The following is a 55816-nucleotide window of genomic DNA, read 5'->3' as shown; positions in this document are numbered from 1 at the left end:
CGGCCGCCGCCCTGGTCCACGGCGACCGTGATGGCCAGCGCGAGTGCGGCGAGGGCCGGCAGGACCGCGAGCGGGCGGACGAAGCCGGGGGCCGTGCGTCCCACGAGCAGGCCCGCCGCGGCGGCCAGGAAGGGCAGGAGGGGGACGAGGACGGCGAGGTTGGTCGTGGTCACGCGGTGGCCTCAGCCTTCTCGTCGGCCGTCCCGTCCGTGGGCGTGCCGTGCTCGTGGCCCTCTGCGGTGTCGCGGAGCCGGTCGATGTCGGAGGTGCCGCGGTTGCGGTAGACGGCGAGGACGATCGCCAGGCCGATGCCGATCTCGGCGGCGGCGATGGCGATGGTGAACAGGGTCAGTGCCTGTCCGGAGTGCAGGGTGTCCCGGGCGGCCTTGCTCAGCCACACGTCGAAGGCGACGAGGTTGAGGTTGACGGCGTTGAGCATCAGCTCGACCGACATCAGGACCAGGATCGCGTTGCGGCGGGCGAGGACGCCGTACAGGCCGGTGCAGAAGAGGAGGGCGGACAGGACGGCGGGATAGGCGAGGTGCATCAGCGGGCGCCTTCCTGCTCGGAGCCCTGCTCGGCCCCTTGCTCGGAGCCCTGCTCGGGCTCTGGCCCGATCGGGTGAATCCCGGAACCCGTGACGGAGGGGGAACTCTGTGTGACGGTCCGGCCGTTCACAGGGGGCGGGGCCGGGTCCGCCTTCGTCTTCCGGGACAGGACGATCGCACCGACCAGGGCCGCGAGGAGAAGGACGGAGAGAGCCTCGAAGGGCAGGACCCAGTTCTGGAAGAGGCTCTCGCCGGTGACCTTGGTCGAACCGGCGGCGGGGCCGTCCAGGTCGACCCAGGTGGTGCGGAAGGCGTCCACGACCACCCAGACCAGGGCGGCCGCGGCGGTCACCGCGACGGCCAGCGCGGCCCAGCGGTTCTCGGAGTCGGCGTCCGGGGAGCGGCCGATCGGGGCCCTGGTGAGCATCAGACCGAAGAGGAGGAGGACGACTACGGAACCCACATAGATGAGGACCTGCACCCAGGCGATGAACTCCGCGGTGAGCAGCAGGTATGCGACGGCGAGACCGCCGAGCGTTACCACCAGCCACAAGGCGGCGTGCACCAGCTGGCGGGTGGTGACCGTGACCAGGGCGGCGCCGAAGGTGACCAGGCCGACGAGGAGGAACGCGATCTCCACGCCGGTCGGGGACAGGAACCCGTGCGGCGCCTGGGCGAGGGGGCTCACGACTCGCCCTCCCGCTGCTCGGCCTGCGCGGCCGCGAGCTTCTCCGCGGACTTCCGGGCGGCGGCGATCTCCTTCGGTTCCTCCGCGCCGGGGTCGAGGGCGGGCGGTGCCGGCACCGTCCACATCCACTCGCGGAGCTTGTCCCGCTCGTGGGTGAGTTCGTGGATGTCGGTCTCGGCGTACTCGAACTCCGGGGACCAGAACAGGGCGTCGAAAGGACAGACCTCGATGCAGATACCGCAGTACATGCACAGGGAGAAGTCGATGGCGAAGCGGTCCAGGACGTTGCGGCTGCGTTCGCGGCCGCCCGGCGCCGCGGGCGGGACGGTCTCCTTGTGGGAGTCGATGTAGATGCACCAGTCGGGGCACTCACGGGCGCAGAGCATGCAGACCGTGCAGTTCTCCTCGAACAGGCCGATCACACCACGGGTGCGGGGCGGGAGGTCGGGCAGGGCGTCCGGGTACTGCTCGGTGACCGTCTTCCGGGTCATCGTGCGCAGGGTGACGGCCAGGCCCTTGGCGAGGCCGCTGCCGGGGATGGGGGCCACGGTTAGGAGATCACCACCTTGACGATGCCGGTGAGGGCGATCTGGGCGAGGGAGAGGGGGACGAGAAGGGTCCAGGAGAACTTCTGCAGCTGGTCCTCGCGCAGCCGGGGGTAGGTCACGCGGAGCCAGATCACTACGAAGGCGAGGAGCGCCGTCTTCAGGAGGGTCCACAGCCAGCCGAGGCCGTCGGCTCCCCACGGGCCGTGCCAGCCGCCGAGGAAGAGGACGGTGGTCAGACCGCACAGGACGACGATCCCGGCGTACTCGGCGAGCAGGAACAGGGCGAAACGCAGGCCGGTGTACTCGGTGTACGCACCGAAGATGATCTCCGTGTCGGCGACGGGCATGTCGAAGGGGGGCCGCTGGAGTTCCGCGAGGCCGGCGATGAAGAAGACCAGGCCTCCGGTGATCTGCCAGGGCAGCCACCACCAGTGGAAGGCACCGACGATGCCCGGCAGGGAGACGGTACCGGCCGCCATCGCCACGGAGGCGGCGGCGAGCAGCATGGGGAGTTCGTAGGCGAGGAGCTGGGCGGCGGTGCGCAGACCGCCGAGGAGGGAGAACTTGTTGGCGCTGGCCCAGCCGGCCATGAGCGAGCCGAGGACACCGATGCCCATCACGGCCAGCACGAAGAACACGCCCGCGTCCAGCACCTGGCCGACGGCACCCTCGCCTGGGCCGATCGGGATGGCGAGCAGCACGAGCAGATAAGGGAGGAGAGCCACCGCGGGTGCCAGCTGGAAGATGCGGCGGTCCGCACCCGCGGGGACCACGTCCTCCTTCTGCACGAACTTCACCCCGTCGGCGATCAGCTGGGCCCAGCCGTGGAAGCCACCGGCGTACATCGGGCCGAGGCGGCCCTGCATATGGGCCATCACCTTGTGCTCGGTCTGACCGACGATCAGGGGGAAGGTGAGGAAGACGACGAACACGACGAGGAGTCGCAGCACGACGTCCAGGGCGTCGTTCACTACGGGCCTCCTGGACGGTCTTCGTGGGGAGCGGGTCGTTGTTCGGTGGTTTCGCTGTCCGAGTCCGAGTCCGGGGCCGAGTCCAAGTCCGGGGCCGGGTTCGAGTCCGGGTCCGGAGCCAGGTCCTGGGCTTCGGGGCTGGGAGGAGCGTCGGGGCCTGAGGCGACGGCGGAATCGGGGGGTGCGGTCTCGGACTCGGCGTCGTCTGAATCCTCGGGAGCCTGCCCGTCCTCGGCTGCCTCGGCCGGCGATACCGGCTCGGTGGACTCGGTGGACTCGGTCGACTCAGGGGATGCGTCCCGCCGCTCTCCGCCTCCGCCTCCAGCTTCGGCTTCGTCGAAGGCCGGGCGGGCGTGGTGCCACGGGGCGTCCGGGCTGCGCGGGCCAGAGGGGCGGGCCGGGGCGGCCGGTTCTGCCGCCGGTGCCGTGTGCTGCGTGCGCTGCGACGCGGAGCCACCCGAGGCGGTACGGGCCCGGCGCGGCCCCCGGGGAGCGGCGCCCGTCGGCTCCTCCGCAGGAGCGGTCCCGGCCGCTGCGGATGCCGCCCGCTGTGAGGCGGAACCCTCGCTCACGCTCCGCCCCCGCCGCGGAGTCACCGGCGTCTGCTCACCGGACACGTCCCGTTGAGAAGCAGACCCCTCGGTCGCGCTGCGTCCCCGGCGCGGTGTGGCTGGCGGCGGTGTCCGCGTGGAAGCCGCTTCCGTCGCGGGCGCAGACGCCGGCGCCGGCGCGGACACGTCCGTCGCGTCGGTCGTCTGGCCGGCCGAGCCCTCCGCTGCCGTACGGGAGCGGCGCGCCGGACGCTCGCCGGCTGCGCGTACCGGGCGTTCGCCGGTGGCGCGGGGCGCGGCGGCCCGGGCCGGGCGTGCGGGGGCAGGGGGGAGCTGGCCCTTCAGGGGGCCCCATTCGTTGGGGTCGGGGACGCCCGGGGGAAGGATCTGGCGGCGCCTGGGGCCGCCGTGGTCGGACTCGCCGGGTTCCTTGGCGCCGGGCCAGGCCTTGGCGACACGGGCCGCCAGGACGAAGTCCTTGCGCAGGGGGTGGCCCTCGAAGGTCTCCGGGAGGAGGAGGTGGTCCAGGCCGGGATGGCCGGAGAAGCGGACGCCGAACATCTCGTGGGTCTCGCGTTCGTGCCAGCGAGCGCCCGCGTAGACGCCGACGGCGGAAGGGAGTTCGGCGGCGGAGTGCGGCACGGTGGTCCGCACGAGCAGGCGGCGGACCGGGGCGAGGGCGACCACGTGGGCGGAGACGCGGAAGCCGGTGCCCGGTTCGTCGACCGCGCTCATCCAGTCGAAGAAGGTGCAGCGCAGGGTCGTACGGGCCGTCTCCAGGGCGGCGAGCCAGGAGGAGGGAGGGACGTCGACCGTGAGGACCTCGTAGGACTCCTCGGCCGTGGCGTCCGGGCCGAAGAGCTCGTCCACGGGTGCGGGGAGCCAGCCGGTGGGGGCCGTCATCGCGGGTCCCCTTCGGCGCCGGGGGCCGGTGGCCGCACCAGGTCGCTCTGGAGGGCGGCGGCGGACGGGCGGGGGGTGGCGTACCGCTCGCCCAGGGACTCCGCCGCGATCTTCTCCTGGAGTTTGAGGATGCCCTGGAGGAGGGCCTCGGGGCGCGGCGGGCAGCCTGGGACGTACACGTCGACGGGGATGATCTGGTCGACGCCCTTGGTGACGGAGTAGGAGTCCCAGTAGGGGCCGCCGCAGTTGCTGCACGCGCCGAAGGAGATGACGTACTTGGGCTCGGGCATCTGCTCGTACAGGCGCTTGACGGCCGGGGCCATCTTGTCGGTGACCGTGCCCGAGACCACCATCAGGTCGGCCTGGCGGGGGCCCGGGGCGAAGGGGATCACTCCGAGGCGGATGAAGTCGTGGCGGGCCATCGACGCGGCGATGAACTCGATCGCACAGCAGGCGAGTCCGAAGTTGAATACCCAGAGCGAGTACCGGCGGCCCCAGTTGAGGACGACCTTCATCGGCTCGGGGGCGAGGCGGGCGAGCGCGCCCAGCCGTTTGGGTTCCGGGAGCAGCACGGGCTCCGGAGGCGTCACGTCCGGCGTCACGTCCATGTCAGGACGCCCTTCTTGTAGGCGTACAGCAGGCCGACGGCCAGGAAGCCGAGGAAGATGAACATCTCCACGAGCGTGGTGGCGCCGTAGCCGGGGGCGGCGAAGACCGTCGCCCAGGGGAACAGGAAGATCGAGTCGACGGCGAAGACGACGTAGAGGAAGGCGTAGACGTAGTAGCGGACCTGGGTGTGCGCCCAGCCCTCGCCGACGGGGTCGACACCGCACTCGTAGGTCAGGAGTTTCTCCGGCGTGGGAACCACGGGGCGCAGCAGTCGGCCGGCGCCGAAGGCGACGGCGACGAAGAGCACGCCGAGCAGGGTCAGCAGTCCCACGACCGAGTAGGACGCGAAGTAGTCCGCGGCGACGACCACGGTCGGCTCCCCGTTCACCGTCTCCCACATCGTCGGTCCCCTCGCTCCCTCGACAGACCACGGGCCGGTCCCGGCCCCGCGTCGTGACCTAAGTCAACTCTTGATTCGACGATCTGTACGCACGGGAGTCTAGGCCCTGATAAAGACACGGTAAGCAGCCCGTCACGCGGTGAGAGGTGTCACCGGGAGCGACGGGTGGGGTTTTCCCCAGGGTGGCCCGGGCGGCGAACTCCATGGCATTGCGTCCCGGCACACGGCACGCTGGCGCATATGACCGCACCTGTTACCCGTTCCCGCGGCAGCCTGGCCGACAGCGGCGAAGACCGCGACCGGCTGCCGCCCGTCCGCTTCGCCTACGACGGTCACACCTGGAAGGAGATCGCGCACCTCCTGCTGAACCTGCCGGTGTCGGTGTTCGGCTTCGTCTACGTGTTCGCGACGGTGTGGGTGAGCGGCGTGCTGACGATCACGGTGGTCGGCATCCCGATGCTCGCCGCCACGCTGCTGGGCGCCCGGCAGCTGGGGAAACTGGAGCGGGCACGCGCGCGTGCGCTGCTCGGGGTGCGGGTGGAGGAGCCGACTCCGCTGCCGTGGGCCAAGCGGGGCGGCGGCACTCAGCGGCTGTGGATGGCGCTGAAGGATCCGGTGGGCTGGCGGACCCTGCTGTACGACTTCATCCGGCTGCCCTGGGGCATCCTCACCTTCTGCACGGTGCTGACGTCGTTGTTCGTGCTGTGGCCGGTGCTGCCGTTCATCGCGCGCGGGCTGGCGAACGCGGACCGGGCGATGGTCCGCGGTCTGCTGTCGCCCTCCGACGAGCTGGAGCGCCGGATCGCCGAACTGGAGTCGGACCGGGGGGTCGTGGTGGACACGGCCGCCGCCGACCTGCGGCGCATCGAGCGGGACCTGCACGACGGCGCGCAGGCCCGCCTCGTCAACCTCGCCATGGGGCTCGGGCTGGCCAAGGAGAAGCTCCTGGAGGATCCCGACGGGGCTGCGGCGATGGTCGAGGAGGCGCACGGCGAGGTGAAACTGGCCCTGCAGGAGCTCAGGGACCTCGCCCGGGGCATCCACCCGGCGGTGCTGACCGACCGGGGGCTGGACGCGGCGCTCTCCTCGGTCGCCTCGCGCTGCACGGTTCCGGTGCAGGTGACCGCCGATCTGCCGTCCAGACCGGCCCCCGCGATCGAGGGCATCGCCTACTTCACCGTCTCCGAGCTGCTGCAGAACGTCAGCAAGCACAGTCGGGCACGCGCTGCCTCGGTCGACGTGTGGCGCAGCGACGACCGGCTGCTGATCCAGGTGAGGGACGACGGCCAGGGCGGCGCGAGCCTGGACGGCGGCACCGGGATGCGCGGGCTCGCGGACCGGCTGGGGGCGGTGGACGGCCTGTTCGTCGTCGACTCGCCGGCCGGTGGTCCCACGACGGTCACCGCGGAGCTGCCCTGGCGCGACCGGGGGTAGGGAAAACCCCCCGTCCAAGACGGAGACGGTCTCCATGGTGCGGGGACCCGCGGTCGCAGCAGGGTGGAGGTACGGCAGGGACAGGCCTGACGGGACGAGCTGGAACAGCTGGAACAGACAGCACAGGACGGACGGGACGGCACCGATGGCCACGGAGTACCGGCACGGGCAGGGATACGGGTACGGGTACGGGCAGGACCACGAGTCCGGCTACGACCCCTACGGCGAGCGCCGGCATCGGATGCCGGCCGTGCTGCGGGCGCCGTTCGAGGCACGCAGCTGGCGCGAGTTCGCCTATGTGCTGCTGGGCCTGCCGATCGGCGTCGTGCTGTTCGTGTGGACCGTGACGATGCTGTCCCTCGGTGTCGGTCTGCTGGTGACCTTCATCGGGATCCCCTTGCTGGCCGCGGCCCTGGCCGGCTGCCGGGGCTTCGGGGCGCTGGAACGGGCGCGGGCGCGCGGGCTGCTGCGGCTCGAGGTGGCCGACCCGGAACCGTTGCGGATGCGCAAGCCCGGGGTGATGGCGTGGATCGGCGCGGTACTGAAGAGCGGCACGTCCTGGCGTCATCTGCTGTACGCGGTCCTGCAGTTCCCCTGGTCGGTGTTCTCCTTCGTCGTCGCGCTCAACTTCTGGGCGTACGGCTGGGCTCTGCTGACGTACCCGCTGTGGTTCTGGGTCTTCCCGGTGTACGCCGGTCAGGGCGGTCTTCAGCTGTACGGCGACGCCCATCACAGCGTCTACCTCGACAACCCGTTCGAGATCACCGTGACCGCGCTGGTGGGGCTGCTCTTCACGCTGGCCACGCCGTGGATCGTACGGGCGCTGACCCTGGTGGACCGGCTGATGGTGCACGGGCTGCTCGGACCCTCGAAGCTGGCGTCGCGGGTGGTGGAGCTGGAGTCCGACCGGGGGGTGGTCGTCGACACGGCCGCGGCCGACCTGCGGCGCATCGAGCGGGATCTGCACGACGGGGCGCAGGCCCGGCTGGTGGCGCTGGCCATGGATCTGGGGCTGGCGAAGGAGAAGCTGCAGGAGGACCCGCAGGTCGCCGCGCGGATGGTGGACGAGGCGCACGGCGAGGTGAAGACCGCGCTGCAGGAGCTGCGGGACCTGGCCCGGGGGATCCATCCCGCGGTGCTCACCGACCGGGGGCTGGACGCGGCGCTGTCGGCGGTTGCCTCGCGGTGCACGGTGCCGGTGCGGGTGGAGGTCGACCTGGCGGAGCGGCCGGCGGCGGCGATCGAGGGGATCGCGTACTTCACCGTGTCCGAGCTGCTGCAGAACATCAGCAAGCACGCACGGGCCGCCACCGCGGCGGTGGATGTGTGGCGGAGTGAGGACCGGTTGATGTTGCAGGTCGTGGACGACGGGGTGGGCGGCGCGGACACGGCGAAGGGGTCGGGGCTGGCGGGCCTGGCCGAGCGGCTGGACGCGGTCGACGGGATCCTGGTCGTGGATTCGCCCGTGGGCGGGCCGACACGGGTGACGGCGGAGCTGCCCTGGCGAGGCTGAGGTCACCGTTTCCGCCCCGCCACCCTCGCTCGTCCCTTCACCGGAGAGCACCGGGGAGCACCGGGAAGCACCGGGGAGCCGCCAGAGACCCCCGGGGACATCGGGGGGCACCAGGGGCATCGGCGGGGGCGGGGACCCGTTCGGCCCATGTCCCTGAGGCCACGCTCCCGGGACCTCACCCGGCGCCCCCGCTCCGGCCCGGCCGGTCTCCGGCCGGACCCCGGAAGGGCTGGAAAGGGGGTGTCCCCCGTGCGCCGGGCCGCCGAATTGGCTCGTCTCCTGCCATGACCGCACCGCACCGCGCCCCGAATGCTGGAATGCTGGTCTTTCGGACAGGGCAGCATGTACGCCGGACGGGGTGTGGGGGGCCGGAAGATCGTGGAGGACAGGGTGCGGGTGGTCATCGCCGAGGATTCCGTGCTGCTCAGAGAGGGGCTGACCCGGCTGTTGACCGACCGCGGACACGATGTCGTCGCGGGCGTCGGCGACGCGGACGCGCTGGTGAAGACCATCGCCGATCTCCACACGCAGGGCGCGATGCCGGACGTGGTGGTGGCGGACGTACGGATGCCGCCGACGCACACCGACGAGGGTGTGCGCGCCGCCGTACGGCTACGGAAGGCGCACCCGGAGCTCGGGGTGCTGGTGCTGTCGCAGTACGTGGAGGAGCGCTACGCCACCGAACTGCTGGCCGGTTCCAGCCGGGGCGTGGGCTACCTGCTGAAGGACCGGGTGGCCGAGGTCAGGGAGTTCGTGGACGCGGTCGTGCGGGTCGCCGGGGGCGGTACGGCGCTCGACCCCGAGGTGGTCGCGCAGCTGCTCGGGCGCAGCCGCAAGCAGGACGTGCTGGCCGGCCTGACCCCGCGCGAGCGGGAGGTGCTGGGCCTGATGGCCGAGGGCCGGACGAACTCGGCGATCGCCCGGCAGCTGGTCGTGAGCGACGGAGCCGTCGAGAAGCACGTCAGCAACATCTTCCTCAAACTGGGGCTCTCCCAGAGCGACGGGGACCACCGGCGCGTTCTGGCCGTCCTGACCTATCTGAACTCCTGACGGGACCGGCATCGTGTCGGAGCCGGAAGGCGGCCGGGGGGAGAGAAAATCATGACAAGTCAGGGCGACAGGTCGTCTCATGAAGCCGTCCATCATGTGAGCCGGGACGGGAAGGCGACCCTAACCGACGTAGGGTTGATTTCGGGATGGTCAGTGGGACGGCCGCCCCCGGACAGCCGCCTCGAAGGAGGTCCAGTTCAGTGACCAGCCAGGTCAGCAGGACAACGGAACAGGCCGACGGAACCGTCGTGGGAGAACAGCGCAGGCCGGGCGGCGTGAAGGCCGTCCGGCGCCTCGACCGGGTGATCATCCGGTTCGCGGGGGACTCGGGTGACGGTATGCAGCTCACCGGTGACCGGTTCACATCGGAAACCGCGTCCTTCGGCAACGATCTCTCGACCCTCCCGAACTTCCCCGCCGAGATCCGTGCCCCGGCAGGCACCCTGCCCGGGGTCTCCTCATTCCAGTTGCACTTCGCCGACCACGACATCCTCACCCCCGGGGACGCGCCGAACGTGCTGGTCGCGATGAACCCGGCCGCCCTGAAGGCCAACATCGGGGACCTGCCGCGCGGCGCGGAGATCATCGTCAACACGGACGAGTTCACCAAACGGGCGATGCAGAAGATCGGATACGACGACTCCCCGCTGGAGGACGGCTCACTGGACGGCTACAGCCTCCATCCGGTGCCGCTGACCACCCTGACGGTGGAAGCACTCAAAGAATTCGACCTCACCCGCAAAGAGGCCGAGCGCAGCAAGAACATGTTCGCACTCGGCCTCTTGTCATGGATGTACCACCGGCCCACCGAGGGCACGGAGCGGTTCCTCAAGCAGAAGTTCGCGCGCAATCCCGAGGTCATGAACGCCAACCTGGCGGCCTTCCGGGCGGGCTGGAACTTCGGCGAGACGACCGAGGACTTCGCGGTCTCCTACGAGATCGCCCCGGCGACCACCGCGTTCCCGGTGGGCACCTACCGCAACATCTCCGGGAACCTGGCCCTGGCCTACGGCCTGGTGACCGCCTCCCGCCAGGCCGACCTGCCGCTCTTCCTCGGCTCGTATCCGATCACCCCGGCCTCCGACATCCTGCACGAGCTGTCGAAGCACAAGAACTTCGGTGTGCGGACCTTCCAGGCCGAGGACGAGATCGCCGGGATCGGCGCGGCACTCGGCGCGGCCTTCGGTGGCTCGCTCGCCGTGACGACCACCTCGGGCCCGGGCGTCGCGCTGAAGGCGGAGACGGTCGGACTCGCGGTGTCGCTGGAGCTGCCGCTGCTGGTGGTGGACATCCAGCGCGGTGGGCCGTCCACCGGCCTGCCGACCAAGACCGAGCAGGCGGACCTGCTCCAGGCGATGTACGGCCGCAACGGCGAGGCGCCGGTCCCGGTGATCGCCCCCCGCACCCCCGCCGACTGCTTCGACGCCGCACTGGAAGCTGCCAGGATCGCGCTGACGTACAGAACCCCGGTCATGCTGCTGTCCGACGGCTACCTGGCCAACGGCAGCGAGCCCTGGCGCATCCCGGAGCTGACGGAACTCCCCGACCTGCGTGTCCAGTTCGCCCAGGGCCCCAACCACACCCTCGACGACGGCACCGAGGTCTTCTGGCCGTACAAACGCGACCCGAAGACCCTCGCCCGCCCGTGGGCGATCCCGGGCACACCCGGTCTCGAACACCGTATCGGCGGCATCGAGAAGCAGGACGGCACGGGCAACATCTCCTACGACCCCGCCAACCACGACTTCATGGTCCGCACCCGGCAGGCCAAGATCGACGGCATCGACGTCCCGGACCTCGAGGTCGACGACCCGGACGGCGCGCGCACCCTGGTGCTGGGCTGGGGCTCGACCTACGGGCCGATCACGGCCGCGGTCCGGCGGCTGCGCCGGGCCGGCGAGGCGATCGCCCAGGCGCACCTGCGCCACCTCAACCCCTTCCCGCGCAACCTGGGCGCGGTCCTGGGGCGGTACGACAAGGTGGTGATCCCCGAGATGAACCTCGGTCAGCTCGCCACCCTCATCCGGGCGAAGTACCTGGTGGACGCGCATTCGTACAACCAGGTCAACGGCATGCCGTTCAAGGCCGAGCAGCTCGCCGAGGCGCTCAAGGAGGCCATCCATGACTGACACCGCCGACGGACTGCTCCAGCTCGTCCCCAAGGCCGAGGCCAGGCAGTCCATGAAGGACTTCAAGTCCGACCAGGAGGTGCGCTGGTGCCCGGGCTGCGGTGACTACGCGATCCTGGCGGCCGTGCAGGGGTTCATGCCGGAACTCGGGCTGGCGAAGGAGAACATCGTCTTCGTCTCCGGCATCGGCTGCTCCTCCCGCTTCCCGTACTACATGAACACCTACGGGATGCACTCCATCCACGGCCGGGCCCCCGCGATCGCCACCGGACTCGCCGCCTCCCGCCGTGACCTGAGCGTCTGGGTCGTCACCGGCGACGGCGACGCGCTCTCCATCGGCGGCAACCACCTCATCCACGCCCTGCGCCGCAACGTCAACCTGAAGATCCTCCTCTTCAACAACCGCATCTACGGGTTGACGAAGGGCCAGTACTCACCGACCTCCGAGGTCGGGAAAATCACGAAGTCGACACCGATGGGGTCCCTGGACGCCCCGTTCAACCCGGTGTCCCTCGCGATCGGCGCCGAGGCCTCCTTCGTGGCCCGCACCATCGACTCCGACCGCAAGCACCTCACCGACGTGCTGCGCCAGGCCGCCGCCCACCCCGGCACGGCCCTGATCGAGATCTACCAGAACTGCAACATCTTCAACGACGGCGCCTTCGACACCCTCAAGGACAAGCAGTCCGCGGAGGAGGCGGTGATCCGCCTGGAGCAGGGACAGCCCATCCGGTTCGGCACGGACCTCGCTCGCGGAGTCGTCCGCGACCGGCTGACCGGCGACCTGACGGTGGTCGACGTGACCCCGGACAACGAGTCCGAGATCCTCGTCCACGACGCCCGTTCCCCCTCGCCCACCACGGCCTTCGCCCTCTCCCGGCTGGCCGACCCGGACACCCTGGACCACACGCCCATCGGCGTGTTCCGTTCGGTGGAACGACCGGTCTACGACGTCCAGATGTCCGAGCAGCTGGACACGGCGGTGGAGCAGCACGGCAAGGGCGACCTCGCGGCGCTGCTGGCCGGCGGCGACACCTGGACGGTGGTGGGCTGACACCCGGTCGGCACGAACGGTACGGACGGCGCGACCGCAGGACGGCAGGTGCGAGTGGGGCCGGACATCATGTCCGGCCCCGCGTCGCGTTCAGGCGCGCGTCACGTCCAGCGGCGCACGGCGTCCGGGGGCGCGTGGCCCTCACGCGCGTTTCGCCTCGTCGTACGCCGCCCGGGCGCGGGTCACGTCCGCCATCCGGCGCTCGGTCCACAGCGCCAGGTCGCGTACCTGCAGGGCTGCCTCGCGGCCCAGGCCGGTGAGGGAGTAGTCGACCCGGGGCGGGATGACGGGCTTGGCGTCCCGGTGGACGAGGCCGTCCCGTTCCAGGGTCTGGAGGGTCTGGGTGAGCATCTTCTCGCTGACCCGGCCGATGGCTCGGCGCAGTTCGCTGAAGCGGTGGGGGCGGTCGAGGAGCTCGATCAGGACCAGGACCCCCCAGCGGCTGGTGACGTGCTCCAGCACCAGCCGGTAAGGGCACATCTCCTCACCGACGACGTACTTGCCGGCCCCCGTCGCGGGGGCGTCCCTGCGGTGCTCGGCCTCCGAGGTACTTACGGTCATGCCCGTACCTTACTTCAAAGTGGGTACTTTCCAGCGGTTAGCGCACCTCCTAGGGTTAGTGACATCGGAACCCCACAAGGAGATCGCAGACCATGAGCATCGTTGTCACCGGAGCCACCGGACACCTCGGCCGTCACGTCGTGACCCAGCTCCTGGAGAAGGTGCCGGCCGAGCAGATCACCGCCGTCGTGCGCGACGAGGCCAAGGCCGCCGACTTCGCCGCCCGGGGCGTCACCCTCGCCGTCGCCGACTACAACTCGCCCGAGACGTTCGACGCCCTCTTCGCCGCCGGCGACAAGGTGCTGCTGATCTCGGGCAACGAGTTCGACAAGGGCCGCCCGCAGCAGCACAAGGTCGTCATCGACGCCGCCAGGGCGGCCGGCGTGGCGCTCCTCGCGTACACCAGCGCCCCGGGCAGCCTGACGGCCTCACTGGTGGACGACCACCGCGCCACCGAGGAGCTGCTGTTCGCCTCCGGCCTGCCCTACACCCTGCTGCGCAACGGCTGGTACCACGAGAACTACACCGAGAACCTCGCGCCGGTGCTGGAGCACAACGCCGTCGTCGCGGCCGCCGGTGACGGCCGGGTCTCCTCGGCCTCCCGCGCGGACTACGCGGCCGCGGCCGTCGCCGTGCTGACCGGTGAGGGCCACGAGAACCAGACGTACGAGCTGGGCGGCGACGTCGCCTGGAGCTTCGCGGAGTACGCGGCGGAGATCGCACGGCAGTCCGGCAGGGAGATCGCCTACAACCCCGTGCCCGGCGAGACGCTCCAGTCCATCCTGACGGGCGCGGGGGTGCCGGAGATGTTCGCCGCCGTCCTGGCCGACGTCGACGCGTCGATCGCCAAGGGTGAACTGGTCGTCGACTCCGGCGACCTCTCCCGCCTGGCCGGCCGCCCCACCACCCCGATCTCCGAGGCCGTCGCGGACGCGCTGAAGTAGGCCCCGGTCCCGGCAGGCCCCGGAAGACCTGCGGGGCCCGTGGTCCCCGTGACGCCCGCACCCCCGCCTGTCATGACCGTATGCCGATACGGCCATGACAGACGGGGGTGCTCGGCGCTACCTTCGTCCCGGTGTGCTGGAGCGGGGCGTGAGGGCGTAAGGAGGGCCGGTGGCCGAGATATCGAGGGGTGAGCGGCGGGCAGGGCTGGTGAACGGCTTCGCCGCCTACGGGATGTGGGGCCTGGTCCCGCTCTTCTGGCCGCTGCTCAAGCCCGCCGGATCCCTGGAGATCCTGGCTCACCGGATGGCGTGGTCCCTGGTCTTCGTCGCCGTCTCGCTGGCCTTGGTAAGGCGTTGGGCATGGGCCGGCGAACTGCTGCGGCAGCCGCGCCGGCTGGCGCTGGTGACGGTCGCCGCCGCCGTGATCACCGTCAACTGGGGCGTCTACATCTGGGCCGTGAACGCCGGGCACGTCGTCGAGGCCTCGCTCGGGTACTTCATCAACCCGCTGGTGACCATCGCGATGGGCGTGCTGCTGCTGAAGGAGCGGCTGCGGCCCGCGCAGTGGACGGCGGTCGGCGTCGGTCTCGCCGCCGTGGTCGTCCTGACCGTGGGCTACGGGCAGCCGCCGTGGATCTCGCTCGTCCTGGCCTTCTCCTTCGCGACCTACGGACTCGTCAAGAAGAAGGTCAACCTCGGCGGTGTCGAGTCACTCGCGGCCGAGACGGCGATCCAGTTCCTGCCCGCGCTCGGCTATCTGCTGTGGCTGGCCGCGCACGGCGAGTCCAGCTTCGTCAACGACGGTCCCGGACACGCCGCCCTGCTGGCCTCCACCGGCATCGTCACCGCGCTCCCGCTGGTCTGCTTCGGCGCCGCCGCGATCCGCGTCCCGCTCTCCACCCTCGGTCTGCTGCAGTACCTGGCGCCGGTCTTCCAGTTCCTGCTCGGCATCCTCTACTTCCACGAGGCGATGCCCGCCGAACGCTGGGCCGGTTTCGCCCTGGTGTGGGTCGCGCTCGCCCTGCTCACCTGGGACGCGCTGCGCACCGCCCACCGGTCCGCGCGTGCGCTCGCGGCGGCGTCCGTACCACGGCCGGTGCCGGCGGTCGCGGAGACTCCTACAAGTCAGGTGTGAGGCGTACGGCCGTCGGCTATAAGTGGGCGCCATGACGCAGACGCCCGCACCCCTGCACTGGAAGCTCGTCGTCGACGCCCGCGACCCGCACGCACAGGCCGACTTCTGGGCCGCCGCGCTGCACTATCTGGCCGAGGACAACAGCGCGCTCGTCGAACGCCTTCTGGAACAGGGCGCGTTGCCCGGCGCGGCGACCGTGGAGTACCACGGCCGTGCCGCCTTCCGTGACCTGGTGGGCGTACGGCATCCGGACGATCCGTTCGACCAGGAGCGCGGGACGGGGCTGGGACGGCGGCTGCTGTTCCAGCGGGTGCCGGAAGGGAAGTCCGGCAAGAACCGGCTCCACATCGACCTGCACGGCGAGGCGGGCGAGCGGGCGCAGGAAGTGGCGCGGCTCGAGGCACTGGGCGCGACGGTGCTGCGCCATGTGTCCGAGCCGGCCGGGGAGTGGACGGTGATGGCCGACCCGGAGGGCAACGAGTTCTGCGTGCAGTGACCGGCCGGCGCTCAGGCGTTCCCGGCCGCGCGGCGGGCTCGTTCGGTGAGGCGGGCCATCCGGGCGCGGGCGGACTCCAGTTCCTCCGGGTCGTCGGCGGCCGGGCCGTCCTCGGTGGTGAGCTGCGCCCACAGGTCGATCAGGTCGCGGCCGAGGCGCAGCCCGTGCTCCGGGTCCCGTACCGCGCGCCAGGCGGTGGCCGCGCTGCGCACGTTCCCGTACGCCCCCTCGCCGTCCCGGGCCTGCCGGTGCTGCCGTGCGAGGTCGAGGGAGAGGTGGAAGGCGCGCAGCGGATCGCCCGCCAGGTAGGCGATGTAGGCGGTCAGCTCGCGCAGGTGCAGGACCTCGCTGTGAGCGTCGCCGAGGGTCGCGGAGGCCTCGGCGACGGTGCGCTCCGCGAGTTCGGCCGCCGCTTCGATACGGCCCGCGCGGACGGCCTCGTTGATCCGCGACACCGGCTCGGTGAGCAGCGCGGCTCCCTCCGCGGTCACGGTCACCGGCTCGTCCCCGAGCACCTCCTCGGCGACGGCGTCGAAGCCGCGGGCGGGGGTGTGCCTGGGATCGGGGTCGAAGACGCGGGCGGCCGCCGGTTCGACGAGCGGTTCGGGGCGGGCTTCGGCAAGGCGCTCCGGGAGGGGCTCGTCGCGAGGGGCCGCCGGGGACGCCCACCGAGGCCCGGTGGCGGCCGGAGCGGATACGAGGGCGGGTGCGGGAGCGGTTACGGCGGCAGGGGCCGGCCCTGCGTCCATGACGGGCGGCGGCCCGAACACTCCGGTCGGCGGCTGGACCGTGCCCGGCGCGGGCGGCGCTGCCACCGGCGGAGCCGGGACCGACCGCAGCTGTCGGGCGGGGCCCACGTCCGTGGCAGCCGCACGCCCGGACGGCATCTGCGCGACCTGCGGCTCCGTGGCCCGCGCCCGCGCGACCTGCGCCCGGGTGACCTGCGCCTCCGCAGTCCGCGGTGCGTCGACGGCGTGCAGGGGATGCGCCGGCCCGTCCCGGCGGGGCTGCTGCGCGGGCTGTGCGGGGACGGGCGCGTTCGGCGTACCGGGCACGGCCATGCGCACCGGATCGCCGGTGAAGCTGCTGGAGCCGTCCAGGTTCACCTGGAGGCGGACGACGTAGCCGATGCGGCTGTCGTGGACGGTGGCGAGGGCAGGACGGCCGGTGGCGTGGGCGAGGCGCTGGAGGTGGTTGAGGACCGCCTGCTGGGGCTCTTCGCCGGGCGCCGGGAACAGCGGTACGCCGTCCACGGTCGCGGCGCCGCCCGTCACGCGGACCTCGACCGGTTCCGCCGACCGGTCGGTCTGCTGAGCTTCCCGCTTCGACTCGCGGCTGAGTCCGGACATCGGCCCTCATTCCCCCGGCGTCACCGTCCGGTCGTACCCGTGCGTACGGTCAAGTCTGGCCGGTCCCCTCGGCCCACGCGTCACCGCGACGTCACAGCCTCGCATCAGGAAGGGGTCCACCGGTGTCCCGGCGCCGCGGCGTCCCGGTGTCCGGTGCAGCAGGCCCCCTGGCCAATTTACATGCGTACACATAAGATGCAGACACCTTTATTCCTCGCGCGCCGCTCACCTGGGGGGATCTCGTGACTCGCCGCTTCCTGTTCGTGCTGGGCAGCTCCCGTCCCGACGGCAACACCGAACTCCTGGCCCGCCGGGCCGCCGAACAGCTGCCCGAGGACGTCGAGCAGCAGTGGATCAGCCTGGCCGACCATCCGCTGCCGGACTTCGTGGATCTGCGACGCGACGCCGACCACGTACGGGCGCCCGCCGACACCACCACCGGTCTGCTGCTCGACGCCACGCTGGCCGCGACCGACATCGTGATCGCCTCGCCGGTGTACTGGTACTCGGTGTCCGGCCTCACCAAGCGCTACCTGGACTACTGGTCGGGCTGGCTGCGCACCCCGGGCCTCGACTTCAAGGCGACCCTGGCGGGCCGCACCCTGTGGGGGGTGGCGGCGCTGGCGGACGACGAACCCTCCGTCGCGGACCCGTACGCCGGGATGCTCGGCAATTCGGCCGCCTACCTGGGCATGCGTTTCGGCGGGGTGCTGCTCGGCAACGGCAGCGCGCGAGGCGATGTCCTCAAGGACACCGAGGCGCTGGCGCGGGCCGAGGAGTTCTTCGCCGGGGAGGCGCCCCTGGCCCGCTTCGCGGTGGCCGAGGCCTCCGCCGCCGTTACGCCGTGATGTCCTTCGTGGTGAACCGTGCCCAGGCCGCCGACCCGAACACGGCCACGTACAGGGCCTGCAGCTCCAGGTTCCTGATCAGGTCGTCCCAGTAGACGGGGTCGCGCACCAGATCGGCGAAGGACAGCCAGTAGTGCGAGAAGAAGTACGGCTGGAGCGCGTGCAGCTGGGGGATCTGGTCGAGGATCTGAACGGTGATCAGCAGGCCGACGGTGGTCGCCATCGCCGCGATGCCGCTGCTGGTCAGCGTGGAGACGAACAGGCCCAGCGCCGCTATGCCGGTCAGGGAGGCGGCCACCACCAGGGCGATCAGCAGGGCCCGGCCGAGCCCTTCGGCGAACGAGATCTGGGTGCCGGAGATGGTGGTCAGAGCGCCGAGCGGAAAGAGGAGCGCGCCGACGGCGAGGGCGGAGGCGGCCACCACCAGGGTCGCCAGCAGGCAGAAGGCCATCGTCGTCGCGTACTTGGTGAGCAGCAGACGGGTGCGGCCGGCCGGCGCGACCAGCAGATAGCGCAGGGTGCCCGCGTTGGCCTCGCCGGCGACCGCGTCCCCGGCCACCACCCCGACGGCCATCGGCAGGAAGAACGGGAGGGTCGCGGCCAGTGCCGTGAACACCAGGAACAGTCCGTTGTTGGTGATCTGCGCGATGAAGGCCGGGCCGCCGCCCCCGCCCCCACTCGTCCGGCCGTCGCCCTGCGTCTCGATCTTGACGGCGATCCCGATCAGGACCGGTACGGCCGCCAGTACGCCGAGCAGTGCGAGGGTGCGCCAGCGTCGCAGGGTCACGGCCAGCTCGCTGCGGAGCAGACCGAGGGTCCACAGCGGATTCGGCCGTGCGGCCGGTCCGCCGGCCGGTCCGTCCACGACCGCCCCGTCAGCCCGCGACATCGAAGCCCTCCCCGGTCAGCGCCACGAACGCGTCCTCCAGTGAGGCCCGTTCGAGTGTGAAACCGCGTACGCGCACCTCCGCCGCGACGAGCGCGGCGTTGATCTCGGCAAGGTCCCGCTCGGGCGGCTCGCCGGTGACCCGGTCCTCGGTGGTGACGACGTCCACGACGCCCTGTTCCTTCAGCACCCGGGCCGCCTCGCCGGCGTCCGGGGTGGTCACCACGAGCCGGCCGCGCGCCCCTGCCGCCAGATCGGCCACCGCGCCCTGGGTGATCAGCCTGCCCTGCGCCATCACGGCCGCGTGCGTGCAGACCTGCTCGATCTCGTCGAGGAGGTGGGAGGAGAGGAAGACGGTCGTGCCGTCCCCGGCGAGCTCCCGCACCAGGGAACGGATCTCCCGCATGCCCTGCGGGTCGAGGCCGTTGGTCGGCTCGTCCAGGACCAGCAGCTTACGGGGCTGGAGGAGCGCGGCGGCCAGTCCCAGCCGCTGCTTCATGCCCAGGGAGTAGGCCTTCGTCTTCTTCGCGGCCGCCGCCGTCAGGCCCACCCGGTCCAGCGCGGTCTGGACGCGGGTACGCCGGGTGCGCGGGTCGGCGGTCGGGTCGGCGGCGTCGTACCGCAGCAGGTTGTCGCGGCCGGAGAGGAAGCCGTACAGCGCCGGACCCTCGATGAGGGCCCCGACCTGCGGCAGTACGACGCGGGAGGCGCGCGGCATCGGGCGGCCCAGGACCCGGGCCGTGCCCGAGGTGGGTGTGATCAGGCCCATCAGCATGCGGATGGTGGTGGTCTTGCCGGAGCCGTTCGGCCCGAGGAAGCCGAAGACGCTGCCCGCCGGGACGGTCAGGTCGAGACCGTCCACGGCGAGCTGTCCGCCGCGGTAGCGCTTGGTGAGGCCGCGGGTGTCGATGACGCCCGCGGGAGCAGGGTCGCCTCGCCCCGGACCGTCCTGCCCCTGGTCCTCCGGCTCCCGCTCGGTGGCGGACGGTCGGTCCATCGGCTCCCTCGATTCGTCGTGCGGCACAGGCAGGGGGCAGTGGGCGCGGTGGGGGGACCCGTCCCGTCCCTGTTACCCCGCGTTCGCCGCCTTCACCAGGGCCGCCTTGTCCACCGCGCCGACGTACACCTTGCCGTCGTCCGTGATCAGGGCGTTGATCAGCCGGGTGGAGAAGACCGTGCCCTTGCCGAACTTGCCGGAGACCGGGTCGCCGAGCGAGCCGAGGAAGCCGCCCAGGTCACCGCCGCCGGAAGCGGAGCCGCTGGGCAGTCCGCCCTTGTCGCCGGAGTCGATGACGGCTATGGCGTTCCAGCCCTCGCCGAGGACGTCGAAGCCGTTCTTGCCGAGCTCCTGCGGAGCGCTCTGGCCGGGCGTGCTCCGGCCGGGCGCCCTGGTGATCCCGTCGCCCTTGTCGCCCTTCTGCGCCTCGGTCACCTTGGCGCCCTTGGGCGGGGTGAAATCGAAGGTCGAGGCGGCCGGTTCGGAGAAGCTGACCTGGGTGTAGCCGGCGTCGACCACGGCCGCGCCGCCGCTCGACGGCGTGAGGGTGAACTTCAGCGGGGTACCGGTCCTGGCGTCCACCGCGATGCTGATCGCGCCGACCGTCGTACCGGACTGCTTCGGCTTGATGACCAGCCGGTAGGCGTCACGACCGGCGACCTGGGCGGTACCGTCGACCTTCACCGAGGTGGTGTCGTCGACCGACTTGAGGACCTCGTCGGCGAAGTCCTTGGGCGTGGCCGGGGTTTCGTGCCGGTCGGCCTTGCCGGAGCCGGCGGCGGTGGAGTGGTAGACCTCGTTGGACTTGCTGTCGTAGCCCCACACGTCCGTGCCGTTGTGGATGAGGCTGTACTCGGCGCCGCTCTCCAGCAGCGACACCTTCTGCTTCTCGGGGCCGTCGGCGGCCACGCGCAGCGTGTGCGTGCCGGACGCCAGCTCGGTGAGCTTGGCCGACGGGTCGGCGGACGAACCGTCGCCGCCGCCCTGGGCCGCGCCGGACAGCAGGCCGCTCTCCAGACCGCCGAGGTCGGGCAGGCCGAGGTCGGTGCTGATCTTCACGGTGCCGGACAGCTGCTGCACGTCCGACTTGGCGATCTTGTTGATGAGTTCCTGCGCGGTGATCTTCGGCAGGTCGGGGTCGCCGGAGTCGGCGAGCGCCGGGACCAGACCGATCGTGGCAGCGGCCACTCCCACGACCGCGACCGGGACGACGTATCGCGCGGCCTTGCGCCGCCGCTCGGCGCGCAGCTCGTCGTCGGCCTGCGCGGCCCCCGTGCTGTCCTCGGTTTCGTTCGGTGCCATGTGTGCCTTACCTCCGTCGTCGGCGGCGGCTGTGCTCGCACGTGTCCCACCCTGAGCCGCCATTCTCACCCGAAACGGTGAGTGGTGGTGATTTCCGTGGTTTCCATCTCACCAAATCCGGGCCTCTCAAGCGTCAGACCCGGGAGCCAACTCCGCGTACGACTGCGGTATGACACAAGGGCGCAGGCGCCTGCCCCGACCCGTAGGGGTCGTGCGGCGGAGGCGCCTGCGGTCGCTTTCTGTCACGTGTTCCGTTCGGTCAGTGCTGTCGCACGAACACGTAGTCGGCCTGGTAGGGGACCCCCACGACGGCACCCGGAGTGCAGGAGCCGGCCGGGGCGACGCCGCCGACGGTGTTCAGGCGCAGGACCTCGCCGGTGCGGGCGAGCAGCCCGTGCTTCTTGCCCGACTGCGCGGCCTTGAGGTCCAGCTCGGGCACGTTGCCGTCGCCGTTCGGCGTCCTGGTCAGGACCGTCCCGGTGACCGCGCTGCCGTCGGGCGCTACCCACTGCGGGGTGCCGGAGCCGGGGGCGACGAAGGAGTGCCGGATTCCGCCGCCGAGCCTGGCACTGACGTCCCGCTGGGCGAAGGCGTGGCCGCCCTCGGCCGCCTTGCACTCGTAGATCTGCTTGCCGGTGACGACGGAGGCCTGCAGGCCGCCGCCCTTGAGGTCGGTGACGGTGGTGACCGCGTGCAGCTGGCCGCGGACCGCCCCGCCAGGGAAGTCGGCGGTGTGCAGGTTGGCGTAGAAACCCCCGGGATCGGTGGTGAGCCCCTTCAGCAGGGTCTTGTCGGCGACCTTGACGCTGCCGGTGACGGTGTGACCCTTGGCCTTCTTCAGCAACCTTCCGAAGCCGATCCTCACACCGCCGTTGGTGCCCCTGGCGCCCTGGTGGATGTGCAGGTCGGTCGGCCTGCCGGTACCGCGCCAGGTCACGGCGACGGTCACCTTGTCCCCCTTGACCTGGATGAACTCCAGCGCGACGCCGTCCTTGTCCCCGACGGCTGCCCCACCGGCGACGGGCATCTCGTTGCCACCGCGCAGGCTGGCGACGAGGACGACGGAGCCGGTGGAGCCGTGACGGGCGGAACTGTGGCTGGTGGCGGCGTACGCCGGGACGGCGGCACCGCCGAGTGCGGACACGGCGACGGCGGCGGCGACGAGGGTCCTGCGACGCGTTGCGTTGATGACCATGATTCCGTTTTCTCCCCCTAGGTCAGCCGACGCCCCCTGCGTCGGCTTCTGGGGAGAGGTACGGAACTGATCTCAGACTGGACTCAGTCCAGCAATGTGACCTGCGCCACAGAACCGGGGGTCACCCCGCCCGGTGCACCACCGCGTCACACAGCTCCAGCAGCGTCACCTTCGCGTCGCACTCCACCAGCGGCGCCAGGGCGGCCCTGGCCTCCTCCGCGTACCGGACGGTGTCCCGGCGCGCCTGCTCCAGCGCCGGGTGCGCCCGCAGGGCCGCCAGGGCCTCCGCGTGCCGAACGTCGTCCGTGAGGTCGGAGTCCAGCAGCTCGCACAGCGCGATGTCGTCGGGCAGCCCGAGCCGCGCCGCCCGCTCCCGCAGCCGCAGCACCGGAAGCGTGGGGACGCCCTCGCGGAGGTCGGTCCCCGGGGTCTTGCCGGACTCGTGGGAGTCGGAGGCGATGTCCAGGACGTCGTCGGCGAGCTGGAAGGCGACACCGAGGCGTTCGCCGTACTGGGTGAGGACGTCCACGACCGTCTCGTCGGCACCGGACATCATCGCGCCGAAACGGCAGGAGACCGCCACCAGCGAGCCGGTCTTGCCGCCGAGCACGTCGAGGTAGTGGTCGACGGGGTCACGCCCGTCCGAAGGACCCGCCGTCTCCAGGATCTGACCCGTCACCAACCGCTCGAACGCGAGGGCCTGGACCCGCACCGCCTCGGGTCCGAGGTCGGCGAGGATCTGCGAGGCGCGCGCGAAGAGGAAGTCACCGGTGAGGACGGCGACCGAGTTGCCCCAGCGGGTGTTGGCACTGTCGACACCACGCCGCACGGCCGCCTCGTCCATGACGTCGTCGTGGTAGAGCGTGGCGAGATGGGTCAGCTCGACGACCACCGCCGACGGCACGACGCCCGGCGCGTACGGGTCACCGAACTGCGCGGCCAGCATCACCAGCAGGGGCCGGAACCGCTTCCCGCCGGCCCGCACGAGGTGCTGCGCGGCTTCCGTGATGAACGGGACCTCACTTTTGGTGGCTTCTAGCAAGCCCTCCTCGACAGCCGTCAATCCGGCCTGGACATCGGCTTCCAGAGCCTGGTCCCGCACGCTCAGCCCGAACGGCCCGACGGTCACGAGGGGTCTCCTGTCTGCTGGTGTCCACTGGCGGTTACATGGTTTGTCGATAGGTCGCTGCCATCACTCAAGTCAGCGTATCCGGTCAGGTTTCGATCACCGAGGGCGCCCACCGTTACACCTCGGGCACTATCGGATCACGACCGGTATGTTCTTGATCAGCTGATACGACCTGACATGCAATGACTTAACAGGATGTGCTGGTGCTTGTCCCGAACCAGGGGGCGAGCCGTGTCCCGGACCGGGTCCTGAACCGGATCCCGGACCAGCACCGACACCGGGTCCGGCCGCGGATCGTCCCGCAGACCTCCGTCCGTGGACGGTCGCGCCACCTCCTGCCGACGTCACCTGCCCGGAGGTACCCCTTCCGCGGTCCGCCGCGTTCCGATCCACCCCCGTATGCCCCCTCCTCCACGAGATCAGACATGCGCGATCAGACATGCGCGCGGGCGCGCGTGGGGCCCGGTCCCGGCCGGCGCGGTGCGGGCGGACTCACGACCCGCGAGCAGCCGACGGCGCGGCCTCGGCACGGACGAGGGCGTGAACACGGTCGGGGGCTCCCGCGGTCGGCACCCCTCGGGACGCGTCCCCCTCGGGACGAGGACCCGCGCGCCCGGGCCGCTCATGACGCTCGCCGCGACCCCCAATCCCCGGACGGCCGCCAGGACAACGACGCGCGACGGGGCGGAGGTTCCGCTCTCACGGAGGACACACGCGCATGGACGATCGCTCGGCCGCCGTCGAGTCGTGACGCCTGCGCCCCGCCCTCGGCGTGACCGGAATCACGTACCGCCACACGGGAACTCCCGGCACCTCGGCATCCACCCGCCCAGGTCCGTCGGTCCGCTCACCTCGAAGCGAAATTCCGCTTAACAAGGCAATTCGGACAATTCATGGAATCACTTGTGATGTGCACCACTTCACTCGCTCCAATCGAGGCAATCCATACAAATGGCGGAGCGGGGCTATTCCCTCGACACCCGAAAAGGCGGATTCAATCAATCCCCCTTTGTCCGATTCGCCGTAATTGCCACTTCGTGAAGTGGGTCACGTGGCCCTGAGTGCCACCGAGGCGGTAAGGCGACCCTCTCTCTCCTTTTCCTGTTGGCGAGTTGAGGCTTGGCAACCGCAAAGGATCAAGTACCCCATACGACTCAGACCAAGGTCAATCGGCGTGTTGGGGGAATCAGGTACTTGTTCCGGACATGTGCTCTCGCATACGTTCCGGCTCACCGGGCGGACGCCAAATCCTGCCGCCGCCCGTCGCGACCATCAACGAGTCCATTCGCACGGCAGGAGCGGGGGAACCAGGTAAGTCGCCGGACCGGGCGACCGACGTCACCGACGGACGTCGTACCGGAACGGCTAGGGGTGAAGTCGCCTCGCCTCAGGGCGGTGCGACCGGGAACTCCCCGAGCCCGAACCCGACAGCTCACCCCGCAGGCGACGGAGAGGAACCACGACATGTCTGCTGCCCCTCAGCACCGCCGCCCCCGCCGTAACCGCGTCATCCGCACGCTCGCCGTCGCCGGTACCGGCGCCGCCGTTCTCGCCCTCCCGCTCATCGGTGCGACCGCCGCCTCCGCCGCCACGTCCACCACCTCGACGGCGTCCACGACGCTCGCCGGGTACCCGAACAACCTCGACGGCTGGATCCGCGAGTCGCTCGCGATCATGGCCGAAAAGAACATTCCGGGCAGCTACAACGGCATCTACCGCAACGTGATGCGTGAGTCCTCCGGCAACCCCCGGGCCATCAACCTCTGGGACTCCAACGCGGCCGCCGGCATCCCCTCCAAGGGCCTGCTCCAGGTGATCGACCCGACGTTCAAGACCTACCACGTGGACGGCACGTCGTTCGACGTCTACGACCCGGTCGCGAACATCACCGCCGCCTGCAACTACGCCGCCGCGCGGTACGGCTCGATCGACAACGTGCACGGCGCGTACTGACCGGCGCCGTCAGGTGAAGAGCCTTTCGAGGACGACGGCGATGCCGTCGTCCTCGTTCGACAGGGTGATCTCGTCGGCCACCGCCTTGAGTTCGGCGTGGGCGTTGGCCATGGCCACCCCGTAGGACGCCCAGTCGAACATGGGGATGTCGTTGGGCATGTCCCCGAAGGCGATGGCCCGTTCGGGGCTCAGCCCCAGATGGTCGGCGGCCAGTGCCAGCCCGGTCGCCTTGGTCACCCCGCACGGCTGGAGCTCGACCGTTCCCGGCCCCGACATGGTGACCGTCGCGAGCGATCCCACCACCGCGCGCGCGGTCGCCGCCAGTTCGTCGTCCGACAGGGTGTGGTGGCGCAGCAGCACCTTGCTGATGGGCGCGCACCACAGGTCGTCCCGCCGGCCCACGCGCAGCGCGGGCAGCGTGGGGTGGGGCATCAGATAGCCCGGCTCGATGAGCGTGAGCCCGTCCACGCCGTCCTGGTCGACCGCCGCGTACACCTGCCCGACCTCGGCCTCGATCTTGCCCAGGGCGGTCTCGGCCAGCTCCCGGTCCAGGGTGACCGACCACAGCAGCCGGTCCGCGCCGGCGTCGTAGAGCTGGGCGCCCTGGCCGCAGACCGCGAGTCCCGTGCAACCGAGGTCGTCCAGGAGGGGGCGCACTCTCGGCGCGGGGCGGCCGGTCACCACGAGATGCCGGGCGCCGACCCGGCCCGCCCGCGCGAGCGCGGCGAGCGACCGTTCGGAGAGGGTGTCGTCGGCACGCAGCAGTGTGCCGTCCAGGTCGGTGGCGATCAGTGAGTACGGGGTGGGTGCGACCATGATCAGAGAATACGGACAGCACGCCCCTGAGACTCACTGTGCGTTTCGGCCTCAAATGGCGCCCGCCGTATCGGCGATGGGGCGTTGCCGGTGGCGCGCGTTACGTTCTCGGTGGGTCGGCGGTACCGATGGGGCTGGAGCGGCGTGGTGACGGACGGACCGGAGGACTTCCGGGCGCATCTGCTGGAGGCGGCGACCGGGACGCGGCGGACCCCGGCGAGGCAGGCTGGAACTGCGCCTGCCGGCTCATCGACGGCTTCGAGCGGCTGGGCGACTGCCCCGGGGACCCGGTCGGCGGTGCGCTGTGCACCGAGGAGACCAGGCGGCTCGGACTCTGGTTCGACGAGGACGGCGACGCCCCCGAACTGGACGCCGGTCACGAGCTGCTCCCGTCGTCGGCCATACGAACGCCCGTGTGAGGTAACGGGCGGTGGCCGCCGGTGTGCAGGCGTCCTCGGCGATCGCGTACATGGGAACGCCGAGGCGTCCCGGACTGCGAAGCGCGCCGACCCCGCCGGGATGCGGCGGACCGTCGCCGAACTTGACGATCAGGCCCGGCACGTCGCGATCCGCGTCGAGCGGCATGCTGACGGCATTCCTGGCCACGGTCCCCCCAGGGGTCCCCCTGTACGGACCGGATCCACCCCGTTCGTGTCCCCCGAAGGACGCTGAGCCGGAATTGCACCCTCCGACAACGCCTATTCGGACATTGCGAACTCTTTAGACACTGCCGCGACGGCCAACTCACCCGTAACGTGTGGCGCGACCACATGGAATGCCGCCCAACGCCAGAGCGACGTCACCGCACAGTCGGCCCGGCGCGGCACGGATGAGAGCGAGGCAGTCACCCCATGCCCCCCTTGCCCCCCTTCGAGGTCCCCGAGGGTGACCCCTTCGGCCCGCACAATCTTCCGTATGGCGTGTTCTCGACCCCCGAGAGCACGGAACGGAGGGTTGGCGTCCGCCTCGGCGACCACGTACTCGACGCCGGTGCCGCGGCTCTCGCCCTCGGCTCCCCCTACGCCACGATGCTCGCCCGCCCGACCCTCAACCCGCTGCTGGCCGCGGGCCGCACCGCGTGGTCGGACGTACGGCGCGCCCTGACCGCGTGGGTGACCGTGCCCGCGCACCGCGAGGTGCTCGAACCCCTCTTCCACCCGCTGTCAGCGGTGGCCATGCACCTGCCCTTCGAGGTCGCCGACTACGTCGACTTCTACGCCTCGGAGAACCACGCCCGGAACGCCGGCCGCATCTTCCGCCCCGACGCCGTCGAACCGCTCACCCCCAACTGGAAGCATCTTCCGATCGGTTACCACGGCCGCGCGGGCACCGTCGTGGTGTCGGGAACGGACGTCGTACGGCCGTCGGGCCAGCGCAAGACGTCCGCGGACCCCTCGGAGGCTCCGGTGTTCGGCCCGTCGGCCCGGCTGGACATCGAAGCCGAGGTCGGCTTCGTCGTGGGGACGCCGTCGCAGCAGGGCCGGCCGGTGGCGCTGAGCGACTTCCGGGAGCACGTGTTCGGGCTCACGCTCCTGAACGACTGGTCGGCGCGCGACATCCAGGCGTGGGAGTACGTGCCGCTCGGCCCGTTCCTCGGCAAGTCCTTCGCCACCTCGGTCTCGGCGTGGATCACCCCGCTGGACGCCCTGGAGGAGGCACGGGTGGCCCCGCCCCGGCGGACGCACCCGCTGCTGCCGTACCTCGACGACGCCGCCGAGGAACCCGCGGGCTACGACCTGCGGATCTCGATCGCGATCAACGGTCATGTGGTGTCCGAGCCGCCGTTCTCCACCATGTACTGGACGGCCGCCCAGCAACTCGCCCACCTGACCGTCAACGGCGCCTCACTGCGCACCGGCGACCTGTACGGCTCCGGCACGGTGAGCGGTACGGAACCCGCGGAGCGCGGATCGCTGCTGGAGCTCACCTGGAACGGGCGGGACCCGCTCGACCTCCCGGACGGCAAGCGGACCTACCTGGAGGACGGCGACGAGGTGACGCTGTCCGCGTGGGCGCCGGGGCCGGGCGGGAGCCGGGTGGGACTCGGGGACGTCAGCGGGCGGATCGTCGCCGGGTGAGGGACGGCGGGCGGGGAGGCCGGGCCGGGAGGCGCTCGCGCGCGTGGGTGCTCCGTCCGCCGGGCTTCGGTGCGGAGAACACCCGGATCCTCGTCGGAACCTGACTCGGGGCGTTCCGTCCCGTCATACTGGCGGGACACGCACCATGCGATGCGCCCGCACGCGCAGCATGCGAGGCGACGGCGCACCTGTCACGTGACGCGCCGGCGTACGCACTCCGTCGCGCAACGGCGCATCACCCCCGCACCACCCGCCACCGCACGCCCCTCCGATCGGGAAACGGAGCCTCGGCATGACCTTCTGCCTGCTCCTGCTGAGCGTCGTCGCCCTGACGGCCGCGGTACCCGCGCCACGCGCGCTGGTGCGGGCCCTGTGGCCCGAACGGGAACCGGTGGTCGCGCTGTGGGTGTGGCAGTGCCTGGTCGCCACCGTGCTGATGTGCTGCCTGACCGCGCTCGTCCTGGGTGCGGCGGCCGTCTTCCACACGGTGCGCGACCGGGTGTTCGCTCCGGCGCCACCGGCGGTCACCGCGGCGTACGACCTCTCTGTCGCACCCTTGTGGGCGGTCGCCCTCACGGTCCTGCTCGCGTGCGGGGCCGCGTGGACGACGGCGATGCTCACCCGTGAGCTGGTCGAGGCCCGGCGACGGCGCGGCCAGACCCGCGCGCACCTGCGCGAACGGGCACCGGAACTGCCGGCGGGGCTGCCCGCGGCACGCGGCCCGATGCTGGTGCTGGAGGACGAATACCCCGACGCCTGGTGGATGCCCGGGCATCCCGCCCAGTTGGTCGTGACGACCGGCGCACTGCACCGCCTCACCGACCACCAGCTCGACGCCGTCCTCACGCATGAGCGGGGTCACGCGCGCGCCCATCACGACTGGCTGCTCCACCTGTCCAGCGCACTGGCCACGGGCTTCCCGCGCGTGCCGCTGTTCTCGCACTTCTGCGACCAGACCCACCGGCTCGTCGAGCTGGCCGCCGATGACGCGGCGTCCCGCCGCTGCGGTCACCTCACCACGGCCCTGGCCCTGATCGAGCTGAACCAGCACCGTGGAGTCCTGTCCTGCGCGTCCAGCCGCCGGCTGCTCGGCGAGCGGGTCGACCGGCTCCTGGAACCGCCACCACGCCTGCTGCGCCGTCAGCGGGCCCTGACGACGACGGTGGCCGCACTCGTGCCCCTGCTGCCGCTGCTGATCACGTTCGCTCCGGGGCTGACGGCGCTCGGATAGGGCTCTGCCTCGGCTGGAGGTCCGGCGATGGGCGATGCCCGCGCGGCGCAACGGACGGATTGCGATCGGGCTCTGGACGGGCTGGAGCCTGAGCCGCTCGGGAAATCCCTCGGCTGTTTCCGTCGGCCCGGGGATAGCCTCGGCACTGCCGTAGTCCGACGGGGAGGGGCATGACATGCAGGACGCGCAGGACGTGCAGCGGCCGGACTGGGTCGCGCATGCTGGGGAGCTTTTCGAAGCGGCGATGTTCGGCGGCGACGCGTCCGCGTTGGACCGGTCCGACGACGTGCTGGACGCTGTCGAGGCGCCGCTGTCCATGGCACGCGGCAAGCTTCTGCACGTGCGCTTCCTGAACGACCGTGAGGAGAACGGCCGGGAACTGGCGCTGTTCGAGCGGGCGGCCGAGCTGTACCGGCGGCTGGGGGACGCGTCGGGTGAGGCGGACGCGTTGTTCTGGATCGGCTGCTGGCACCAGGTGGTGAAGGGCGACGGCGTCACCGGCAGGCCGTACTTCGAGCAGTCGTACGCGCTGGCGGAATCCGTCGGCGACCGAAAGACGATGTCCTACGCGATCCGCCACCTCGGCTTCGCCGACAAGGACGCGGGCGACGTCGACCGGGCGCGTCAACGGTTGACCGAGTCGGTGACGCTGCGCCGGGCGATCGGCTTCAGGCCCGGCGAAGCGGCCGGCCTGGTGGCACTGGCCTATCTCGCGGCCGAGACCGGTAACAGGTCGGTGGCGCTCCACCACCTGGACGAGGCGCAGGCCGTCGCCGAGAGCTGCGGCGCGAAAGCCGTGACGGGGTGGATCGAGCAGGCTCGCACGACAGTCCGGGCTTAGAGCCCGCGCGGACAGGCGGCGTGGAAAACCTCGGCATCAAGGTGGGCACAGGCTCGGGTGAATGTTGAGTTGCGACGCTCTGCGACCGTTGGCGAGACCTGTGCGCTTCCTTCGTCTCAGGTCGCGTTTCAGGTCGCCTGCGCGGCCAGCCTGCGCAGGGCCCGGACGGCAGGTGATCCGGGGTCGGCCGTCATCAGGACAACCTCCTGGTCATCCTCGGGCACGAGCAGGACGTCGCAGTTCAACCGCAGCGCACCGGCCTCCGGATGGTCCAGGGTCTTGGTGCGATGCCCGGGAGCGTGGACCGGACGCGCCTCCCAGATCTGCCGGAACTCCTCACTGCCGGCGTGCAGTTCGGCCAGCAGCGCGGCCAGCTGCGGGTCATGCGGGTAGCGGTCCGCGGCCCGGCGCAGCCGCGCCACCACGATGTGCCCGAATTCCTCGGCGCTGGAGCTCTCGTACATCCGCCCCTGGCCCAGGAAGCGGCGTCGGGCCAGGTTCGTCGTCCCGCCTCCGAGGTCGGCGCCGAGCAGTGCCCGGGCCAGGGGGTTCCAGGTGACAACGTCGTACGCCGCATCAGTGACGATGGCACCGGTCTCCGGCAGCCGCTCCAGCATCCGGGCCACGTGCGGGCGCACCCGCCGCACGGCGCTGATGCCGGGCGGCGCGCTCGAACCCGCCAGGCGGAACAGGTGGCTGCGCTCGGCCGGAGCGAGCCGCAGCGCGCGAGCCAGCGCGTCCAGGATCCGGGGCGATGGCCGTGGTCCCCGGGCCTGCTCCAGCCGCGTGTAGTAGTCGACCGACATGTGGGCGAGCTCCGCCACCTCTTCGCGGCGCAGACCCGGTGTGCGGCGGTCGGTGCCTGTCGCCGCCAGGCCGATCTCGTGAGGACGCAGGGCCGCCCGGCGGTCCCGCAGGTAGTGGGCCAGCTCCTGCCGCGCCATGTCGCCTCCTCGTCACTGCCTGGTACAGGCTGTCCCTGGCAGGGCTCCCACGACCATAGAAGTGTGGTTGCCATGAACGAACGCACAGCTCTGGTCACCGGTGCCAACAAGGGCATCGGCAAGCATATCGCCCGGCTGCTCGCCGCCGAGGGCCTCACCGTGTACGTGGGCTCCCGTGATGCCGGGCGCGGGCAGCGGGCCGTTGAGGAGATCGGCGCCGGGGCCCGGCTGCTGGTCCTCGACGTGACGGATCCCGACGGTGTCGCACAGGCCGCGGCTCAGGTGGACCGCTTGGACGTCCTGGTCAACAACGCCGGCATCTCACCGTCACTCGCCGCGCCGGCCGACACCCTCGTCGAGGAACACCGGCGCACGTACGAGACCAACGTGTTCGGGGTGGTGGCGGTGACCAATGCCTTCCTGCCCGCCCTGGGCCGGTCCTCGCACCCGCGCATCGTCAACATCTCCAGTGGCACCGCGTCGCTGACCTGGAGCACAAACCCCAACCCCCAGTTCACCCCGGGAAGCGGTGGCGCTGCCGCCTACCGGTCGTCCAAGGCCGCCCTCAATGCCCTCACCGTCTTCTACGCCCAGACGCTGGCCGAGGACGGCTTCAAGGTCAACGCGCTCGCCCCCGGCCTGCGGGCCACCGAACTCAACCCCCGGGCCGCCGCTGCCGGCGGCGACCCGGCAGAGGCAGCGCAGGGTGCCCTCCGCCTGGCCCTGCTGCCGGACGACGGCCCCACCGGTGGCTTCTTCTCCTGGGACGGAACGCCCGTGCCCTGGTGATTGGTGATCAGTCGGGCGGCGTCGGAGACGGGTGTCCCCACGGTGTGTGGCCCATGCCTGCCGGATCAGACTGCGCACGGCGATGATCGTGTCGGCGAGGTCGGAGAAGGCGCCGATGCCGGGAGTGCGGGGCTCGTAGCGGCGGGCGAGGCGGTGGAGGCGTTCTGCCGGGCGTGGCTTCCGACCCGGCCTGGCAGGTGCGTGCCGGAGCCGCCAGGGCGCCGGCCGCGGCCGGCGCCGCCGTGGCGGTGCCCGCTCTCACCAAGTCACTCGGCGATCCGAACGCCGACGTCCGCAAGGCGGCCGTCCTCGTCCTGACCCGGCACGCCGGTGCCGAGGAGGCCCACGCGGACGCGGACGTCAGGGCGTATGCGGTGCGGGGGCTCTGAGCGGGGCCCCCGCGCCGGGGCCGGGTCGGGCTATATCCAGTCCTCCGGTTCCGGCTCCGCGTCCATCTCGGGCCAGTGGTCCTCGTCCCCGGTCCCGGCAGCCGCGGGGGCCGAGGAGGACGGCGAGGCCGAGGAGGACGGCGTCTTCAGGGAGGCGAGCACTCCGAGCACGCCCTCCCCGTAGGTCATGAGCTTCTTCTCGCCGACGCCGCCGACGGTGGCCAGCTCGGCGACCGACTCGGGCCATCGGCCGACGATCTCCCTGAGCGTGGCGTCATGGAAGATCACGTACGCGGGTACGCCCTGTTCACGGGCCTGTTCGGCTCGCCAGGCGCGGAGTGCCTCGAACGCGGGGAGCAGTTCCTCGGACAGCTCCGCCACCGCCGCCTTCGCCCTGCCCTTGCCGGAGGACCCGGCGGATCCGGACGTCCCGGAGGACCGGGGGACCACGGGTTTCTTCGGCTCCTTGCGGAGCGGAACCTCCCGTTCGCGCCGCAGTACCGTCCCGCTGGCCTCGGTGAGCACCAGCGTGCCGTACTCGCCCTCGACGGCCAGCAGCCCCTGGGCGAGCAGCTGCCGGACGACGCCCCGCCATTCGCCCTCGTCGAGGTCGGTGCCGATACCGAAGACGGACAGCTGATCGTGGTCGAACTGGATGACCTTGGCGGTGCGCTTGCCGAGCAGGATGTCGACGATCTGGACGGCGCCGAACTTCTGCCCGCGTTCGCGCTGGAGCCGTACCACCGTGGAGAGGGCCTTCTGGGCGGCGACGGTGCCGTCCCAGGTCTCCGGCGGGGTGAGGCAGGTGTCGCAGTTGCCGCAGCCCTCCGGAGGCGGATCCTGGCCGAAGTACTTGAGCAGCTGCCCGCGGCGGCACTGGGCGGTCTCGCACAGCGCGAGCATCGAGTCGAGATGGGCCTGGGCGCGGCGCCGGAACGCCTCGTCGCCCTCGCCGGACTGGATGAGTTTGCGCTGCTGTATGACGTCGTTGAGGCCGTAGGCCATCCAGGCGGTGGAGGGCAGGCCGTCGCGGCCGGCGCGGCCGGTCTCCTGGTAGTAGCCCTCGACGGACTTGGGCAGGTCGAGGTGGGCGACGAACCGGACGTCGGGTTTGTCGATGCCCATCCCGAAGGCGATGGTGGCGACGACGACCAGGCCGTCCTCACGCAGGAAGCGGGACTGGTGGGCCGCGCGGGTGCCCGCGTCGAGGCCGGCGTGGTAGGGGACGGCCTCGATGCCGTTGCGGGTGAGGAATTCGGCCGTGGCTTCGACCGACTTGCGCGAGAGGCAGTAGACGATGCCCGCGTCGCCTTCGTGTTCCTGACGGAGGTAGGTGAGCAGCTGCTTCTTGGGGTCTGCCTTGGGGACGATCCGGTACTGGATGTTGGGCCGGTCGAAGCTGGCCACGAAGTGCCGGGCGGCCGGCATGTGCAGCCGCTGGGTGATCTCCTCGTGGGTCGCGTGGGTGGCGGTGGCCGTGAGCGCGATGCGGGGGACGTCCGGCCAGCGCTCGCCGAGGAGAGAGAGGGCGAGGTAGTCGGGACGGAAGTCGTGGCCCCACTGGGAGACGCAGTGCGCCTCGTCGATGGCGAAGACGGCGATCTTGCCGCGGGCGAGCAGGTCCAGTGTGGAGTCCAGGCGCAGCCGCTCGGGTGCCAGGTAGAGCAGGTCGAGCTCGCCGGCGAGGAACTGGGCCTCGACCACGCGTCGCTCGTCGAAGTCCTGGGTGGAGTTGACGAAGCCGGCGTTCACGCCGAGGGCGCGCAGGGCGTCCACCTGGTCCTGCATGAGCGCGATGAGCGGTGAGACCACGATGCCGGTACCGGGTCTGACCAGGGCGGGGATCTGGTAGCACAGCGACTTTCCGCCGCCGGTGGGCATGAGGACGACGGCGTCTCCGCCGGCCACCACATGCTCGATGATCGATTCCTGCTCGCCCCGGAAGGCGTCGTACCCGAAAACCCTGTGCAGCGTGGCCAGTGCCTCGCTGTCCGCCGGTCCGGGCGTCTGCCGCGTCCCCGGCGGCTCGGTCGTCCCTGGCATCTCGTTGGTTCCGCCCGTCCCGCCCATCGTCGTGCCCCCCGTACGTCGTCCCTCGACCACTGCCTCCACGATAGGGGCACGGACCGACAGCGCCTGAGTTGTCCACAGGCTCGCCGCTTCCTTGTCCGAGAGTGCCCTCAGCCCTTTGGCCGTCCTCGCGTGGCGCCCCGGAACCGGCGCGGGCCATGCTGCACGGGCGGGACCGGGGAGGCCCGCGCTGTATGGAGGCGCCGCACTCGCGTGCCTCTTCCGCCCCAAGGAGCATCAGGATGTCTCTCAGGTCCCGCACCGCCGGCGCCGTTCTGGCGCTGGCCGTGCCGTTCGCTCTGGCCGCGGTTCCCGCCGACGCGGCTCCCGTGCCCGAGGCCGACCCGTTCGTGTGGACGGATCTGACTCCCACGTACACGGCCACCGCGGACTACCAGTACGAGCCGTTCGCGGTCACGGACGGTTACAAGCCCGTCGGCCGGTGTGCGCAGGACACCGCGACCGGCGAGGGAGGCGCGGGCTACCACTACGTGAACCCCGCCCACGTCGGCAGCCTCGACCCGGCCGAGCCCGCGGGTCTTCTCTACGAGACCGACAGCGACGGCGCCCGCGCCCTGGTGGGGGTGGAGTGGATCGCTCGGGCGGACGCCGCAGGGACCGCGCCGACGCTGTTCGGGCAGACGTTCCAGGGGCCGGCGACCCTGGAGGGCGTGGGCTCCGTGTACACGCTGCACGCCTGGATCTGGAAGGACAATCCGAGCGGTCTGTTCGCACCGTGGAACCCGACGGTCACGTGCCCGTAGGGACGGCTCCGACCGGCGCGTGACGTGCCGGCGTCCTGTGAGCCCCGCGGCCGAAGCCCACGCGCGCGTGGGCCCCGGTTCCTCGGAAGGAACCGGGGCCCACGGCCGTACCGCAACGGTCAGCGAACGAAGACTCCCGCCTGGTTGGCCAGGTCCAGGAAGTACTGCGGGGCCACGCCGAGCACCAGCGTGACCGCGACGCCGACGCCGATCGCCGCCATGGTCAGCGGTGACGGGACGGCGACCGTGGGTCCGTCGGGCCTGGGCTCGCTGAAGAACATCAGCACGATCACGCGGATGTAGAAGAACGCGGCGATCGCCGACGAGATCACACCGACGACGACCAGCGGGCCGGCCCCGCCCTCCGCCGCCGCCTTGAACACGGCGAACTTCCCGGCGAAGCCGGAGGTCAGCGGGATACCGGCGAAGGCCAGCAGGAACACCGCGAAGACGGCCGCGACCAGCGGCGAGCGGCGGCCGAGACCGGCCCACTTTGACAGGTGCGTGGCCTCGCCGCCGGCGTCGCGCACCAGGGTGACCACGGCGAAGGCGCCAATGGTCACGAAGGAGTAGCCGGCCAGGTAGAACAGGACGGACGACACGCCGTCCTTCGAGGTCGCGATGACACCCGCCAGGATGAATCCGGCGTGCGCGATCGAGGAGTACGCGAGCAGTCGCTTGATGTCGGTCTGGGTGATCGCGACGATCGCGCCGCCCAGCATGGTGATGATCGCGACGCCCCACATGACCGGCCGCCAGTCCCAGCGCAGGCCGGGCAGGACGACGTACAGCAGGCGCAGCAGCGCGCCGAACGCGGCCACCTTGGTCGCCGCCGCCATGAAGCCGGTCACCGGGGTGGGCGCGCCCTGGTAGACGTCGGGGGTCCACATGTGGAAGGGGACCGCGCCGACCTTGAAGAGCAGGCCCATGACGACCATGGCGGTGCCGATCAGGAGCAGTGCGTCGTTGCCCATGGTGTCGGCGAGGGCGGGGTCGACGTTGGTGACGGTGCCGTCGACGACCTGGGAGACGGTGGCGTAGGAGACCGACCCGGCGTACCCGTACAGCAGCGCGATGCCGAACAGGGTGAACGCGGAGGCGAAGGCGCCGAGCAGGAAGTACTTGACCGCCGCTTCCTGGGACATCAGGCGCTTGCGGCGGGCCAGGGCGCACATCAGGTACAGCGGGAGGGAGAAGACCTCCAGGGCCACGAAGAGCGTCAGCAGGTCGTTGGCCGAGGGGAACACCAGCATGCCGGCGACCGCGAAGAGGAGCAGCGGGAAGACCTCGGTGGTGGTGAAGCCCGCCTTCACCGCGGCCTGCTCGCTGTCGCTGCCGGGCACGGAGGCGGCCTGTGCGGCGAAGGAGTCGACGCGGTTGCCGTGGGCGGCCGGGTCGAGGCGGCGTTCGGCGAAGGTGAACAGGCCGAGCAGGCCGGCCAGCAGGATCGTGCCCTGCAGGAACAGGGACGGTCCGTCGACGGCGATGGCGCCCATCGCGGCGATGTGCGCCTTGGTGGTGCCGTAGCCGTCCGCGGCCAGTGCGACGACCGCCGCGAAGGCCGCGCACAGCGCCACGGCGGAGACGAAGACCTGCGCGTAGTAGCGGAACTTGCGCGGGACGAACGCCTCGACGAGCACCCCGACGATCGCCGCGCCGAGCACGATCAGGGTGGGGGACAATTGTCCGTATTCGATCTTCGGCGCGTCGATCTTCGCGATCGGCTCCGCCGCGGTTGTCCACAGGCTGTGGACGGCTGCTGCGCTCACTTGGCCGCCTCCACTGCGGGCTTCGGGTCGGTCTTGTGTACGTCCGACATGGTCTGCTTGACCGCCGGGTTGACGATGTCCGTGACGGGCTTCGGGTAGACGCCCAGGAAGATCAGCAGAACGATCAGCGGGGTGACGACCACGAGCTCACGCGCGCGTAGGTCGGGCATCGCGGAGACCTCCGGTTTCACCGGGCCCGTCATCGTCCGCTGGTAGAGGACGAGGGTGTAGAGCGCGGCGAGGACGATGCCGAAGGTGGCGATGATGCCGATGACCGGGTAGCGCGTGAACGTGCCGACCAGCACGAGGAACTCGCTCACGAAGGGGGCCAGACCCGGCAGTGACAGGGTCGCCAGGCCGCCGATCAGGAAGGTGCCGGCCAGCACCGGAGCGACCTTCTGCACGCCGCCGTAGTCGGCGATGAGCCGCGAGCCGCGCCGGGAGATCAGGAAGCCGGCGACCAGCATCAGCGCGGCGGTGGAGATGCCGTGGTTGACCATGTAGAGGGTGGCGCCGGACTGGCCCTGGCTGGTCATCGCGAAGATGCCCAGGATGATGAAGCCGAAGTGCGAGATGGACGCGTAGGCGACCAGACGCTTGATGTCCCGCTGGCCGACGGCGAGCAGCGCACCGTAGATGATGCTGATCACGGCGAGCACGAGGATGGCGGGTGTCGCCCACTTCGAGGCCTCCGGGAACAGCTGGAGGCAGAAGCGGAGCATCGCGAACGTGCCCACCTTGTCGACCACCGCCGTGATGAGCACGGCGACGGGGGCGGTGGACTCCTGCATGGCGTTGGGCAGCCAGGTGTGCAGCGGCCACAGCGGCGCCTTCACCGCGAAGGCGAAGAAGAAGCCGAGGAACAGCCAGCGTTCGGTGCTGGTCGCCATGTGCAGCGACCCGTTCGCGCGGGCCTGCGCGATCTCGGCGAGGGAGAAGCTCCCGGCGACCACGTAGAGGCCGATCACCGCGGCCAGCATGATCAGGCCGCCGACCAGGTTGTAGAGGAGGAACTTCACGGCCGCGTACGAGCGTTGGGCCGCCGCGTTCTCGTCGGAGCCCGCGTGGGCACGGTCCCCGAAGCCGCCGATGAGGAAGTACATCGGGATCAGCATGGCTTCGAAGAAGATGTAGAAGAGGAAGACGTCGGTGGCCTCGAAGGAGATGATCACCATCGCCTCGACGGCCAGGATCAGGGCGAAGAAGCCCTGGGTGGGCCGCCACCGCTTGCTGCCGGTCTCCAGCGGGTCGGCGTCGTGCCAGCCGGCCAGGATGATGAACGGGATCAGCAGGGCGGTCAGGGCGAGCAGGGCGACCGCGATGCCGTCGACGCCCAGTTCGTAGCGGACCCCGAAGTCCGAGATCCAGGCGTGGGACTCGGTGAGCTGGTAGCGGGAGCCGTCCGGGTCGAAGCGGACCAGGACGACGATCGCGAGCACCAGGGTGGCGAGCGAGACCAGCAGGGCGAGCCATTTGGCGGCGGTTCGCCGTGCGGCCGGTACGGCGGCCGTGGCGACCGCGCCGACGGCCGGGAGCACCGCCGTCGCTGTCAGCAGAGGAAAGGACATCGGTATCAGACCGCCCTCATCAGCAGGGTCGCGGCGACCAGGAGGGCGGCGCCGCCGAACATCGAGACCGCGTACGAGCGCGCGTAGCCGTTCTGGAGCCTGCGCAGCCGGCCGGACAGTCCGCCGAAGCCCGCCGCCGTGCCGTTGACGACGCCGTCGACCAGGGTGTGGTCGACGTATACGAGGGAGCGGGTGAGATGTTCGCCGCCGCGGACCAGGACGACGTGGTTGAAGTCGTCCTGGAGGAGGTCGCGGCGGGCCGCGCGGGTGAGCAGCGAACCGCGCGGGGCGACGGCCGGGACGGCACGGCGGCCGTACTGGAGCCAGGCGATGCCGACGCCGATGACCAGGCACACCATGGTGGCGCCGGTGACGGTGGCCGCGCTCAGCGGCGAGTCGCCCTCACTGTGGCCGGTGACCGGCTCCAGCCAGTGCAGGAAGCGGTCGCCGATGCTGAAGAAGGCGCCGCCGAAGACCGAGCCGATCGCCAGCACGATCATCGGGACGGTCATGACCTTCGGGGACTCGTGCGGATGCGGCTCGTGGCCATGCTCGTCGGGCTGCCAGCGCTTCTCGCCGAAGAACGTCATCAGCATCACGCGGGTCATGTAGAACGCGGTGATGGCCGCGCCGAGCAGGGCGCAGGCGCCGAGGATCCAGCCCTCGGTGCCGCCCTTGGCGAACGCCGCCTCGATGATCTTGTCCTTGGAGAAGAAGCCGGACAGGCCCGGGAAGCCGATGATCGCGAGGTAGCCGAGGCCGAAGGTGATGAAGGTGACCGGCATGTACGTGCGCAGGCCGCCGTACTTGCGCATGTCGACCTCGTCGTTCATGCCGTGCATGACGGAGCCGGCGCCGAGGAACAGACCGGCCTTGAAGAAGCCGTGCGTCACCAGGTGCATGATCGCGAAGACGTAGCCGATCGGGCCGAGGCCGGCGGCGAGCACCATGTAGCCGATCTGCGACATGGTCGAACCGGCGAGGGCCTTCTTGATGTCGTCCTTCGCGCAACCGACGATCGCACCGAACAGGAGCGTGACGGCACCGACGACGGTGACGACCAGTTGTGCGTCGGGCGCCGCGTTGAAGATCGCTCCGGAGCGGACGATGAGGTAGACGCCGGCGGTCACCATGGTCGCCGCGTGGATGAGGGCGGAGACCGGGGTCGGGCCCTCCATGGCGTCGCCGAGCCAGGACTGCAGCGGGACCTGGGCAGACTTGCCGCAGGCGGCGAGCAGCAGCATCAGACCGATGGCGGTGAGCTTGCCCTGGGAGGCGCCGGTGGCGTGGTCGAGGACCGGGCCGAAGGCGAACGTGCCGAACGTCGTGAACATCAGCATGATCGCGATCGAGAGGCCCATGTCGCCGACCCGGTTGACCAGGAAGGCCTTCTTCGCGGCCGTGGCCGCACTGGGCTTGTGCTGCCAGAAGCCGATCAGCAGGTACGAGGCGAGACCGACGCCCTCCCAGCCGACGTACAGCAGCAGGTAGTTGTCGGCGAGGACGAGCAGCAGCATCGCCGCGAGGAACAGGTTCAGGTAGCCGAAGAATCGGCGGCGGCGCTCGTCGTGCTCCATGTACCCGATCGAGTACAGGTGGATGAGCGAGCCGACGCCGGTGATCAACAGGACGAACGTCATCGACAGCTGGTCGAGGCGGAAGGTGACGTCCGCCTGGAAGCCGGCCACCGGTACCCAGGTGAACAGGTGCTGCATCAGGGTGCGGTGTTCGGCGTCCTTGCCCAGCAGGTCGGCGAAGAGGATCACGCCGAACACGAAGGAGGTCGTCGACAGGAGCGTGCCGATCCAGTGGCCCACGCCGTCCAGACGGCGGCCGCCGACCAGGAGGACGGCCGCTCCGAGCAGGGGCGCCGCGATCAGCAGCGCGATCAGATTCTCTGCGTTCATACGGTTCAGCGACCCCTTACAGCTTCATCAGGCTGGCGTCGTCGACCGAGGCCGAGTGGCGGGTACGGAACAGCGACACGATGATCGCGAGCCCGACCACGACCTCCGCGGCGGCGACGACCATCGTGAAGAAGGCGATGATCTGCCCGTCGAGATTGCCGTGCATGCGGGAGAAGACGACGAAGGCGAGGTTGCAGGCGTTGAGCATCAGCTCGACGCACATGAAGACGACGATCGCATTTCGTCTGATCAGCACCCCGGTGGCGCCGATCGTGAACAACAGGGCGGCGAGATAGAGGTAGTAGACCGGGTTCACTTGGACGCCTCCTCGGGCCGCTTGAGGTTCTCCGGCTCGATCGGGGTCCGCTCCAGCCGTTCCTCGGCCCGCTGTTCCAGGGCCCGCAGGTCGTTCAGGGCCTCCGCGGACACGTCACGGATCTGACCGCGGTCGCGCAGCGTCTTGTTGACCGTGAGCTCGGACGGCGTGCCGTCGGGCAGCAGGCCGGCGATGTCGACGGCGTTGTGCCGGGCGTAGACACCGGGGGCGGGCAGCGGCGGCAGGTGCTTGCCCTCACGGACGCGCTGTTCGGACTGTTCGCGCTGGGTCTTGGCGCGCTCGGTGCGCTCGCGGTGGGTGAGCACCATGGCGCCGACGGCCGCGGTGATGAGCAGGGCGCCGGTGATTTCGAAGGCGAACACGTACTTGGTGAAGATCAGGGCGGCGAGGCCCTCGACATTGCCGTTGGCGTTGGCCCGGCCGGTGCCCGCGAAGTTCTTGAGGGAGGCGTTGGCGATGCCCGCGAAGAGCAGGACGCCGAAGCCGAGCCCACACAGAAGGGCCAGCCAGCGCTGGCCCTTGATGGTCTCGGTCAGGGAGTCGGCGGCGGTCACGCCGACCAGCATCACCACGAAGAGGAACAGCATCATGATCGCGCCGGTGTAGACGACGATCTGCACGATGCCGAGGAAGTAGGCCCCGTTGGCGAGGTAGAACACCGCCAGGATGATCATGGTGCCGGCGAGGCAGAGAGCGCTGTGCACGGCCCTCTTCATCAGGACGGTGCCAAGCGCGCCGAACACCGCGACGGTACCGAGGATCCAGAACTGGAAGGCCTCGCCGGTGGAGGTGGCGTAGGCGGCGAGCTGCGGGCTCATGCGTCCGCCCCCTCTTCCTCGGGCTTCTCGCCCTTGGAGACCGCCACCTGCTGCACGGTCCCGGGCGCCGCCTCGGTCACCAGGCCCCGGTAGTAGTCCTGTTCGTCGGTGCCCGGGAAGATCGCGTGCGGGGAGTCGACCATGCCCTCTTCGAGGCCGGCCAGCAGCTGCTCCTTGGTGTAGATCAGGTTGGCTCGGCTGGTGTCGGCGAGCTCGAACTCGTTGGTCATCGTGAGCGCGCGCGTGGGACACGCCTCGATGCACAGGCCGCACAGGATGCAGCGGGCGTAGTTGATCTGGTAGACGCGGCCGTAGCGCTCGCCCGGCGAGTAACGCTCCTCGTCGGTGTTGTCCGCGCCCTCCACGTAGATGGCGTCGGCGGGGCAGGCCCAGGCGCACAGTTCGCAGCCGACGCACTTCTCCAGACCGTCCGGATGGCGGTTGAGCTGGTGCCGTCCGTGGAACCGCGGAGCCGTGGTCTTCTTCTGCTCCGGGTACTGCTCGGTCAGCCGCTTCTTGAACATGGCCTTGAAGGTCACGCCGAAGCCGGCCACGGGGTTCAGGAAACCGGGCTCGGTCTCCTTGGGCTGCTCAGCCATCGGACGCCTCCTTTCCATCCGTAGATCCGTCACTGACAGTGTCCGGTCCACCACTGACAATCAGCTCCCGCTCCCGGCGCGGGCCGCGCCGGGGCACCGGCGGCAGCTCCTGTCCGGGCAGCGGCGGCACGGGGAACCCGCCTGCCATCGGGTCGAACGCGACCGGCTCGGCGGCCGACTGCGCGGCTGCCTCCTTGCCGCCCTTGTCGCGGAACATGTCGACGACGAAGGACAGGAGCAGCAGGGCGAGGACCCCGCCGCCGACGTAAAGGGCGATGTCGGCGAAGTCGTAGTTCTCGTTGCGCAGGGTCCGTACGGTGGCGACGAGCATCAGCCAGACGACCGAGACCGGGATGAGGACCTTCCAGCCGAGCTTCATCAGCTGGTCGTAGCGCACGCGCGGGAGGCTGGCGCGCAGCCAGACGAAGACGAAGAGCAGCACCACGACCTTGGCGACGAACCAGAGCATCGGCCACCAGCCGTGGTTGGCGCCCGCCCAGACGGTGCTGATCGGCCAGGGGGCGCGCCAGCCGCCGAGGAACAGCGTCGTCGACACGGCGGCGACCGTCACCATGTTGACGTACTCGGCGAGCATGAACATCGCGAACTTGATCGACGAGTACTCGGTGTTGAAGCCGCCGACGAGGTCGCCCTCCGACTCCGGCATGTCGAAGGGGGCTCGGTTCGTCTCGCCGACCATGGTGACGACGTAGAGGATGAACGAGACCGGCAGCAGCACGATGTACCAGCGGTCGTGCTGCTGGGCGACGATCGTGGACGTCGACATAGAGCCCGAGTACAGGAACACCGACGCGAACGCGGCGCCCATGGCGATCTCGTAGGAGATCATCTGTGCGCAGGAGCGCAGGCCGCCGAGGAGCGGGTAGGTGGATCCGGAGCTCCAGCCGGCGAGCACGATGCCGTAGATGCCGACGGAGGCGACCGCGAGGATGTAGAGCATCGCGATCGGCAGGTCCGTGAGCTGCATCGTGGTGCGGTGGCCGAAGATCGAGACCTCGTTGTCGGCCGGGCCGAACGGGATGACCGCGATGGCCATGAACGCCGGGATGGCCGCGACGATCGGCGCCAGGACGTACACGGCCTTGTCGGCGCGTTTGACGATGAGGTCTTCCTTGAGCATCAGCTTCACGCCGTCGGCGAGCGACTGGAGCATGCCCCAGGGGCCGTGCCGGTTGGGGCCGATGCGCAGCTGCATCCAGGCGATGACCTTGCGCTCCATGACGATGGAGACCAGCACGGTCACCATCAGGAAGGCGAAGCAGAAGACCGCCTTGATGACGACCAGCCACCAGGGGTCGCGGCCGAACATGGAGAGGTCTTCAGCAGCGAGGTACGGGGTCATGCCTCCACCTCCTTGGGGGCCTCACCGGCGGTGGCCGCCGGGCCGATGCGGACGAGGGAGCCGGGCAGCGCCCCGGTGTCGGAGGCGACACCGCCGCCCACGGAGTTCAGCGGGAGCCAGACCACGCGGTCGGGCATCTCGGTGATCCTGAGCGGGAGTTCGACGGTGCCCGCGCTGGAGGTGACGGCGAGCAGGTCGCCGTTTCCGATGCCGGCCTCGGCGGCGGTCGCGGCGGACAGGCGGGCGTGGGCGGCATGCCGGGTGCCGGCGAGCGCCTCGTCGCCCTCCTGGAGGACGCCCTGGTCGAGCAGGAGCCGGTGTCCGGCCAGCACGGCCTCCCCGGCCGCCGGCCGCGGCAGCGGTCCCGCCGTCTCGTGCGGCTCGGAGGCCTTCGGGCCGTCCCAGGCGCCGAGCCGGTCGAGTTCCGCGCGCGTGGTGCGCAGGTCGGGCAGGCCGAGGTGGACGTCCATGGCGTCGGCGAGCATCTGCAGCACCCGCGCGTCGGTGGGCGCCACTCGCCGGGTCATCTGCTCGGGCTTGAGCGCGGCCTCGAAGAACCGCACCCTGCCCTCCCAGTTGAGGAAGGTGCCGGCCTTCTCGGCGACGGCGGCGACCGGGAGGACGACGTCGGCGCGCTCGGTGATCTCGCTGGGCCGCAGCTCCAGCGAGACCAGGAAGCCCACTGCTTCGAGTGCCGCACGCGCGCGCGTGGGGTCGGGCAGGTCGGCGACCTCGACGCCGGCGACCAGCAGGGCCGAGAGTTCGCCGCGCGCGGCGGCCTCGACGATCTGGCCGGTGTCGCGGCCGTAGCGCAGCGGGAGTTCGGACACGCCCCAGACGGCGGCGACCTCGTCCCGCGCGCGTGGGTCGGTGGCCGGGCGGCCGCCGGGCAGCAGGGACGGCAGCGCGCCCGCCTCGACCGCACCGCGCTCCCCGGCCCGCCGCGGGATCCACACCAGCTGGGCCCCGGTGGCGGTGGCGGCCCGTACGGCGGCGGTCAGGCCACCGACGACCGACGCCAGCCGCTCGCCCACGACGATCACCGCGCCCTCGGCGCGCAGCGCCTCGGCGGCCCGGGTGCCGGGCTCCTCCAGGCCGACGCCGCTCGCGAGCGCGTCCAGCCATTCGGTCTCGGTGCCGGGTGCGGCAGGCAGCAGCGTGCCGTCGCTCTTCTCCAGGCCGCGGGTGGCGTGCGTGGCGAGCGAGAACACCTTCTGCTTGTGCTTGCGCGAGGCCTTGCGCAGCCGCAGGAAGACGCCGGGCGCCTCCTCCTCCGACTCGAACCCGACCAGCAGGACGGCGGGCGCCTGCTCCAGCGACGTGTAGGTGACGCCCCTGCCGTCGAGGTCGCGGCCGCGGCCGGCGATCCTGGCGGCCAGGAAGTCGGCCTCCTCGCTGCTGTGCACGCGCGCGCGGAAGTCGATGTCGTTGGTGTCGAGCGCCACGCGCGCGAACTTGCTGTACGCGTAGGCGTCCTCGACGGTGAGCCGGCCGCCGGTGAGGACGCCGGCCCGGGAACGGGCCGCGGCCAGTCCCTGGGCGGCCGCGTCGAGCGCCTCCGGCCAGGAGGCGGGTTCGAGCACGCCCTGCTCGTTGCGGACCAGCGGGGTCTCCAGGCGGCCCTTCTGCTGCGCGTACCGGAACGCGAAGCGTCCCTTGTCGCAGATCCACTCCTCGTTGACCTCGGGGTCGTTGGCGGCGAGCCGCCGCATGACCTTGCCGCGCCGGTGGTCGGTGCGGGTGGCGCAGCCGCCCGAGCAGTGCTCGCACACGGACGGCGAGGAGATCAGGTCGAAGGGGCGGGAGCGGAAGCGATACGCCGCCGAGGTCAGCGCGCCGACCGGGCAGATCTGGATGGTGTTCCCGGAGAAGTACGACTCGAACGGGTCGCCCTCGCCGGTGCCGACCTGCTGGAGCGCGCCGCGTTCCAGGAGTTCGATCATCGGGTCGCCGGCGACCTGGTTGGAGAACCGGGTGCAGCGGGCGCACAGCACGCACCGCTCGCGGTCGAGCAGTACCTGGGTGGAGATCGGGACGGGCTTCTCGTAGGTGCGCTTCCTGCCGTCGAACCGGGACTCGGCGTTGCCGTGCGACATCGCCTGGTTCTGCAGCGGGCACTCGCCGCCCTTGTCGCAGACCGGGCAGTCCAGCGGGTGGTTGATGAGCAGCAGCTCCATCACACCGTGCTGGGCCTTCTCGGCGACCGGGGAGGTGAGGTGGGTCTTGACCACCATGCCGTCGGTGCAGGTGATGGTGCAGGACGCCATGGGCTTGCGCTGGCCCTCGACCTCGACGATGCACTGGCGGCAGGCGCCGGCCGGGTCCAGCAGGGGGTGGTCGCAAAAGCGCGGGATCTCGATGCCGAGCTGCTCGGCGGCGCGGATGACCAGGGTGCCCTTGGGCACGCTGATCTCCACGCCGTCGATCGTCAGCGTGACGAGGTCCTGCGGCGGGACCGCCGCCGTTCCCCCCGAGGAGGGGGAACTCGTGGTCACGGTCATGCGTTCACCTCCGGGCGGTCCGCCCAGGCCGTCGACTTGGCCGGGTCGAAGGGACAGCCCCGGCCCGTGATGTGCTGTTCGTACTCCTCGCGGAAGTACTTCAGTGAGGAGAAGATCGGGGACGCCGCGCCGTCGCCGAGGGCGCAGAAGGACTTGCCGTTGATGTTGTCGGCGATGTCGTTCAGCTTGTCGAGGTCGGACATCACGCCCTTGCCGGCCTCGATGTCGCGCAGCAACTGCACCAGCCAGTAGGTGCCTTCACGGCACGGGGTGCACTTGCCGCAGGACTCGTGGGCGTAGAACTCGGTCCAGCGGGTGACGGCGCGCACCACGCAGGTGGTCTCGTCGAAGCACTGGAGGGCCTTGGTGCCGAGCATGGAACCGGCGGCCCCCACGCCCTCGTAGTCCAGGGGGACGTCGAGGTGCTCGTCGGTGAACATGGGCGTCGAGGAGCCGCCCGGCGTCCAGAACTTCAGGCGGTGGCCGGTGCGCATTCCGCCGCTCATGTCGAGGAGCTGGCGCAGGGTGATGCCGAGCGGCGCCTCGTACTGGCCGGGGCTGGTGACGTGGCCGCTGAGGGAGTAGAGCGTGAAGCCGGGCGACTTCTCGCTCCCCATCGACCTGAACCAGTCCTTGCCCTTGTGCAGGATGGCGGGAACCGAGGCGATGGACTCGACGTTGTTCACAACAGTCGGACAGGCGTAGAGGCCTTCGACGGCCGGGAAGGGAGGACGCAGTCGCGGTTGACCACGGCGGCCTTCGAGCGAGTCGAGCAGTGCGGTCTCCTCACCGCAGATGTACGCGCCGGCGCCGGCGTGCACGGTGAGGTCCAGGTCGAGGCCGCTGCCCAGGATGTTCTCGCCGAGGAAGCCCGCCGCGTAGGCCTCGCGCACGGCCTCGTGCAACCGCCGCAGGACGGGGACGACTTCACCCCGCAGGTAGATGAAGGCGTGCGACGACCGGATGGCGTAGCACGCGATCACGATGCCCTCGACGAGGCTGTGCGGGTTCGCGAAGAGGAGCGGGATGTCCTTGCAGGTCCCGGGCTCCGATTCGTCGGCGTTGACAACCAGATAGTGCGGCTTGCCGTCTCCCTGCGGAATGAACTGCCACTTCATCCCGGTGGGGAATCCCGCGCCGCCGCGGCCGCGCAGTCCGGACTCCTTGACGTAGGCGATCAGGTCGTCCGGGGACATGGCGAGGGCCTTGCGGAGCCCCTCGTATCCGTCGTGGCGCCGGTAGACGTCCAGCGTCCAGGACCGGTCCTCGTCCCAGAAGGCCGACAGCACGGGTGCGAGCAGCTTCTCGGGGCTGGTGTCCTTGAGGTCGGGTACCACCGTCATCACTCCCCCTCCTCGGCGGCAGGCCCTGCCGGGTTTGACGGGTCGGAGGCCGAGGTCTCCTGCGGCGCGTCATGGGAACTGAGGTGCTCGGCCGGTGACGGCTCGTGCACCGTCCCCGCCTGCGGACCCGGGCGCGGGTGGACCACGCGCGCGGGTGCGGTCTCCCCCCTGGACAGGTGGAGACCCACCAGCGAGGCGGGTCCGGCGCTTCCGCTCTCCGCCACGGCACCGGGCCGCTCGTCGGGGAAGCCGGCCAGGATCCGCGCGGTCTCCTTGAAGGTGCACAGCCGGGCCCCGCGCGTGGGCTCGACGTCCCGGCCCGCGCGCAGGTCGTCGACCAGGCGCCGGGCGCTCGCCGGGGTCTGGTTGTCGAAGAACTCCCAGTTGACCATCACGACCGGCGCGAAGTCGCAGGCCGCGTTGCACTCGATGTGCTCCAGGGTGACGCTGCCGTCGTCGGTGGTCTCGCCGTTGCCGATGCCCAGGTGCTCCTGGAGCGACTCGAAGATGGCGTCGCCGCCCATCACCGCGCACAGCGTGTTGGTGCAGACACCCACCTGGTAGTCGCCGGAGGGCTTGCGCCGGTACATCGTGTAGAAGGTGGCGACCGCGGTGACCTCGGCCGTGGTCAGCTCCAGCACGTCGGCGCAGAACTGCATCCCGGTGCGGGTGACGTGCCCCTCCTGCGACTGCACGAGATGCAGCAGCGGCAGCAGGGCGGACCTGGAGTCGGGGTAGCGCGCGATGATCTCGCGCGCGTCCGTCTCCAGCCGGGCCCGGACGTCGTCCGGATACGCGGGCGCGGGCAGCTCGGGCATGCCCAGGCTGACGCCTCGCTCCGAAGAAGAGGTGTTCACCGGTCGACGCCTCCCAGTACCGGGTCGATGGACGCGATGACGACGATGACGTCGGCGACCTGGCCGCCCTCACACATCGCCGCGATGGCCTGCAGGTTGGCGAAGGACGGGTCGCGGAAGTGGACCCGGTAGGGGCGGGTGCCGCCGTCGGAGACGACATGTGCCCCGAGTTCGCCCTTGGGTGACTCGATGGCCGTGTAGACCTGTCCGGGCGGGACCCGGAAGCCCTCGGTGACCAGCTTGAAGTGGTGGATCAGGGCCTCCATGGAGGTGCCCATGATCTTCTTGATGTGGTCGAGGGAGTTGCCGAGTCCGTCCGGTCCCAGGGCGAGCTGCGCGGGCCAGGCGATCTTCTTGTCGGCGACCATGACCGGTCCGGGCTGGAGCCGGTCCAGGCACTGCTCGACGATCCTGAGCGACTGGCGCATCTCCTCCAGGCGGATCAGGAAGCGGCCGTAGGCGTCCGCGGTGTCGGCGACGGCGACGTCGAAGTCGTAGTTCTCGTATCCGCAGTACGGCTGGGACTTGCGCAGGTCGTGCGGCAGGCCGGTGGCGCGCAGGATCGGGCCGGTGGCACCGAGGGCCATGCAGCCGGCCAGGTCGAGATAGCCGATGCCCTGCATGCGGCCCTTGAAGACGGGGTTCCCGGTGGCGAGCTTGTCGTATTCGGGGAGGTTCTTCCGCATCTTCTTGACGAACTCGCGGATCTGGTCGACCGCGCCGGGCGGCAGGTCCTGGGCGAGTCCGCCGGGGCGGATGTACGCGTGGTTCATCCGCAGGCCGGTGATCAGCTCGAAGAGGTCGAGAATCATTTCACGATCACGGAAGCCGTAGATCATGAGCGTGGTGGCGCCCAGTTCCATGCCGCCGGTGGCGATGGCGACCAGGTGCGAGGACATCCGGTTCAGCTCCATCAGGAGCACCCGGATGATCGTGGCGCGGTCGGTGACCTGGTCCTCGATGCCGAGGAGTTTCTCGACGGCGAGACAGTAGGCCGTCTCGTTGAAGAAGGACGTCAGGTAGTCCATGCGCGTGACGAAGGCGGAGCCCTGGGTCCACGTGCGGTACTCGAGGTTCTTCTCGATGCCGGTGTGGAGATAGCCGACGCCGCAGCGGGTCTCGGTGACGGTCTCGCCGTCGATCTCCAGGATCAGCCGGAGCACCCCGTGGGTGGAGGGGTGCTGGGGACCCATGTTGACGACGATGCGTTCGTCGTCGGCGCGGGCCGCGGACTGGACGATCTCGTCCCAGTCGCCACCGGTGACCGTGTAGACGGTGCCCTCGGTGGTCTCGCGCGCCGAGGCGGTCGACGCGGCGGATGCTGACTGTGTGCTCACGAGTACGACCTCCGCTGGTCCGGAGCCGGGATCTGGGCGCCCTTGTATTCGACGGGGATGCCGCCGAGGGGGTAGTCCTTGCGCTGCGGATGTCCTTGCCAGTCGTCGGGCATGAGGATCCGGGTCAGGGCCGGGTGACCGTCGAAGACGATCCCGAAGAAGTCGTAGGTCTCCCGCTCGTGCCAGTCGTTGGTCGGATAGACCGGGACCAGGGACGGGACGTGCGGGTCGGCGTCCGGAGCACTGACCTCCAGGCGGATCAGCCTGTTGTGGGTGATCGACCGCAGGTGGTAGACGGCGTGCAGCTCGCGGCCCTTGTCGTGGAGGTAGTGGACGCCGCTGACGCCGGTGCACAGCTCGAAGCGGAGCGCGGGGTCGTCGCGCAGGGTGCGGGCGACGCGCAGCAGGTGCTCGCGTTCGATGTGGAAGGTCAGCTCGCCGCGGTCGACGACCGTCTTCTCGATGGCGTTGCCGGGCAGCAGACCCTGTTCCTCCAGGGCTCCCTCCAGCTCGTCGGCGACCTCGTCGAACCAGCCGCCGTAGGGGCGGGTGGCCGGTCCGGGGAGTCGCACCGAGCGGACCAGGCCGCCGTAGCCGGAGGTGTCGCCACCGTTGTTGGCGCCGAACATGCCGCGCTGGACGCGGATCTCCTCGCCGCCCTGGCCGCGCTGGCCCGGGAGGTTGTCGGCGGCCAGGTCCCGCTCGGGGTTGACCCCGTTGTGGCCGTTCGCGTCGCTCACCGCAGCAGCCCCTTCATCTCGATCGTGGGCAGGGCCTTGAGCGCCGCTTCCTCCGCCTCGCGGGCCGCTTCCTCCGCGTTGACGCCGAGTTTGCCGTTCTGGATCTTCTGGTGGAGCTTGAGGATCGCGTCCAGCAGCATCTCGGGGCGGGGCGGGCAGCCGGGCAGGTAGATGTCGACCGGGACGATGTGGTCGACGCCCTGGACGATGGCGTAGTTGTTGAACATGCCGCCCGACGAGGCGCAGACGCCCATGGAGATCACCCACTTCGGGTTGGGCATCTGGTCGTAGACCTGCCGCAGCACCGGCGCCATCTTCTGGCTGACCCGGCCGGCGACGATCATCAGGTCGGCCTGGCGCGGTGAGCCGCGGAAGACCTCCATGCCGAACCGTGCCAGGTCGTACCGGCCCGCTCCCGCCGTCATCATTTCGAAGGCGCAGCAGGCCAGGCCGAAGGTGGCGGGGAAGACGGACGCCTTGCGTACCCAGCCCGCGGCCTGCTCGACGGTGGTCAGCAGGAAACCGCTCGGCAGCTTTTCTTCGAGTCCCATGACTTAAAAGCCCCTCAGTCCCATTCCAGGCCGCCGCGCCGCCATACGTACGCGTACGCGACGAAGACGGTGAGCACGAAGAGCAGCATCTCCACGAGCCCGAAAACACCCAGGGCGTCGAAGGTGACGGCCCACGGGTAGAGGAAGACGATCTCGATGTCGAAGACGATGAAGAGCATCGCCGTCAGGTAGTACTTGATCGGGAAACGCCCGCCGCCGGCCGGCGTGGGGGTCGGCTCGATGCCGCACTCGTAGGCTTCGAGCCGGGCGCGGTTGTAGCGCTTCGGCCCGATCAGCGTGGCCATGACCACGGAGAAGATCGCAAAGCCTGCCCCGAGGGCTCCCAGTACGAGGATGGGCGCATACGCGTTCACCGCTCCTCGCTCCTCTCAGTCGGCACTGACTGGTGGCGGTTCGACCGGGCCCACTCGCCTCGTCCGTCACGCGAACCCCGCTCGTCCGGGCGAAGATCGCGAACATGTGAAGCAGGTCACAAGCCCAGCTGCCTCGCATCTTATGCCCGTCGCTCTGTGATCTGCGACACGGGGTATTACACAAGCTTTGTGATCTCCACCACCTGACGATCGATCATGAAGTCGGATGAGTAGTGATCTTCACACTCGAAGCGTTCACCTGATCACCAGAGGTGACATTTTCGACCGTCGGTGCAGGCGGGAGGGGGTCCCGGGCGGGCATCTCCATATCAAGAGGGTTCCTCTGCATGCAAATTCGCGATGGACGGATCGTCTTGGTAGAGGACCGCGTTCACACGTCAGAGGGAGGCGTGAGGGGTGATGTGGACGCGTGCACGCGTTCACGAACCCGGACGCGCTCGGCTCGCACACGAGACGCGCCCTTCCCGGTAACCGTTCCGTGACCTCCGCCACACCGACGAGGGGCCGACGAGAAGCGGGCTTGGCCAATCATCTCAACCGATGGTAAGCGGGGGGCAATTCGGGCGTTATGACGAAAGAACGTGATCACAGGCGTGATCACGGGCGCCCACAATGTCCGTTACGGCGTCAATAAGGAAGGACAAGGGCAGTAATCTCAGCCCCGATTGAACAAGTGTGGCGCAGCACACGTTTCTTGAAGATATGGAGGAGCCCCTGGTACCGGTTGTTCCCATGTCCCACACCGCTCACATACGCAGCCACCGGAAACCCCGCCGCAGCGCGACGACAAGCATCGCCGTGCGCGCCGGAGTTGCCAGTGGCGTCCTCGGCATGGCAGCGGCGGGCGCGGCCTCGGCGAGTGCCGCCGAACCCGTGACGCAGACGCTCGAACTGCCCACCCTGACGGCCGATCTGGCCACCCAGGTGGCTCAGTCCGCCGACGCCACACAGCAGGCCGCCGCGAACTACGCGCTCCAGGCCGAGCGCGACGCGGCCGCCGCAAAGGCCGCGAAGCAGGCCAAGTCGGACCTCGCCGAGGCGAAGAAGAAGGCCGAGGCCAAGAAGAAGGCCGAGGAGGCCCGCAAGGAGGCCGCTGCGCGCGCCGCCTCGCGCAGCACCGAGCGGACCACGCTCAGCGCCACCTCCACGAGCTCCAGCGCCGCCACGAGCACGTCCACGGCGACGGGTTCGGCCGCCGCGGTGGTCGCCTTCGTGAAGGCACAGATCGGCGACGCCTACGTCTCCGGCGGCACGGGCCCCAACTCGTGGGACTGCTCGGGTCTCGTGCAGGCCGCCTTCAAGTCGGTCGGCGTCAGCCTGCCGCGCGTCTCCCAGGACCAGTCGACGCAGGGCACCCAGGTCTCGCTGAGCAACCTCCAGCCCGGCGACATCCTCTACTGGGGCAGCTCCGGCAGCGCGTACCACGTGGCCGTGTACGTGGGCGACGGCATGTTCGTGGGCGCGCAGAACCCCTCCAGCGGCGTCGGGGAGCACCCGCTGTCGTACGACCCGCCGACCGGCGCGGTGCGGGTGCTCTGACAACAAGGGCAACCTGGAGCAACCTGATACAACTCGGGCATCGCACAGACACGGTGGGGCCGCAGCCGCTCGGGGGCAGCGGCCCTTCCGGCATGCCGTCCCGGATTTCCACAGGCACGCAGTCCGGGTTTTCCACAGGGCTGCGCGGGCTCCGGTGACTCCTGGGATCCTCGACGCATGCCGCTCGCACGGAGCGGCCCGAGACCCGAGAAGGGGACACCGCGATGCCACGCGTCTTCGTCCAGGGAAACCCCATGGACCACTACCCCCGTCACGCCCCCGAGGCCCGGCGCGGTTCGGTGCGCCGGATCACCGAGACCGGCGAGGAGGTCCTGCACAAGCCGTGCCGGGACGTCACGGAGTTCGGCCCCGACCTCGCCGCGCTCATCGACGACATGTTCCTCACGATGTACATCGCCGAGGGAGCCGGCCTCGCGGCCAACCAAGTCGGGGTCGATCTGCGCCTGTTCGTGTACGACTGCCGCGATGACGAAGGTGTCCGACATGTCGGTCACATCGTCAACCCCGTGCTGGAGCCGCAGGGCCCGGCGGGTCGGCGGCTGCTCGACGACAGCGAGGGCTGCCTGTCGGTGCCGGGTGCCGTCATGGACGTACTCCGCCCGGACCGGGCGACCATGCACGGACTGGACAAGGAAGGCAATCCGCTCACCCTTGAGGGAACGGGGTATTTCGCCCGCTGCCTCGCACACGAGACCGACCATGTGAACGGGCGCGTGTATCTCGACCGGCTCTCCGGGCGGGAGCGCAAGGAGGCACTGCGGCAGGTGACGGCCCGGCGGGAGGAGGTCTACGCCCGCAGAGCCGCCAACATCGAGGCGCTCACCGCATAACGGTGCTCAGGCCTTCGGGGCCACCTTGCTCAGGCCGTTGATGATGCGGTCCATCGCGTCACCGCCGGTCGGGTCGGTGAGGTTCGCCAGCAGCTTCAGGGTGAACTTCATGAGCAGCGGATGGGTCAGGCCGCGCTGGGCCGCGATCTGCATGACCTTCGGATTGCCGATGAGCTTCACGAAGGCGCGGCCGAGCGTGTAGTAGCCGCCGTAGGTGTCCTTGAGGACCCGCGGGTAGCGCTGCAGGGCCGTCTCGCGCTGGCCGGGCGTGGCTCGGGCGTGCGCCTGGACGATGACGTCGGCGGCGATCTGGCCGGATTCCATGGCGTAGGCGATGCCCTCGCCGTTGAAGGGGTTCACCAGGCCGCCGGCGTCGCCGACGAGGAGCAGGCCGCGCGTGTAGTGGGGCTGGCGGTTGAAGGCCATGGGGAGGGCCGCGCCGCGGATCGGGCCGGTCATGTTCTCCGGGGTGTAGCCCCAGTCGGCGGGCATGGAGGCGCACCAGGCCTTGAGGACCTCGCGCCAGTCCAGTTCCTTGAAGGAGTCGGAGGTGTTCAGGACGCCCAGGCCGACATTGGAGGTGCCGTCGCCCATACCGAAGATCCAGCCGTACCCGGGCAGCAGGCGGTCCTGCGGGCCCCGGCGGTCCCAGAGCTCCAGCCAGGACTCCAGGTAGTCGTCCTCGTGACGGGGGGAGGTGAAGTAGGTCCGTACGGCCACGCCCATCGGGCGGTCCTCGCGGCGGTGCAGGCCCATCGCCAGGGAGAGGCGGGTGGAGTTGCCGTCGGCGGCCACGACGAGCGGCGCGTGGAAGGTGACTTCGCGCTTCTCCTCGCCGAGCTTGGCATGCACACCGGTGATCCGGCCGGTGCGGTCGTCGATGACCGGGGCGCCGACGTTGCAGCGCTCGAAGAGGCGGGCGCCCGCTTTCTGGGCCTGCCGGGCGAGCTGTTCGTCGAAGTCGTCGCGTTTGCGGACCAGGCCGTAGTCGGGGAAGGAGGCGAGATCCGGCCAGTCCAGCTGGAGGCGGGTGCCGCCGCCGACGATGCGCAGGCCCTTGTTGCGCAGCCAGCCGGCCTCCTCGGAGATGTCGACGCCCATGGCGACCAGCTGCTTCACCGCTCGCGGGGTGAGGCCGTCGCCGCACACCTTCTCGCGCGGGAACTCGGTCTTCTCCAGCAGGAGCACGTCGAGACCGGACTTGGCGAGGTGGTACGCCGTCGTGGAGCCGGCTGGCCCCGCGCCGACGACGATGACATCGGCGGTGTTTTCGGAGAGGGGCTCGGTCACGACGGGGTCTCCCCAAGGCTCGAAATCTGCGTGCCGACCGGCACTGGACATGGGCAGTCTATTCAGCGGTACTGATCACCCGGCTGAAGGGCTGCCCCTGTGAACCGAGCTCTCCCCGCGGTAAGGCTGCGTGTACCCACGCACGAGGACGCGTTCGCCTGGTACCGGGTCTTCGACGACCCGGACGTCATGCAGTTCCACGGCGGCAGGTCCGCGGAGCTGTCCGTCTACGAGGAGCTCACCGCGCGGCAGCGCCGGCACGACGCGGAGCTCGGTTTCTGCCTGTGGACGATGGCCGACGAGTCCGGGCGGGTCATCGGTTTCACCGGCGCCCAGCCCTGGCCGCAGGACTGGGGGCCCAAAGGCGAGTTCGAGATCGGCTGGCGGCTCGGCCGGGAGTACTGGGGCCAGGGGTATGCCACGGCCGCGGCGCTGACGACGCTGGAGCGGCTGCGGGCGGCGGGGGTGCCGAAGGTGGTGGCGATGGTGCGGCCCGGGAACGAGCGGTCGGTCGCGGTGACCCGCCGCCTCGGGATGGAGCTCGCCGAGACGTTCCCGCATCCGCGGTTCAAGGAGGACGCCCTCTGCTTCCGGCTCGACCTGCGGGCCGGCCGGCCGATCGGTGACTCAGAGTAACGATCTGTTACAGAAAGACACTTGGCGCTTCCGGCCGCCATGCGCCCGGGGTTACCCTTCCAGTACCGCTGGGGGTGACATCTGTGCAAATAACACCCAAAACACCCGAAGTGCGTGTGCCACGGCTGGTGGGACTGATGGCCATGGACGCGCGCGACACCGCCCGCGCGCGGGGGCTGTTTCTCAACGCGCCGGACCGGCCGGACTTCCATCTCACGGTCGTCGAGTACGTCGTACGCCAGTTCCCGCAGGCCGGTGCCGAGGTGCCGCGGGACTCGATGGTGTACGTGTGGTTCGACT

Annotated in this window: 53 protein-coding genes, 2 pseudogenes and 1 riboswitch (2 of these 56 only partly in view); of the genes and pseudogenes, 21 read left to right on the top strand and 34 right to left on the bottom strand. The window is 70.4% G+C overall.

Translation table 11 applies throughout. The features are described from left to right. The 8 genes in view from ACFXI4_RS15170 to ACFXI4_RS15135 are tightly spaced (at most 2 nt apart) and all read right to left on the bottom strand, a layout consistent with a single transcriptional unit that may run on beyond the window. A protein-coding gene (locus ACFXI4_RS15170; protein WP_384990601.1) for an NADH-quinone oxidoreductase subunit L crosses the window boundary here: on the bottom strand, positions 1 to 173 show its 5' end (the start). 1822 nt of this gene lie to the left of the window's left edge; 173 of the gene's 1995 nt are visible here — the first part of the coding sequence; its start codon is at positions 171 to 173; the stop codon falls past the left edge of the window. Next, on the bottom strand, positions 170 to 547 hold the full coding sequence (nuoK, locus tag ACFXI4_RS15165) for an NADH-quinone oxidoreductase subunit NuoK (RefSeq protein ID WP_362716140.1): 378 nt from the start codon (positions 545 to 547) through the stop codon (positions 170 to 172). Before nuoK (ACFXI4_RS15165) ends, ACFXI4_RS15170 begins: the two co-directional genes overlap by 4 nt. Beyond that, complete coding sequence (locus ACFXI4_RS15160; protein WP_384990598.1) at positions 547 to 1236, bottom strand: NADH-quinone oxidoreductase subunit J; 690 nt, start codon at positions 1234 to 1236, stop codon at positions 547 to 549. Before ACFXI4_RS15160 ends, nuoK (ACFXI4_RS15165) begins: the two co-directional genes overlap by 1 nt. Next, positions 1233 to 1784: an NADH-quinone oxidoreductase subunit I gene (locus ACFXI4_RS15155; protein WP_362716136.1), complete on the bottom strand. Its 552-nt coding sequence runs from the start codon at positions 1782 to 1784 to the stop codon at positions 1233 to 1235. Before ACFXI4_RS15155 ends, ACFXI4_RS15160 begins: the two co-directional genes overlap by 4 nt. 2 nt (positions 1785 to 1786) lie before the next feature. Beyond that, positions 1787 to 2755: a complex I subunit 1 family protein gene (locus ACFXI4_RS15150; RefSeq protein ID WP_362716133.1), complete on the bottom strand. Its 969-nt coding sequence runs from the start codon at positions 2753 to 2755 to the stop codon at positions 1787 to 1789. After that, positions 2755 to 4209 carry an NADH-quinone oxidoreductase subunit C gene (locus ACFXI4_RS15145; protein ID WP_384990594.1) on the bottom strand — a complete coding sequence of 485 codons (1455 nt, stop codon included), beginning with the start codon at positions 4207 to 4209 and terminating at the stop codon, positions 2755 to 2757. Before ACFXI4_RS15145 ends, ACFXI4_RS15150 begins: the two co-directional genes overlap by 1 nt. Then, positions 4206 to 4817 carry an NADH-quinone oxidoreductase subunit B family protein gene (locus ACFXI4_RS15140; protein ID WP_362717472.1) on the bottom strand — a complete coding sequence of 204 codons (612 nt, stop codon included), beginning with the start codon at positions 4815 to 4817 and terminating at the stop codon, positions 4206 to 4208. The genes ACFXI4_RS15145 and ACFXI4_RS15140 overlap by 4 nt, the downstream gene beginning before the upstream one ends. Then, positions 4808 to 5218: an NADH-quinone oxidoreductase subunit A gene (locus ACFXI4_RS15135; protein ID WP_362717475.1), complete on the bottom strand. Its 411-nt coding sequence runs from the start codon at positions 5216 to 5218 to the stop codon at positions 4808 to 4810. Before ACFXI4_RS15135 ends, ACFXI4_RS15140 begins: the two co-directional genes overlap by 10 nt. Positions 5219 to 5458: 240 nt before the next feature. Between ACFXI4_RS15135 and ACFXI4_RS15130 the strand changes: the two genes are divergently transcribed. From ACFXI4_RS15130 to ACFXI4_RS15110, 5 genes are all read left to right on the top strand, one after another. Continuing rightward, the gene (locus ACFXI4_RS15130; RefSeq protein ID WP_362717477.1) at positions 5459 to 6652 is read left to right on the top strand and encodes a sensor domain-containing protein; all 1194 of its coding nucleotides are present in this window, start codon (positions 5459 to 5461) and stop codon (positions 6650 to 6652) included. A 145-nt stretch (positions 6653 to 6797) separates the two neighbouring features. Next, entirely contained in the window at positions 6798 to 8165 is a 1368-nt protein-coding gene (locus ACFXI4_RS15125) for a sensor domain-containing protein (protein WP_362717480.1), read from the top strand. A 342-nt stretch (positions 8166 to 8507) separates the two neighbouring features. Beyond that, positions 8508 to 9215: a LuxR C-terminal-related transcriptional regulator gene (locus ACFXI4_RS15120; protein WP_384990590.1), complete on the top strand. Its 708-nt coding sequence runs from the start codon at positions 8508 to 8510 to the stop codon at positions 9213 to 9215. 200 nt (positions 9216 to 9415) lie between these two features. Further along, on the top strand, positions 9416 to 11344 hold the full coding sequence (locus tag ACFXI4_RS15115; RefSeq protein WP_384990587.1) for a 2-oxoacid:acceptor oxidoreductase subunit alpha: 1929 nt from the start codon (positions 9416 to 9418) through the stop codon (positions 11342 to 11344). After that, on the top strand, positions 11337 to 12398 hold the full coding sequence (locus ACFXI4_RS15110) for a 2-oxoacid:ferredoxin oxidoreductase subunit beta (RefSeq protein ID WP_384990585.1): 1062 nt from the start codon (positions 11337 to 11339) through the stop codon (positions 12396 to 12398). Before ACFXI4_RS15115 ends, ACFXI4_RS15110 begins: the two co-directional genes overlap by 8 nt. 141 nt (positions 12399 to 12539) lie before the next feature. On the opposite strand, the gene ACFXI4_RS15105 is transcribed toward ACFXI4_RS15110, so the two are convergent. After that, positions 12540 to 12878 carry a winged helix-turn-helix transcriptional regulator gene (locus ACFXI4_RS15105; protein ID WP_384990718.1) on the bottom strand — a complete coding sequence of 113 codons (339 nt, stop codon included), beginning with the start codon at positions 12876 to 12878 and terminating at the stop codon, positions 12540 to 12542. Between the two features lie 173 nt (positions 12879 to 13051). On the opposite strand from ACFXI4_RS15105, the gene ACFXI4_RS15100 reads away from it, so the two are divergent. The 3 genes from ACFXI4_RS15100 (at position 13052) to ACFXI4_RS15090 (ending at position 15534) form a co-directional block, all read left to right on the top strand. After that, positions 13052 to 13903, top strand: a complete 852-nt coding sequence (locus tag ACFXI4_RS15100) for an SDR family oxidoreductase (protein ID WP_384990582.1) — start codon at positions 13052 to 13054, stop codon at positions 13901 to 13903. A gap of 169 nt (positions 13904 to 14072) precedes the next feature. Further along, entirely contained in the window at positions 14073 to 15038 is a 966-nt protein-coding gene (rarD, locus tag ACFXI4_RS15095; protein WP_384990580.1) for an EamA family transporter RarD, read from the top strand. Positions 15039 to 15069: 31 nt separating this feature from the next. Beyond that, a complete protein-coding gene (locus tag ACFXI4_RS15090; RefSeq protein ID WP_362717498.1) occupies positions 15070 to 15534 on the top strand; it encodes a VOC family protein in 465 nt (154 codons plus the stop codon). Positions 15535 to 15545: 11 nt separating this feature from the next. On the opposite strand, the gene ACFXI4_RS15085 is transcribed toward ACFXI4_RS15090, so the two are convergent. Next, a complete protein-coding gene (locus tag ACFXI4_RS15085; RefSeq protein ID WP_384990577.1) occupies positions 15546 to 16883 on the bottom strand; it encodes a tetratricopeptide repeat protein in 1338 nt (445 codons plus the stop codon). A 242-nt stretch (positions 16884 to 17125) separates the two neighbouring features. Here ACFXI4_RS15085 and ACFXI4_RS15080 point away from each other — a divergent pair, with 242 nt between their 5' ends. Beyond that, positions 17126 to 17731 (top strand): flavodoxin family protein, encoded by a 606-nt coding sequence (locus ACFXI4_RS15080; RefSeq protein WP_384990574.1) that lies wholly within the window; start codon positions 17126 to 17128, stop codon positions 17729 to 17731. Here the strand turns inward: ACFXI4_RS15080 and ACFXI4_RS15075 are convergent. From ACFXI4_RS15075 to ACFXI4_RS15055, 5 genes are all read right to left on the bottom strand, one after another. Then, positions 17721 to 18620, bottom strand: a complete 900-nt coding sequence (locus tag ACFXI4_RS15075; RefSeq protein WP_384990572.1) for an ABC transporter permease — start codon at positions 18618 to 18620, stop codon at positions 17721 to 17723. The two genes, ACFXI4_RS15080 and ACFXI4_RS15075, sit on opposite strands and share 11 nt — an antisense overlap. Next, positions 18607 to 19614, bottom strand: coding sequence for an ABC transporter ATP-binding protein (locus ACFXI4_RS15070; RefSeq protein ID WP_384990569.1), 1008 nt, complete (start codon positions 19612 to 19614; stop codon positions 18607 to 18609). The genes ACFXI4_RS15075 and ACFXI4_RS15070 overlap by 14 nt, the downstream gene beginning before the upstream one ends. A 72-nt stretch (positions 19615 to 19686) precedes the next feature. Next, positions 19687 to 20916, bottom strand: coding sequence for an outer membrane lipoprotein carrier protein LolA (locus ACFXI4_RS15065; RefSeq protein ID WP_384990566.1), 1230 nt, complete (start codon positions 20914 to 20916; stop codon positions 19687 to 19689). Positions 20917 to 21175: 259 nt separating this feature from the next. Beyond that, the gene (locus ACFXI4_RS15060) at positions 21176 to 22111 is read right to left on the bottom strand and encodes a CHRD domain-containing protein (protein WP_384990563.1); all 936 of its coding nucleotides are present in this window, start codon (positions 22109 to 22111) and stop codon (positions 21176 to 21178) included. Positions 22112 to 22232: 121 nt separating this feature from the next. Next, positions 22233 to 23291 carry a polyprenyl synthetase family protein gene (locus ACFXI4_RS15055; RefSeq protein ID WP_384990715.1) on the bottom strand — a complete coding sequence of 353 codons (1059 nt, stop codon included), beginning with the start codon at positions 23289 to 23291 and terminating at the stop codon, positions 22233 to 22235. A 1212-nt stretch (positions 23292 to 24503) separates the two neighbouring features. Next, a riboswitch (cyclic di-AMP (ydaO/yuaA leader) is annotated at positions 24504 to 24699 on the top strand. Between the two features lie 5 nt (positions 24700 to 24704). Between ACFXI4_RS15055 and ACFXI4_RS15050 the strand changes: the two genes are divergently transcribed. After that, entirely contained in the window at positions 24705 to 25193 is a 489-nt protein-coding gene (locus ACFXI4_RS15050) for a transglycosylase SLT domain-containing protein (RefSeq protein ID WP_384990560.1), read from the top strand. A gap of 9 nt (positions 25194 to 25202) precedes the next feature. Here ACFXI4_RS15050 and ACFXI4_RS15045 read toward each other — a convergent pair whose 3' ends face one another. After that, positions 25203 to 26009 (bottom strand): HAD family hydrolase, encoded by an 807-nt coding sequence (locus ACFXI4_RS15045; RefSeq protein ID WP_384990558.1) that lies wholly within the window; start codon positions 26007 to 26009, stop codon positions 25203 to 25205. A gap of 128 nt (positions 26010 to 26137) precedes the next feature. On the opposite strand from ACFXI4_RS15045, the gene ACFXI4_RS15040 reads away from it, so the two are divergent. Next, complete coding sequence (locus ACFXI4_RS15040) at positions 26138 to 26428, top strand: hypothetical protein (RefSeq protein ID WP_384990729.1); 291 nt, start codon at positions 26138 to 26140, stop codon at positions 26426 to 26428. Here ACFXI4_RS15040 and ACFXI4_RS15035 read toward each other — a convergent pair. Continuing rightward, positions 26358 to 26594, bottom strand: a pseudogene (locus ACFXI4_RS15035) (ATP-grasp domain-containing protein); the annotation flags it as partial. The gene ACFXI4_RS15040 and the pseudogene ACFXI4_RS15035 overlap by 71 nt on opposite strands. A gap of 275 nt (positions 26595 to 26869) precedes the next feature. On the opposite strand from ACFXI4_RS15035, the gene fahA reads away from it, so the two are divergent. The 3 genes from fahA (at position 26870) to ACFXI4_RS15020 (ending at position 30159) form a co-directional block, all read left to right on the top strand. Next, a complete protein-coding gene (gene fahA / locus ACFXI4_RS15030) occupies positions 26870 to 28087 on the top strand; it encodes a fumarylacetoacetase (protein ID WP_384990713.1) in 1218 nt (405 codons plus the stop codon). 292 nt (positions 28088 to 28379) lie between these two features. Then, a complete protein-coding gene (locus tag ACFXI4_RS15025; protein ID WP_384990555.1) occupies positions 28380 to 29318 on the top strand; it encodes a M56 family metallopeptidase in 939 nt (312 codons plus the stop codon). 175 nt (positions 29319 to 29493) lie between these two features. Continuing rightward, positions 29494 to 30159: a tetratricopeptide repeat protein gene (locus ACFXI4_RS15020; RefSeq protein ID WP_384990553.1), complete on the top strand. Its 666-nt coding sequence runs from the start codon at positions 29494 to 29496 to the stop codon at positions 30157 to 30159. Between the two features lie 128 nt (positions 30160 to 30287). Here ACFXI4_RS15020 and ACFXI4_RS15015 read toward each other — a convergent pair whose 3' ends face one another. Further along, on the bottom strand, positions 30288 to 31103 hold the full coding sequence (locus tag ACFXI4_RS15015; protein ID WP_384990551.1) for a helix-turn-helix transcriptional regulator: 816 nt from the start codon (positions 31101 to 31103) through the stop codon (positions 30288 to 30290). Between the two features lie 72 nt (positions 31104 to 31175). On the opposite strand from ACFXI4_RS15015, the gene ACFXI4_RS15010 reads away from it, so the two are divergent. Both ACFXI4_RS15010 and ACFXI4_RS15005 read left to right on the top strand, forming a co-directional pair. Continuing rightward, positions 31176 to 31892, top strand: a complete 717-nt coding sequence (locus tag ACFXI4_RS15010) for an SDR family oxidoreductase (protein WP_384990549.1) — start codon at positions 31176 to 31178, stop codon at positions 31890 to 31892. Between the two features lie 179 nt (positions 31893 to 32071). Then, positions 32072 to 32281, top strand: a pseudogene (locus ACFXI4_RS15005) (HEAT repeat domain-containing protein); the annotation flags it as partial. A 30-nt stretch (positions 32282 to 32311) separates the two neighbouring features. Here ACFXI4_RS15005 and recQ read toward each other — a convergent pair. Further along, on the bottom strand, positions 32312 to 34324 hold the full coding sequence (recQ, locus tag ACFXI4_RS15000; protein ID WP_384990547.1) for a DNA helicase RecQ: 2013 nt from the start codon (positions 34322 to 34324) through the stop codon (positions 32312 to 32314). A gap of 269 nt (positions 34325 to 34593) precedes the next feature. Here recQ and ACFXI4_RS14995 point away from each other — a divergent pair, with 269 nt between their 5' ends. Further along, the gene (locus tag ACFXI4_RS14995) at positions 34594 to 35115 is read left to right on the top strand and encodes a hypothetical protein (RefSeq protein ID WP_384990545.1); all 522 of its coding nucleotides are present in this window, start codon (positions 34594 to 34596) and stop codon (positions 35113 to 35115) included. 119 nt (positions 35116 to 35234) lie between these two features. Here the strand turns inward: ACFXI4_RS14995 and nuoN are convergent, their stop codons facing one another. The 14 genes from nuoN to ACFXI4_RS14925 are packed head-to-tail and all read right to left on the bottom strand — an operon-like array spanning position 35235 to position 51179. After that, the gene (gene nuoN / locus ACFXI4_RS14990) at positions 35235 to 36884 is read right to left on the bottom strand and encodes an NADH-quinone oxidoreductase subunit NuoN (protein WP_362718182.1); all 1650 of its coding nucleotides are present in this window, start codon (positions 36882 to 36884) and stop codon (positions 35235 to 35237) included. After that, positions 36881 to 38452 (bottom strand): NADH-quinone oxidoreductase subunit M, encoded by a 1572-nt coding sequence (locus ACFXI4_RS14985; protein ID WP_384990542.1) that lies wholly within the window; start codon positions 38450 to 38452, stop codon positions 36881 to 36883. Before ACFXI4_RS14985 ends, nuoN begins: the two co-directional genes overlap by 4 nt. Before the next feature lie 5 nt (positions 38453 to 38457). Then, complete coding sequence (nuoL, locus tag ACFXI4_RS14980) at positions 38458 to 40359, bottom strand: NADH-quinone oxidoreductase subunit L (protein ID WP_384990539.1); 1902 nt, start codon at positions 40357 to 40359, stop codon at positions 38458 to 38460. Between the two features lie 16 nt (positions 40360 to 40375). Continuing rightward, positions 40376 to 40675, bottom strand: a complete 300-nt coding sequence (gene nuoK / locus ACFXI4_RS14975) for an NADH-quinone oxidoreductase subunit NuoK (RefSeq protein WP_351318021.1) — start codon at positions 40673 to 40675, stop codon at positions 40376 to 40378. Continuing rightward, positions 40672 to 41514, bottom strand: coding sequence for an NADH-quinone oxidoreductase subunit J (locus ACFXI4_RS14970; protein WP_384990535.1), 843 nt, complete (start codon positions 41512 to 41514; stop codon positions 40672 to 40674). The genes nuoK (ACFXI4_RS14975) and ACFXI4_RS14970 overlap by 4 nt, the downstream gene beginning before the upstream one ends. Further along, complete coding sequence (nuoI, locus tag ACFXI4_RS14965) at positions 41511 to 42113, bottom strand: NADH-quinone oxidoreductase subunit NuoI (protein ID WP_362718167.1); 603 nt, start codon at positions 42111 to 42113, stop codon at positions 41511 to 41513. Before nuoI ends, ACFXI4_RS14970 begins: the two co-directional genes overlap by 4 nt. Continuing rightward, positions 42106 to 43476: an NADH-quinone oxidoreductase subunit NuoH gene (gene nuoH / locus ACFXI4_RS14960; protein ID WP_362718164.1), complete on the bottom strand. Its 1371-nt coding sequence runs from the start codon at positions 43474 to 43476 to the stop codon at positions 42106 to 42108. The genes nuoI and nuoH overlap by 8 nt, the downstream gene beginning before the upstream one ends. Next, positions 43473 to 45977, bottom strand: a complete 2505-nt coding sequence (locus ACFXI4_RS14955; protein ID WP_384990531.1) for an NADH-quinone oxidoreductase subunit G — start codon at positions 45975 to 45977, stop codon at positions 43473 to 43475. Before ACFXI4_RS14955 ends, nuoH begins: the two co-directional genes overlap by 4 nt. Continuing rightward, positions 45974 to 47320, bottom strand: coding sequence for an NADH-quinone oxidoreductase subunit NuoF (gene nuoF, locus ACFXI4_RS14950; RefSeq protein ID WP_384990529.1), 1347 nt, complete (start codon positions 47318 to 47320; stop codon positions 45974 to 45976). Before nuoF ends, ACFXI4_RS14955 begins: the two co-directional genes overlap by 4 nt. Continuing rightward, entirely contained in the window at positions 47320 to 48177 is an 858-nt protein-coding gene (gene nuoE / locus ACFXI4_RS14945; protein WP_384990526.1) for an NADH-quinone oxidoreductase subunit NuoE, read from the bottom strand. The genes nuoF and nuoE overlap by 1 nt, the downstream gene beginning before the upstream one ends. Then, positions 48174 to 49514, bottom strand: coding sequence for an NADH-quinone oxidoreductase subunit D (locus ACFXI4_RS14940; protein ID WP_362716312.1), 1341 nt, complete (start codon positions 49512 to 49514; stop codon positions 48174 to 48176). The genes nuoE and ACFXI4_RS14940 overlap by 4 nt, the downstream gene beginning before the upstream one ends. Next, positions 49511 to 50254 (bottom strand): NADH-quinone oxidoreductase subunit C, encoded by a 744-nt coding sequence (locus ACFXI4_RS14935; protein WP_384990523.1) that lies wholly within the window; start codon positions 50252 to 50254, stop codon positions 49511 to 49513. Before ACFXI4_RS14935 ends, ACFXI4_RS14940 begins: the two co-directional genes overlap by 4 nt. Further along, positions 50251 to 50805: an NADH-quinone oxidoreductase subunit B family protein gene (locus tag ACFXI4_RS14930; protein ID WP_362716317.1), complete on the bottom strand. Its 555-nt coding sequence runs from the start codon at positions 50803 to 50805 to the stop codon at positions 50251 to 50253. The genes ACFXI4_RS14935 and ACFXI4_RS14930 overlap by 4 nt, the downstream gene beginning before the upstream one ends. A 14-nt stretch (positions 50806 to 50819) precedes the next feature. Further along, entirely contained in the window at positions 50820 to 51179 is a 360-nt protein-coding gene (locus tag ACFXI4_RS14925; protein ID WP_086791863.1) for an NADH-quinone oxidoreductase subunit A, read from the bottom strand. A 753-nt stretch (positions 51180 to 51932) separates the two neighbouring features. On the opposite strand from ACFXI4_RS14925, the gene ACFXI4_RS14920 reads away from it, so the two are divergent. Next, complete coding sequence (locus ACFXI4_RS14920) at positions 51933 to 52739, top strand: C40 family peptidase (protein WP_384990520.1); 807 nt, start codon at positions 51933 to 51935, stop codon at positions 52737 to 52739. Between the two features lie 224 nt (positions 52740 to 52963). Further along, positions 52964 to 53590 carry a peptide deformylase gene (gene def, locus ACFXI4_RS14915; RefSeq protein ID WP_384990518.1) on the top strand — a complete coding sequence of 209 codons (627 nt, stop codon included), beginning with the start codon at positions 52964 to 52966 and terminating at the stop codon, positions 53588 to 53590. A gap of 6 nt (positions 53591 to 53596) precedes the next feature. On the opposite strand, the gene ACFXI4_RS14910 is transcribed toward def, so the two are convergent. Next, entirely contained in the window at positions 53597 to 54931 is a 1335-nt protein-coding gene (locus ACFXI4_RS14910; RefSeq protein ID WP_384990515.1) for a geranylgeranyl reductase family protein, read from the bottom strand. Positions 54932 to 54979: 48 nt separating this feature from the next. On the opposite strand from ACFXI4_RS14910, the gene ACFXI4_RS14905 reads away from it, so the two are divergent. Together ACFXI4_RS14905 and ACFXI4_RS14900 are read left to right on the top strand one after the other, a co-directional pair. Next, a complete protein-coding gene (locus ACFXI4_RS14905; protein WP_384990513.1) occupies positions 54980 to 55516 on the top strand; it encodes a GNAT family N-acetyltransferase in 537 nt (178 codons plus the stop codon). Between the two features lie 110 nt (positions 55517 to 55626). Then, positions 55627 to 55816: the 5' portion of a PASTA domain-containing protein gene (locus ACFXI4_RS14900; protein WP_362716332.1), read on the top strand. It continues 119 nt past the right edge of the window; the window shows 190 of its 309 coding nt (coding positions 1–190); its start codon is at positions 55627 to 55629; its stop codon lies beyond the right edge, outside the window.

The organism is Streptomyces sp. NPDC059224 (assembly GCF_042754285.1).
Classification (GTDB): domain Bacteria; phylum Actinomycetota; class Actinomycetes; order Streptomycetales; family Streptomycetaceae; genus Streptomyces.
Note: the sequence above shows the minus strand (reverse complement) of the source record. Positions and strands in the feature narration are given on the sequence as shown.

Coding starts and splice junctions, on each gene's coding strand:
- ACFXI4_RS14995 (WP_384990545.1), top strand. CDS start 34,594: ATGTCTCTCAGGTCCCGCACCGCCGGCGCCGTTCTGGCGCTGGCCGTG.
- ACFXI4_RS15040 (WP_384990729.1), top strand. CDS start 26,138: ATGGGGCTGGAGCGGCGTGGTGACGGACGGACCGGAGGACTTCCGGGC.
- nuoF (WP_384990529.1), bottom strand. CDS start 47,320: ATGACGGTGGTACCCGACCTCAAGGACACCAGCCCCGAGAAGCTGCTC.
- ACFXI4_RS15010 (WP_384990549.1), top strand. CDS start 31,176: ATGAACGAACGCACAGCTCTGGTCACCGGTGCCAACAAGGGCATCGGC.
- ACFXI4_RS14955 (WP_384990531.1), bottom strand. CDS start 45,977: ATGACCGTGACCACGAGTTCCCCCTCCTCGGGGGGAACGGCGGCGGTC.
- def (WP_384990518.1), top strand. CDS start 52,964: ATGCCACGCGTCTTCGTCCAGGGAAACCCCATGGACCACTACCCCCGT.
- ACFXI4_RS14970 (WP_384990535.1), bottom strand. CDS start 41,514: ATGAGCCCGCAGCTCGCCGCCTACGCCACCTCCACCGGCGAGGCCTTC.
- ACFXI4_RS14910 (WP_384990515.1), bottom strand. CDS start 54,931: ATGTCCAGTGCCGGTCGGCACGCAGATTTCGAGCCTTGGGGAGACCCC.
- ACFXI4_RS15110 (WP_384990585.1), top strand. CDS start 11,337: ATGACTGACACCGCCGACGGACTGCTCCAGCTCGTCCCCAAGGCCGAG.
- ACFXI4_RS15045 (WP_384990558.1), bottom strand. CDS start 26,009: ATGGTCGCACCCACCCCGTACTCACTGATCGCCACCGACCTGGACGGC.
- ACFXI4_RS15070 (WP_384990569.1), bottom strand. CDS start 19,614: ATGGACCGACCGTCCGCCACCGAGCGGGAGCCGGAGGACCAGGGGCAG.
- ACFXI4_RS15025 (WP_384990555.1), top strand. CDS start 28,380: ATGACCTTCTGCCTGCTCCTGCTGAGCGTCGTCGCCCTGACGGCCGCG.
- ACFXI4_RS15060 (WP_384990563.1), bottom strand. CDS start 22,111: ATGGTCATCAACGCAACGCGTCGCAGGACCCTCGTCGCCGCCGCCGTC.
- recQ (WP_384990547.1), bottom strand. CDS start 34,324: ATGCCAGGGACGACCGAGCCGCCGGGGACGCGGCAGACGCCCGGACCG.
- ACFXI4_RS14930 (WP_362716317.1), bottom strand. CDS start 50,805: ATGGGACTCGAAGAAAAGCTGCCGAGCGGTTTCCTGCTGACCACCGTC.
- ACFXI4_RS15140 (WP_362717472.1), bottom strand. CDS start 4,817: ATGGACGTGACGCCGGACGTGACGCCTCCGGAGCCCGTGCTGCTCCCG.
- ACFXI4_RS15130 (WP_362717477.1), top strand. CDS start 5,459: ATGACCGCACCTGTTACCCGTTCCCGCGGCAGCCTGGCCGACAGCGGC.
- ACFXI4_RS15120 (WP_384990590.1), top strand. CDS start 8,508: ATGTACGCCGGACGGGGTGTGGGGGGCCGGAAGATCGTGGAGGACAGG.
- nuoK (WP_362716140.1), bottom strand. CDS start 547: ATGCACCTCGCCTATCCCGCCGTCCTGTCCGCCCTCCTCTTCTGCACC.
- ACFXI4_RS15125 (WP_362717480.1), top strand. CDS start 6,798: ATGGCCACGGAGTACCGGCACGGGCAGGGATACGGGTACGGGTACGGG.
- ACFXI4_RS15020 (WP_384990553.1), top strand. CDS start 29,494: ATGCAGGACGCGCAGGACGTGCAGCGGCCGGACTGGGTCGCGCATGCT.
- nuoL (WP_384990539.1), bottom strand. CDS start 40,359: ATGAACGCAGAGAATCTGATCGCGCTGCTGATCGCGGCGCCCCTGCTC.
- ACFXI4_RS15015 (WP_384990551.1), bottom strand. CDS start 31,103: ATGGCGCGGCAGGAGCTGGCCCACTACCTGCGGGACCGCCGGGCGGCC.
- ACFXI4_RS15100 (WP_384990582.1), top strand. CDS start 13,052: ATGAGCATCGTTGTCACCGGAGCCACCGGACACCTCGGCCGTCACGTC.
- ACFXI4_RS15050 (WP_384990560.1), top strand. CDS start 24,705: ATGTCTGCTGCCCCTCAGCACCGCCGCCCCCGCCGTAACCGCGTCATC.
- ACFXI4_RS15145 (WP_384990594.1), bottom strand. CDS start 4,209: ATGACGGCCCCCACCGGCTGGCTCCCCGCACCCGTGGACGAGCTCTTC.
- nuoH (WP_362718164.1), bottom strand. CDS start 43,476: ATGACCCCGTACCTCGCTGCTGAAGACCTCTCCATGTTCGGCCGCGAC.
- ACFXI4_RS15135 (WP_362717475.1), bottom strand. CDS start 5,218: ATGTGGGAGACGGTGAACGGGGAGCCGACCGTGGTCGTCGCCGCGGAC.
- nuoI (WP_362718167.1), bottom strand. CDS start 42,113: ATGGCTGAGCAGCCCAAGGAGACCGAGCCCGGTTTCCTGAACCCCGTG.
- ACFXI4_RS15085 (WP_384990577.1), bottom strand. CDS start 16,883: ATGTCCGGACTCAGCCGCGAGTCGAAGCGGGAAGCTCAGCAGACCGAC.
- ACFXI4_RS15075 (WP_384990572.1), bottom strand. CDS start 18,620: ATGTCGCGGGCTGACGGGGCGGTCGTGGACGGACCGGCCGGCGGACCG.
- ACFXI4_RS14920 (WP_384990520.1), top strand. CDS start 51,933: ATGTCCCACACCGCTCACATACGCAGCCACCGGAAACCCCGCCGCAGC.
- ACFXI4_RS14985 (WP_384990542.1), bottom strand. CDS start 38,452: ATGTCCTTTCCTCTGCTGACAGCGACGGCGGTGCTCCCGGCCGTCGGC.
- ACFXI4_RS15105 (WP_384990718.1), bottom strand. CDS start 12,878: ATGTGCCCTTACCGGCTGGTGCTGGAGCACGTCACCAGCCGCTGGGGG.
- ACFXI4_RS15090 (WP_362717498.1), top strand. CDS start 15,070: ATGACGCAGACGCCCGCACCCCTGCACTGGAAGCTCGTCGTCGACGCC.
- ACFXI4_RS15065 (WP_384990566.1), bottom strand. CDS start 20,916: ATGGCACCGAACGAAACCGAGGACAGCACGGGGGCCGCGCAGGCCGAC.